50 protein-coding genes and 1 tRNA gene (1 of these 51 only partly in view) are annotated in these 57,177 nt (G+C 65.1%); 22 read left to right on the top strand and 29 right to left on the bottom strand.

What is annotated here, in order from left to right; genetic code table 11:
* Together purF and RBB46_RS09855 are read left to right on the top strand one after the other, a co-directional pair.
* Window positions 1–1,236, top strand: the 3' portion of a protein-coding gene (gene purF / locus RBB46_RS09860) for an amidophosphoribosyltransferase (protein WP_306028809.1). Its footprint begins 270 nt before the window's first position; the window shows 1,236 of its 1,506 coding nt (coding positions 271–1,506); the start codon falls outside the window, past its left edge; its stop codon occupies window positions 1,234–1,236.
* Between the two features lie 4 nt (window positions 1,237–1,240).
* Window positions 1,241–1,984, top strand: a complete 744-nt coding sequence (locus RBB46_RS09855; protein ID WP_306028808.1) for an SDR family NAD(P)-dependent oxidoreductase — start codon at window positions 1,241–1,243, stop codon at window positions 1,982–1,984.
* Window positions 1,985–2,115: 131 nt separating this feature from the next.
* Here the strand turns inward: RBB46_RS09855 and pssA are convergent, their stop codons facing one another.
* The 10 genes from pssA to cysS form a co-directional block, all read right to left on the bottom strand.
* Entirely contained in the window at window positions 2,116–3,000 is an 885-nt protein-coding gene (gene pssA, locus RBB46_RS09850; protein WP_306028807.1) for a CDP-diacylglycerol--serine O-phosphatidyltransferase, read from the bottom strand.
* 13 nt (window positions 3,001–3,013) lie between these two features.
* Window positions 3,014–3,715, bottom strand: coding sequence for a phosphatidylserine decarboxylase (locus RBB46_RS09845; RefSeq protein WP_306028806.1), 702 nt, complete (start codon window positions 3,713–3,715; stop codon window positions 3,014–3,016).
* Window positions 3,716–3,851: 136 nt separating this feature from the next.
* Window positions 3,852–5,801: an ABC transporter ATP-binding protein/permease gene (locus RBB46_RS09840; protein ID WP_306028805.1), complete on the bottom strand. Its 1,950-nt coding sequence runs from the start codon at window positions 5,799–5,801 to the stop codon at window positions 3,852–3,854.
* Window positions 5,798–6,217 (bottom strand): helix-turn-helix transcriptional regulator, encoded by a 420-nt coding sequence (locus tag RBB46_RS09835; RefSeq protein ID WP_306028804.1) that lies wholly within the window; start codon window positions 6,215–6,217, stop codon window positions 5,798–5,800. Before RBB46_RS09835 ends, RBB46_RS09840 begins: the two co-directional genes overlap by 4 nt.
* 142 nt (window positions 6,218–6,359) lie before the next feature.
* A complete protein-coding gene (locus RBB46_RS09830; RefSeq protein WP_306028803.1) occupies window positions 6,360–8,510 on the bottom strand; it encodes a TonB-dependent receptor in 2,151 nt (716 codons plus the stop codon).
* 191 nt (window positions 8,511–8,701) lie between these two features.
* Window positions 8,702–9,631, bottom strand: a complete 930-nt coding sequence (gene rarD / locus RBB46_RS09825; RefSeq protein ID WP_306028802.1) for an EamA family transporter RarD — start codon at window positions 9,629–9,631, stop codon at window positions 8,702–8,704.
* A 35-nt stretch (window positions 9,632–9,666) separates the two neighbouring features.
* Window positions 9,667–11,259 carry a citramalate synthase gene (gene cimA / locus RBB46_RS09820; RefSeq protein ID WP_306028801.1) on the bottom strand — a complete coding sequence of 531 codons (1,593 nt, stop codon included), beginning with the start codon at window positions 11,257–11,259 and terminating at the stop codon, window positions 9,667–9,669.
* Window positions 11,260–11,338: 79 nt separating this feature from the next.
* Complete coding sequence (locus RBB46_RS09815; RefSeq protein ID WP_306028800.1) at window positions 11,339–11,869, bottom strand: GFA family protein; 531 nt, start codon at window positions 11,867–11,869, stop codon at window positions 11,339–11,341.
* Window positions 11,862–12,272, bottom strand: coding sequence for an endonuclease domain-containing protein (locus tag RBB46_RS09810; protein ID WP_306028799.1), 411 nt, complete (start codon window positions 12,270–12,272; stop codon window positions 11,862–11,864). Before RBB46_RS09810 ends, RBB46_RS09815 begins: the two co-directional genes overlap by 8 nt.
* A 346-nt stretch (window positions 12,273–12,618) precedes the next feature.
* Window positions 12,619–14,064, bottom strand: a complete 1,446-nt coding sequence (gene cysS, locus RBB46_RS09805) for a cysteine--tRNA ligase (RefSeq protein ID WP_306028798.1) — start codon at window positions 14,062–14,064, stop codon at window positions 12,619–12,621.
* Between the two features lie 318 nt (window positions 14,065–14,382).
* Here cysS and RBB46_RS09800 point away from each other — a divergent pair, with 318 nt between their 5' ends.
* Window positions 14,383–16,152, top strand: a complete 1,770-nt coding sequence (locus tag RBB46_RS09800) for a murein L,D-transpeptidase (RefSeq protein ID WP_306028797.1) — start codon at window positions 14,383–14,385, stop codon at window positions 16,150–16,152.
* Between the two features lie 21 nt (window positions 16,153–16,173).
* On the opposite strand, the gene RBB46_RS09795 is transcribed toward RBB46_RS09800, so the two are convergent.
* Window positions 16,174–16,734: an NADPH-dependent FMN reductase gene (locus tag RBB46_RS09795; protein ID WP_306028796.1), complete on the bottom strand. Its 561-nt coding sequence runs from the start codon at window positions 16,732–16,734 to the stop codon at window positions 16,174–16,176.
* A 173-nt stretch (window positions 16,735–16,907) separates the two neighbouring features.
* Between RBB46_RS09795 and RBB46_RS09790 the strand changes: the two genes are divergently transcribed.
* Both RBB46_RS09790 and RBB46_RS09785 read left to right on the top strand, forming a co-directional pair.
* On the top strand, window positions 16,908–17,129 hold the full coding sequence (locus RBB46_RS09790; protein ID WP_306028795.1) for a hypothetical protein: 222 nt from the start codon (window positions 16,908–16,910) through the stop codon (window positions 17,127–17,129).
* Window positions 17,130–17,293: 164 nt separating this feature from the next.
* Window positions 17,294–17,626: a helix-turn-helix transcriptional regulator gene (locus tag RBB46_RS09785; protein WP_306028794.1), complete on the top strand. Its 333-nt coding sequence runs from the start codon at window positions 17,294–17,296 to the stop codon at window positions 17,624–17,626.
* Between the two features lie 143 nt (window positions 17,627–17,769).
* Here RBB46_RS09785 and RBB46_RS09780 read toward each other — a convergent pair whose 3' ends face one another.
* Together RBB46_RS09780 and RBB46_RS09775 are read right to left on the bottom strand one after the other, a co-directional pair.
* A complete protein-coding gene (locus RBB46_RS09780; RefSeq protein ID WP_306028793.1) occupies window positions 17,770–18,291 on the bottom strand; it encodes a CreA family protein in 522 nt (173 codons plus the stop codon).
* 68 nt (window positions 18,292–18,359) lie between these two features.
* Complete coding sequence (locus tag RBB46_RS09775; RefSeq protein WP_306028792.1) at window positions 18,360–18,746, bottom strand: hypothetical protein; 387 nt, start codon at window positions 18,744–18,746, stop codon at window positions 18,360–18,362.
* A 239-nt stretch (window positions 18,747–18,985) separates the two neighbouring features.
* On the opposite strand from RBB46_RS09775, the gene RBB46_RS09770 reads away from it, so the two are divergent.
* Window positions 18,986–19,486 carry a MarR family transcriptional regulator gene (locus tag RBB46_RS09770; protein ID WP_306028791.1) on the top strand — a complete coding sequence of 167 codons (501 nt, stop codon included), beginning with the start codon at window positions 18,986–18,988 and terminating at the stop codon, window positions 19,484–19,486.
* Between the two features lie 199 nt (window positions 19,487–19,685).
* A complete protein-coding gene (locus RBB46_RS09765; protein WP_306028790.1) occupies window positions 19,686–20,930 on the top strand; it encodes a DUF2865 domain-containing protein in 1,245 nt (414 codons plus the stop codon).
* On the opposite strand, the gene RBB46_RS09760 is transcribed toward RBB46_RS09765, so the two are convergent.
* From RBB46_RS09760 to RBB46_RS09735, 6 genes are all read right to left on the bottom strand, one after another.
* The gene (locus tag RBB46_RS09760; RefSeq protein WP_306028789.1) at window positions 20,893–22,260 is read right to left on the bottom strand and encodes a glutamate--tRNA ligase; all 1,368 of its coding nucleotides are present in this window, start codon (window positions 22,258–22,260) and stop codon (window positions 20,893–20,895) included. The two genes, RBB46_RS09765 and RBB46_RS09760, sit on opposite strands and share 38 nt — an antisense overlap.
* A gap of 9 nt (window positions 22,261–22,269) precedes the next feature.
* Window positions 22,270–23,517 (bottom strand): MFS transporter, encoded by a 1,248-nt coding sequence (locus RBB46_RS09755; RefSeq protein WP_306028788.1) that lies wholly within the window; start codon window positions 23,515–23,517, stop codon window positions 22,270–22,272.
* Between the two features lie 251 nt (window positions 23,518–23,768).
* Complete coding sequence (locus tag RBB46_RS09750) at window positions 23,769–24,983, bottom strand: MFS transporter (RefSeq protein WP_306028786.1); 1,215 nt, start codon at window positions 24,981–24,983, stop codon at window positions 23,769–23,771.
* A 63-nt stretch (window positions 24,984–25,046) separates the two neighbouring features.
* Window positions 25,047–26,762 carry an NAD+ synthase gene (locus RBB46_RS09745; RefSeq protein WP_306028785.1) on the bottom strand — a complete coding sequence of 572 codons (1,716 nt, stop codon included), beginning with the start codon at window positions 26,760–26,762 and terminating at the stop codon, window positions 25,047–25,049.
* Window positions 26,763–26,864: 102 nt separating this feature from the next.
* Complete coding sequence (locus RBB46_RS09740; protein WP_306028784.1) at window positions 26,865–27,392, bottom strand: response regulator; 528 nt, start codon at window positions 27,390–27,392, stop codon at window positions 26,865–26,867.
* A 263-nt stretch (window positions 27,393–27,655) separates the two neighbouring features.
* Window positions 27,656–29,041, bottom strand: a complete 1,386-nt coding sequence (locus tag RBB46_RS09735; protein ID WP_306028783.1) for a class II 3-deoxy-7-phosphoheptulonate synthase — start codon at window positions 29,039–29,041, stop codon at window positions 27,656–27,658.
* 258 nt (window positions 29,042–29,299) lie between these two features.
* Between RBB46_RS09735 and RBB46_RS09730 the strand changes: the two genes are divergently transcribed.
* From RBB46_RS09730 to RBB46_RS09705, 6 genes are all read left to right on the top strand, one after another.
* Window positions 29,300–30,022 (top strand): VIT1/CCC1 transporter family protein, encoded by a 723-nt coding sequence (locus tag RBB46_RS09730; protein WP_306028782.1) that lies wholly within the window; start codon window positions 29,300–29,302, stop codon window positions 30,020–30,022.
* Window positions 30,023–30,580: 558 nt separating this feature from the next.
* Window positions 30,581–30,808: a hypothetical protein gene (locus RBB46_RS09725; RefSeq protein ID WP_306028781.1), complete on the top strand. Its 228-nt coding sequence runs from the start codon at window positions 30,581–30,583 to the stop codon at window positions 30,806–30,808.
* Window positions 30,805–32,283: a TolC family protein gene (locus RBB46_RS09720; RefSeq protein WP_306028780.1), complete on the top strand. Its 1,479-nt coding sequence runs from the start codon at window positions 30,805–30,807 to the stop codon at window positions 32,281–32,283. Before RBB46_RS09725 ends, RBB46_RS09720 begins: the two co-directional genes overlap by 4 nt.
* A gap of 15 nt (window positions 32,284–32,298) precedes the next feature.
* Entirely contained in the window at window positions 32,299–33,681 is a 1,383-nt protein-coding gene (locus RBB46_RS09715; protein ID WP_306028779.1) for a multicopper oxidase family protein, read from the top strand.
* Between the two features lie 94 nt (window positions 33,682–33,775).
* Window positions 33,776–34,213, top strand: a complete 438-nt coding sequence (locus RBB46_RS09710; RefSeq protein WP_306028931.1) for a cupredoxin family protein — start codon at window positions 33,776–33,778, stop codon at window positions 34,211–34,213.
* 44 nt (window positions 34,214–34,257) lie between these two features.
* Window positions 34,258–34,539, top strand: coding sequence for a copper-binding protein (locus tag RBB46_RS09705; RefSeq protein WP_306028930.1), 282 nt, complete (start codon window positions 34,258–34,260; stop codon window positions 34,537–34,539).
* A 41-nt stretch (window positions 34,540–34,580) separates the two neighbouring features.
* On the opposite strand, the gene RBB46_RS09700 is transcribed toward RBB46_RS09705, so the two are convergent.
* Entirely contained in the window at window positions 34,581–35,183 is a 603-nt protein-coding gene (locus tag RBB46_RS09700) for a gamma-glutamylcyclotransferase family protein (RefSeq protein WP_306028778.1), read from the bottom strand.
* 93 nt (window positions 35,184–35,276) lie between these two features.
* Here RBB46_RS09700 and RBB46_RS09695 point away from each other — a divergent pair, with 93 nt between their 5' ends.
* Entirely contained in the window at window positions 35,277–36,485 is a 1,209-nt protein-coding gene (locus RBB46_RS09695; RefSeq protein ID WP_306028777.1) for an aminotransferase class V-fold PLP-dependent enzyme, read from the top strand.
* Window positions 36,486–36,539: 54 nt separating this feature from the next.
* Here RBB46_RS09695 and gor read toward each other — a convergent pair whose 3' ends face one another.
* The 3 genes from gor to rpiA all read right to left on the bottom strand — a co-directional run bounded on the left by gor (window position 36,540) and on the right by rpiA (window position 39,291).
* Window positions 36,540–37,913: a glutathione-disulfide reductase gene (gor, locus tag RBB46_RS09690; RefSeq protein ID WP_306028776.1), complete on the bottom strand. Its 1,374-nt coding sequence runs from the start codon at window positions 37,911–37,913 to the stop codon at window positions 36,540–36,542.
* A gap of 75 nt (window positions 37,914–37,988) precedes the next feature.
* Window positions 37,989–38,534 (bottom strand): DUF2059 domain-containing protein, encoded by a 546-nt coding sequence (locus RBB46_RS09685; protein ID WP_306028775.1) that lies wholly within the window; start codon window positions 38,532–38,534, stop codon window positions 37,989–37,991.
* A gap of 61 nt (window positions 38,535–38,595) precedes the next feature.
* The gene (gene rpiA / locus RBB46_RS09680; RefSeq protein WP_306028774.1) at window positions 38,596–39,291 is read right to left on the bottom strand and encodes a ribose-5-phosphate isomerase RpiA; all 696 of its coding nucleotides are present in this window, start codon (window positions 39,289–39,291) and stop codon (window positions 38,596–38,598) included.
* 241 nt (window positions 39,292–39,532) lie between these two features.
* On the opposite strand from rpiA, the gene RBB46_RS09675 reads away from it, so the two are divergent.
* Window positions 39,533–41,302 carry a methyl-accepting chemotaxis protein gene (locus RBB46_RS09675; RefSeq protein WP_306028773.1) on the top strand — a complete coding sequence of 590 codons (1,770 nt, stop codon included), beginning with the start codon at window positions 39,533–39,535 and terminating at the stop codon, window positions 41,300–41,302.
* Window positions 41,303–41,435: 133 nt separating this feature from the next.
* Window positions 41,436–42,110, top strand: a complete 675-nt coding sequence (gph, locus tag RBB46_RS09670) for a phosphoglycolate phosphatase (protein ID WP_306028772.1) — start codon at window positions 41,436–41,438, stop codon at window positions 42,108–42,110.
* Between the two features lie 7 nt (window positions 42,111–42,117).
* On the opposite strand, the gene RBB46_RS09665 is transcribed toward gph, so the two are convergent.
* Both RBB46_RS09665 and RBB46_RS09660 read right to left on the bottom strand, forming a co-directional pair.
* A complete protein-coding gene (locus RBB46_RS09665; RefSeq protein ID WP_306028771.1) occupies window positions 42,118–43,254 on the bottom strand; it encodes a GNAT family N-acetyltransferase in 1,137 nt (378 codons plus the stop codon).
* A 176-nt stretch (window positions 43,255–43,430) separates the two neighbouring features.
* Window positions 43,431–45,398 (bottom strand): methyl-accepting chemotaxis protein, encoded by a 1,968-nt coding sequence (locus RBB46_RS09660; protein WP_306028770.1) that lies wholly within the window; start codon window positions 45,396–45,398, stop codon window positions 43,431–43,433.
* 339 nt (window positions 45,399–45,737) lie between these two features.
* Between RBB46_RS09660 and RBB46_RS09655 the strand changes: the two genes are divergently transcribed.
* Both RBB46_RS09655 and RBB46_RS09650 read left to right on the top strand, forming a co-directional pair.
* Window positions 45,738–45,812 (top strand) — tRNA-Val (locus RBB46_RS09655).
* A 229-nt stretch (window positions 45,813–46,041) separates the two neighbouring features.
* Window positions 46,042–46,320: a PilZ domain-containing protein gene (locus tag RBB46_RS09650; protein WP_306028769.1), complete on the top strand. Its 279-nt coding sequence runs from the start codon at window positions 46,042–46,044 to the stop codon at window positions 46,318–46,320.
* Here the strand turns inward: RBB46_RS09650 and RBB46_RS09645 are convergent.
* Window positions 46,295–47,209, bottom strand: coding sequence for a hypothetical protein (locus RBB46_RS09645; protein WP_306028768.1), 915 nt, complete (start codon window positions 47,207–47,209; stop codon window positions 46,295–46,297). The genes RBB46_RS09650 and RBB46_RS09645 overlap by 26 nt on opposite strands.
* Window positions 47,210–47,460: 251 nt before the next feature.
* On the opposite strand from RBB46_RS09645, the gene RBB46_RS09640 reads away from it, so the two are divergent.
* From RBB46_RS09640 to RBB46_RS09625, 4 genes are all read left to right on the top strand, one after another.
* On the top strand, window positions 47,461–48,495 hold the full coding sequence (locus RBB46_RS09640; protein WP_306028767.1) for a GlxA family transcriptional regulator: 1,035 nt from the start codon (window positions 47,461–47,463) through the stop codon (window positions 48,493–48,495).
* A gap of 350 nt (window positions 48,496–48,845) precedes the next feature.
* Window positions 48,846–50,453 (top strand): PAS-domain containing protein, encoded by a 1,608-nt coding sequence (locus RBB46_RS09635; RefSeq protein WP_306028766.1) that lies wholly within the window; start codon window positions 48,846–48,848, stop codon window positions 50,451–50,453.
* A complete protein-coding gene (locus tag RBB46_RS09630; RefSeq protein WP_306028765.1) occupies window positions 50,450–51,271 on the top strand; it encodes a response regulator transcription factor in 822 nt (273 codons plus the stop codon). The genes RBB46_RS09635 and RBB46_RS09630 overlap by 4 nt, the downstream gene beginning before the upstream one ends.
* Window positions 51,272–51,552: 281 nt before the next feature.
* The gene (locus RBB46_RS09625) at window positions 51,553–53,550 is read left to right on the top strand and encodes an EAL domain-containing protein (RefSeq protein ID WP_306028764.1); all 1,998 of its coding nucleotides are present in this window, start codon (window positions 51,553–51,555) and stop codon (window positions 53,548–53,550) included.
* 139 nt (window positions 53,551–53,689) lie between these two features.
* Here the strand turns inward: RBB46_RS09625 and RBB46_RS09620 are convergent, their stop codons facing one another.
* Genes RBB46_RS09620 through RBB46_RS09610 form a run of 3 tightly spaced genes read right to left on the bottom strand, consistent with a single transcriptional unit; the run spans window position 53,690 to window position 57,047 of the window.
* Entirely contained in the window at window positions 53,690–54,490 is an 801-nt protein-coding gene (locus RBB46_RS09620; protein WP_306028763.1) for an amino acid ABC transporter ATP-binding protein, read from the bottom strand.
* A 48-nt stretch (window positions 54,491–54,538) separates the two neighbouring features.
* Window positions 54,539–55,840, bottom strand: coding sequence for an amino acid ABC transporter permease (locus RBB46_RS09615; RefSeq protein WP_306028762.1), 1,302 nt, complete (start codon window positions 55,838–55,840; stop codon window positions 54,539–54,541).
* 4 nt (window positions 55,841–55,844) lie between these two features.
* The gene (locus tag RBB46_RS09610) at window positions 55,845–57,047 is read right to left on the bottom strand and encodes an amino acid ABC transporter permease (protein WP_306028761.1); all 1,203 of its coding nucleotides are present in this window, start codon (window positions 57,045–57,047) and stop codon (window positions 55,845–55,847) included.
* Window positions 57,048–57,177: the final 130 nt, after the last annotated feature.

Here is a 57,177-nt window from a genome sequence, read left to right as displayed (position 1 = left end):
ACGATCCGCCGGCTGATGGGCCCCTACGCGATCGGCCATGTGCGCTACTCAACATCCGGCGAAACGATCCTGCGCAACGTCCAGCCGCTGTTCGCCGAGCTTGACGGCGGCGGCATCGCGGTGTGCCACAACGGCCACTTCACCAACGCGATGACGCTGCGCAAGAAGCTCATCAAGGAAGGCGCGATCTGCCAGTCGACATCGGATTCGGAGGTCGTTCTGCAGCTGGTCGCCCGCTCGCGCAAGGACAAGATCGTCGACCGCTTCATCGACGCCATCACCCAGATGGAAGGCGCCTATTCGCTGGTCGCGCTGACCCGCAAGAAGCTGATCGGCGCGCGCGATCCCTTCGGCATCCGCCCGCTGGTGCTGGGCGATCTCAATGGCGCCCCGATCTTCGCCTCCGAGACCTGCGCGCTCGACATCATCGGCGCCAAGTTCATCCGCGAGGTGGAAAACGGCGAGGTGGTGGTCTGCACCCCCGGCGGCATCGAAAGCTACTTCCCCTTCGGCCGCCGTCCGGCGCGCCCCTGCATCTTCGAGTACATCTACTTCTCCCGGCCGGATTCGGTTCTCGGCGGACGCAGCGTCTACAACGTGCGCAAGGAATTCGGCCGCCAGCTCGCGCTTGAAACCCCGATCGAGGCCGATGTCGTGGTGCCGGTGCCCGATTCCGGCGTCCCGGCAGCGCTCGGCTACGCGGATGCCTCCGGCGTTCCCTTCGAGCTCGGCATCATCCGCAACCACTATGTGGGGCGGACCTTCATCGAGCCGACGCAGCAGATCCGCACCCTTGGCGTGAAGCTCAAGCATTCGGCCAACCGGGCGCAGATCGAGGGCAAGCGCGTGGTGCTGGTCGACGACAGCCTGGTGCGCGGCACGACCTCGGTGAAGATCGTGCAGATGATCCGCGACGCCGGCGCCCGCGAGGTGCATTTCCGCCTCGCCTCGCCGCCGATCCGCTTCTCCGACTATTACGGCATCGACACGCCGGTGCGCGAGAAGCTGTTGGCAGCGAAATACAGCCTCGAGGAAATGCGAAACTACATCGGCGCCGACAGCCTCGCCTTCCTCTCCGTGGACGGCATCTACAAGGCGATCGGATACGAGGGCCGCGACAACGACGCCCCGCAATTCACCGACCACTGCTTCACCGGCGACTACCCGACGCCGCTCACCGACATGGCCGAGGACGGGGATGTCACCCATCTCCCGCGCCTGGTCGAAGTAGGATAGCACCATGACGAAAAGGTTCGAAGAGCGGGTCGCCGTTGTCACCGGCGCCTCGCGCGGGATCGGCTACTTCACCGCCCGGGCACTGGCCGCCGAGGGCGCGCATGTGGTGGCGGTCGCCCGCACGGTCGGCGGTCTGGAGGAACTCGACGACGAGATCCGCGCCGCCGGCGGACAGGCGACGCTGGTTCCGGTCGACCTTACCGACTATGACGCGATCGACCGGCTGGGCGCCGCCATTCACGAGCGCTGGGGCAAGCTCGACGTGCTGGTCGGCAATGCCGGCATTCTCGGCGGGTTGTCGCCGCTCGGCCACATCTCGCCGCGCGTCTGGGACAAGGTGATGGCGATCAACGTCACCGCCAACTGGCGCCTGATCCGCTCGCTCGACCCTTTGCTGCGCCAGTCGGACGCCGGCCGCGTGGTGTTCCTGTCCTCGGGCGCCGCGCACAAGTGCAAGGCCTATTGGGGACCATACTCGGTCTCCAAGGCGGCACTGGAGGCGCTGGTGCGCACCTATGTGGCGGAGACGATGCAGACGCCGATTACCGGCATGCTGGTCAATCCCGGCCCGACGCGCACCGCGATGCGGGCCGAAGCCATGCCCGGAGAGGACCCCGGGACGCTGCCGCACCCGTCTGAACTGGCCGCGTCGATCCTCGATCTCGCGGCTCCGGAAAACCAGGCAAACGGACAGCTTTTCGATTTTCCGTCGAAAGAGTTACGGGACTTTGTTCAAGTGTCGTCGTAAGCACGACCGCGCATCTTCCGCAGCGGAAAATAGTTACTTTCTACAATGTCGAAACCCAAAAAAGGCGAGCCGCGCGAAAGTCGCATGGCTCGCCTTTTTGCTTTTTTCGCGTTCTGTTCCCGGCCCTGGCCTCAGCCGGCATCGTCCTTGTCGTCGTCGCCCAGATGGTCGAGGTCCGTCTCCTCCTCGCCGTCCTCATCGGCGGTCTCCGCCGCCTCGCCCTTCAGGTATTTCTGGTGCCAGTGCCAGGCCAGCGGGATGGACACCAGATAGCCGGCGACGCCGAGCGCAAGGATTTCGAACGGGTAGCTGACCAGAAGCGCGACAAGGAACACGGCCGCCACGAAGAGCGGCAGGACTAGGTCGCGGCGCACCCGCGAGCCGAGCTTCTTGCCCGAGAATGTCGGCAACCGGCTGACCATGAGGAGCGCGATGGCCACCACGTAGAGTGCCACGGCAGGCGCAAGTTCAGGCCAGTGCGGCAGCACGCCGACGAGTTCCAGATAGACCGGAAAGAGCACAGACAGCGCCCCGGCGGGCGCGGGAACGCCGGTAAAGAAATTCACCGCCCAGGCCGGCTTGTCCGGATCGTCGATCGAGACATTGAAACGGGCAAGCCGCAGGGCGGCCGAGATCGAGAAGACCAGCGCCGCGATCCAGCCGATCGACCGCACTTCCTGCAGCAGCCAAGAATAGAGGATCAATGCGGGTGCGACGCCGAAATTGACGAAATCGGCCAGCGAATCCAGTTCCGCGCCGAACTTCGAGGTGCCCTTGAGCAGCCGTGCGACACGGCCGTCGAGCGCATCGAGAACGGCGGCGATCACGATGGCGCCGATGGCGTAGTCCCAGCGGGCCTCCAGCGCCATGCGAATGGCCGTGAGGCCGGAGCACAGCGCCAGCAGCGTCACAAGGTTGGGCAGGATCAGGCGCAGCGGCACCCGGCTGAAACGCGGCGCACGGCCGCGGCGGCGGCGCGTGGGGCCCGGATCGTAGGGAGCAAAGGGGGCGGACATGTTGCCGGGCGCCTCAGCTGACCCGCGAGAGCACGCTTTCGCGCGTCTCGGTGGAAAGGTCGGCGATCACCGTTTCACCGGCGATCATGGTCTGGCCGACGGCAACCCTGACGCTCGCCTCTTCCGGCAGGTAGACATCGAGCCGCGAACCGAAGCGGATCAGGCCGAAGCGTTCACCCGCGCCGATATTCTCGCCCTCGCGCACGAAGCAGACGATGCGCCGAGCCACGAGGCCGGCGATCTGCACCACGCCGATGCGGCTCTCGCCGCTCTCGATGACCAGCCCGTTGCGCTCGTTCTCCTCGCTCGCCTTGTCGGACTCGGCATTGAGGAAGGCGCCCGCGCGATAGGCGACGCGGGTGATCCGGCCGCCGATCGGGGCGCGGTTCACATGGCAATTGAAGACATTCATGAAGATGCAGATGCGCATCATCGGGTCGGTGCCAAGCTCCATCTCCGCCGGCGGCACGGCCTGGCCGACCTGGCACACCGTGCCGTCCGCCGGGGAGACGACGAGATCGTCGTCTATGGGGGTCACACGGGCCGGGTCGCGGAAGAAATAAGCGACCCAGGCGGTCAGGATCAGGCCGATCCAGAACAGCGGGTCGACGAACCAGCCGATGACCAGCGTCGCGGCGCCGGCGATGGCGACGAACGGCCAGCCCTCGCGATGAATGGGGACGAGCGTCTTGGTAATCGTATCGGTCAGCGACATGGGCGGTCCCGTTGGTGAGCGCGGCCGCGCGCGGGGTCCAAGCCCCGCACGCGCCAATCCCGCCTCTTTTGCACCGGACGGCACGGCAAAATCAATCCGTCGCGGGAAATCAGCCGGAGCGCCGGACGGCGCCGCCCTACTCCGCCGGCACCTCCTCCCCGGCGCGCGGGCCGCGCAGGACGAAGCCCGTATCGTTCTCCCGGGCCGTGCGTAGCCGCTCCTCCGCCTCGCTCGCCTCTTGCTGACGCGCCCACATCGACGCATAGAGCCCCTGCCCGGCCAGCAGGTCCTGGTGGCGGCCACGCTCGACGATGCGCCCCTGCTCCAGCACCAGGATCTCGTCGGCATTGACGACGGTGGAAAGCCGATGGGCAATGACCACCGTCGTGCGGTTGCGCGAGACCTGGTCGAGGGCCGCCTGGATCTCGCGCTCCGTATGGGTGTCGAGCGCGGACGTCGCCTCGTCGAGGATCAGGATCGGCGGTGCCTTGAGGATCGTGCGGGCGATGGCGACGCGCTGCTTCTCGCCGCCGGAAAGCTTCAACCCACGCTCGCCGACTGCCGTCCGGTAGCCGTCCGGCAGCGTCTCGATGAAGTCCGAGATCTGCGCCATCCGGGCGGCCTCGCGCACTTCCTCTTCACTGGCATCCGGACGACCGTAGCGGATATTGTAGGCAACCGTGTCGTTGAACAGCACCGTGTCCTGCGGGACCATGCCCGTCGCCTTGCGAAGGCTCTCCTGGGTGACGTCGCGCACGTCCTGACCATCGATGGTGATGCGCCCTCCGGTGACGTCGTAAAAGCGGAAGAGCAGCCGCGAGATCGTCGACTTGCCCGCCCCCGACGGCCCCACAATCGCGATGGTCCGCCCGGCCGGCACCTCGAAGCTGATGCCTTTCAGGATGGGCCGGTTGGCATCGTAGTGGAAGACCACGTCCTCGAAGCGCACGGTGCCGCCCGCGACCGCAAGAGGCTTCGCGCCGGCGCGGTCGGTGATCTCGGCCGGCTGGCCGAGCAGCTGGAACATCGCCTCCAGGTCAGTCAGGCCCTGGCGGATCTCGCGGTAGAGGAAGCCGATGAAGTTGAGCGGGATCGACAGTTGCAACAGCAGGGCGTTGATCATGACGAAATCGCCGATGGTCTGCGTGCCGGCCATCACCGCGCGCGCCGACATCACCATGCAGATCGCCGTTCCGCCGCCGAGGATGACGGCCTGGCCGAAATTCAGCCAGGCAAGCGACGTCCAGGTCCGCGTCGCCGCGCTCTCATAGCCCGCCATTGAGCGGTCGAAACGCTCGGCCTCCATCTGCTCGTTGCCGAAATACTTCACCGTCTCGAAGTTGAGCAGGCTGTCGATGGCCTTGGAATTGGCTTCCGTGTCGTTGTCATTCATCTCCCGGCGGATGGCGATGCGCCAGTTCGACGTCTGCACCGTGAACCAGGTGTAGGCGACGATCATCACCGCGACGACGACCACGTAGACGAAACCGAACTGGAACCAGATCACTCCGGCCATGGCGCCGAATTCCATGATCGTGGGAATGCCGTTGAGGATGGTGAAGCGGACGATGTTCTCGATGCCCTTGACGCCGCGCTCGATCACCCGCGACAGCCCGCCGGTGCGCCGCGCCAGATGGAAGCGCAGCGACAGCGCGTGCAGGTGCCGGAAGGTGAGAAAGGCAAGCTGGCGCACAGCATGCTGGCCGACCCGGGCAAACAGCGCGTCGCGCAGCTGATTGAAGCCCACGAACAGCACCCGAGCGACATTGTAGGCGATGACCAGCATCACCGGCGCCACCAGCCAGACCGGGAGCACGCCGAGCCCAAGCGTCCCGCCGGATGCGGCCGCATCGCCGCCTTCCACCGTCAGCGCATCGGTCGCCCATTTGAAGAAATAGGGCGAGAACACCGTGACGATCTTCGCGATCACCAGCGCCAGCACGGCAAGGCCGACGCGCATCTTCAAGTCGACCCGGTCCGAGGGCCAGATATAGGGCCAGAGCTGTCCGAGCGTCTTGAGGGTGGAAACCTCGTCGGCAGAAATCTGTGGCGCGGGCCGGGCAATGCCCGAGCGTCGGCTGGTCATTCCGTGTCCTTTCGACAGGCGCCCGAAGGCACCTGTAGTGTGTTGGGTGTCTGGCCGCCGCATCCACGCGCGGCGAAAACCTGGCCAATGGCGGTCTCGACGAGCGCCCGTGCGTCGGCCGCAAGCCTGTAGTGGCAGCAGCGCCCCTCCCCACGCATCTCGACGAGACCGCTGGCCCTGAGCACCGCCAGATGCTGCGAGACGGTCGACTGGGCGAGCGGCAGGTTGCGCACGATGTCGCCGCAGCAGGCGCCCGCGCAGGCCGACAGCGCGCTCACGATCTCCACCCGCACGGGATGGGAGAGCGCCTTGAAGACCTGTGCCAGCCGTTCGATCTCGACAGCCGGAGGCACGACAGGGGAAAAGGCGGCAGGCGCGGGCCGCTCGTGGCCGCGGGCAGCGCGAGGAGTGTCCATGGAAATCATGTCCTATCGTAATTTAACGATGAGTTGAGTTCTAGAAGACCGACCGGCCAGCCGCAAGGCCCCGGCCCGAACAAAAAAGGCGCCCCCCTTGTGGGAGGCGCCCTTCAAGTCACTCGCGGGGACAAGCGACAGGTCAGAACTTCAGGCTGGCTCCGGCAAGGAACGTGCGCCCGCGCCCTGTCGCCTTGCCCGAATAGGAATCCGCGAAGCCCGCATTGGCCGCCACATAGGAGACATCCCCGACATTCTCGAGGGAGGCGAAGAGCTTGCCCTGCTCGCTGAACTGCCAGGAGCCGTAAATGTCGACGGTGACGTAGCTCGGGATCGGGATGGAGTTGCGCTGGTCGACGAAGGCCTGGACGCTGTCGCCGACATAGTTCATGCGTCCGCCCAGCGTAAGGGAGCGGTCGAGGAAGCGCGCGCCGATGTCGAGCGTCGCGAAATCGTCCGGCAGCCGCCCGACATCCGTGCCGATGCCGGCGAAATAGGGCAAGGGCTGCTCTGTATCGGCGATCGTGACGGCAAGGTTCGCATACGCGAAGCCCGCATCGTAGCCGCCCTCTATCTCGAAGCCGTTCATCCGGGTTGTGCCGGATACATTGACCCAGCGCGGTATCGGACGCGGCTCGCCCGGCTTCTGGTCAAGGCCGTAGGTGATGAAATTGTCGATCCGGTTGTCGAAATAGCCGAGCTTGAAGCGCAGGCTGTCGCCATCGATCACGAGATTTTCGGCCGTGATGTTGGCCCCGATATCGAGTCCCCACATGATTTCGGGAACGAGGTCGAGGTTGCCCGCGATCGGATCGCCGACGCCGTTGAAATTGTGGCCACCGGGATAGAACATTTCAGAAGCCGTCGGCGCCCGGTAGCTGCGGCCGTAGCTGGCATAGAGCTGCAGCCAGTCCGTTGCCCGGGCGCTGAGACCGATGCGCGGGTTCCATTCGGAACCGGAACGCGAGGCCATGTCGACCGGGCAGGCCGGCCCTCCGGGCGGGCAACTCCCCGCCCCCGGCGCATCGTAGTCGCGCACGCCCTCGATGTTCCAGGTGTCGTAGCGCAGGCCCAGCGTCAGGTCGAAGATACCGTAGGAGGCGACGGCCTCGGCGAAGGTGCCCGACTTGATCAGCGTCCCGTCGGGATTGGCGCCACGCTGGTCGTTGCCCTCGTAGTCGTCATGGGAGAAGGCAAAGCCGTAATTGAAACGCAGGCCGATCTCGCCGAGTTCCGTCCGGCTGGTGTTGGTCAGGTCGAAACCGGTGCCGGTCTGGGTGCCGTTCCGCCCCCGGAACACGCCGCCTGTCCCGTCGAAAGCGACCTCGGTGATGTTGTGATAGGCGTTGGCGCGCAGGTCGAACCAGTCGTTGCCCGGCGTGTACTCGTAGTTGGCCGTGTAGGTCTGGTTGTCGATCGTCCAGTCATAGCCGCCGCTCTGGACATAGAAAGCATTGGAATACCATCGCCCGCCAAGCTTCAGCCGGTGGTTCGCGTTCGGTGCAATGGCGACCTTGAACAGGCCCGACTGCGGCATCTGCGAGGGATTGAAGGGCACCTTCTCGCCATCGCCGTTGTCGTAGTGATTGAACTCGGAGAGGCTGTAGGCGCCGATGACGCTGATCTCGCCCTCGGAGAACGCGGCCCGCGCGGCCGCCGCGCTCATGCCCGACCAGCCATACTCGTTGGTGCCGGCCCGCCAGGTGGTCATCGCGCCGAACGTCTTGCCGGGGCGCAACACGTCCTCGGCCTCCAGCGTGCGGAAATCGACGGCTCCGGCCAGCGCGCCCATGCCCTCGGCGCCCGTGCTCGGGCCCCGCGTCACGCCAATGCCGGCGACAAGGTTCGGGTCGACATAGACGAAATTGTCGAACGTGCCGCCATGGCCCGACAGGTTGGTGAAGGTCTGCGGCACGCCGTCAATGGTCGCGTTGACACGGCTCTGCCCCTGAAGGCCGCGGATATTGGGCGTGATGCCCGGCTGGTCCGAGGACTGGCGGGTGAAGGTGCCGGCATTGGAGCGCAGCGCCTCGTTGACGTCGCCACCGAAACGGTCCTGCAGATCCTCCCCCGACGTGTAGCTGCCGGCAGCCGGCCGGCCGTAGGGGTTCGTCTCGAAATTCGTCCAGGGGACGGTGATGCGCTGGAGCAGGGTCCGGCCGCCTGCCGCAGCCTCGCCACCCTCGTTGTTTCCGCTGTCCTGGGCCATCGCCGAAACCGGCGCGCCGCACAGCGCGGCTATCCAGATAACCACCAGCGCGGTCTGCCCGCCGCGATGTCCTGTCCTGCTCACATGAGCCTCCATTGTTGCGATTGGGGTCGCTGGCGGTCTCAGGCAGGCAAGGCTGCAAGAAGGTCGGCTGGCTGTTTTGTCGACCCGCACCCTGCTCCCGGGTGCTGATGGGTCGAGCGCAACCTAAAAACATGAGTAAAAGAGTCAAGTTTAAAATCGGCAGTCGTTCCAATGGGATTTGTGACCCAGCGTCACTTCCGGCGGCGTTCGTGGCGATAGAGCGTGTCGGTCGTGAAGATCGCCAGCGAGACCCAAATCAGGCCGAAGGTCGCCAGACGCACCGGCTCCACCTCCTCACCATAGACATAGAGCGCCAGCAGGAACTGGATGCTCGGGGCGATGTACTGCATCAAGCCCACCGCCGTCAGCGACAGGCGCCGCGCCCCGGCGGCAAACATCGCCAGCGGCACCGCCGTCACCACGCCCGTGCCGATCAGGAGCATGAACAGGCCCGGCCTGTCGATCGGCAGGACATCGGCCATGGCCGCCCCACCGCCGGATATCCCGGCATAGACCAGATAGGCGAGCGCCAGGGGCGCCAGCACGATGGCCTCGACCATCAGCCCCGGCGAAGCGCCGACGGCCACCGTCTTGCGCAGATAGCCATAGGAGGCGAAGGAGAAGGCCAGCGCCATCGACACCCAGGGAAAGCCGCCCAGCGCCAGCGCCTGGATGCCCACCGCCACCGTGGCAAGTCCGATGGCAATCGCCTGCCAGCGGCTGAGCGTCTCCTTCAGCACGACAAGGCCGATGGCAACGGAGACCAGGGGATTGGAGAAATAGCCGAAGCTCACCTCCAGGATGCGGCCGCGCTCCACCGCCCAGATGAACACCAGCCAGTTGATCGATATCACAGCGGCCGACAGCGTCAGCTTGGAAAGCGTCGCGGGATCGCGCAGGATCGCTCCCACCTCCCCCAGCCGGCCGCGCAGGCCGAGGAAGATCGCCAGGAACAGCACGGACCAGAGAATCCGGTGAGCAACCACCAGATCGGCCGGGATCGCGGCCGTCCACTTGTAGTAGGCAGGCAGAAAGCCCCACATCAGGAAGGCCGAAAGTGCAAAGGCAAGGCCGAGGCGCCGTTCGGCATCCTCCGCCCCGCTCGCCGGGGAGGTCGTCATGATCAGCTGGTCCGGTGCAGCTGCCCGCAGACCCGTCAGCGGCCCGCCTTCAGCAGCGTGTAGGTGTGGGAATCAATCAGCGCCTGGAAAGACGCATCCACGATATTGCCGGAAACGCCGATCGTGAACCAGCGTTTATGCGTGCGCCGGTTCTGGCTTTCTATCAGGACGCGCGTCACGGCGTCGGTGCCGCCATTGAGGATACGCACCTTGAAATCCGTCAGTTCCATCTCGTCGATGACATCCTGATAGCGGCCGAGATCCTTGCGCAGCGCCGTGTCGAGCGCGTTGACCGGGCCGTTTCCTTCCGCCACCGACATGCGCGTCTCGCCGTCGATATCGACCTTCACCACCGCCTCCGACACGGTCACAAGCTCGCCGATGGCGTTGAAGCGACGTTCCACCATGACGCGGAAGGAGTGGATGTCGAAATAGCGCGGCACCTCGCCGAGCCTTCGGCGCGCCAGCAGCTCGAACGAGGCGTCCGCCGCCTCGTAGGCATAGCCCTGGGCCTCGCGCTCCTTGACGTCGGCCAGCAGCGTGTCGAGACGCGGGTCGGCCTTGTCGACGGCAATGCCGAGCCGGTTCAGCTCGCCGATCAGGTTCGACTTGCCGGCCTGATCGGAAACCAGCACCCGTCGCCGGTTGCCGACCGTCTCCGGCGGCACATGCTCGTAGGTCTCGGGTTCCTTCAGGATCGCCGATGCGTGGATGCCGGCCTTGGTGGCGAAGGCATTCTCGCCAACATAAGGCGCATGGCGGTTCGGCGAACGGTTGACGATCTCGTCGAAGGCCCGCGAGATCGCCGTGATGTCGGCCAGCCCCTCGCGCGTCACGCCAAGCGCGAACATCTCGCTGAACGGCGCCTTCAGCATCAGGGTCGGCACGAGCGTGACGAGATTGGCGTTGCCGCAGCGCTCGCCGATCCCGTTCAAGGTGCCCTGGATCTGGCGCACGCCGGCCGCAACCGCGGCGAGCGAGTTGGCGACCGCGTGGCCTGTGTCGTCATGAGCGTGAATGCCCAGTCGCGCGCCGGGGACATGGGCGCCGACCAGCCGCACGATCTCCGAGACCTCGTGCGGCAGCGTGCCGCCATTGGTATCGCACAGGACCACCCAGCGCGCGCCCGCCTCGAAGGCGGTCCTCGCGCAGGCTAGCGCATAGTCGGGATTGGCCTTGTAGCCGTCGAAGAAATGCTCGCAGTCGATCATCGCCTCGCGGCCGCTGGCGACCACCGCCTCGACGCTCTCGCGGATCGACACGAGGTTTTCCTCGTTGGAGCAGCCGAGCGCGACGCGCACGTGATAGTCCCAGCTCTTGGCGACAAGGCAGATCGCATCGGCTGCCGAACCGAGCACGGTCTGCAGGCCCGGATCGTTGGCGGCGGAACGGCCGGCGCGCTTTGTCATGCCAAAGGCGGTGAAGGTCGCGGCTCTCGTTCGCTTTTCCTCGAAGAAGGTCGTGTCCGTCGGATTGGCGCCGGGATAGCCGCCTTCGACATAATCGACACCAAGCCGCTCCAGCAGCTCGGCAATGACGATCTTCTCCTCCACCGAGAAATCGATCCCCGCCGTCTGCGCTCCGTCGCGCAGCGTCGTGTCGAACAGGTAGAGGCGTTCCGCTGTCATGGTCGTGATCCCTGGGGCCGCCGGCTCTTCGGGCCGGTCTTGATGAAATCTTCGTGTCGCCGGAAAACCCGGCGACCTGTCAGTCGCGCCGCGTCGGAGCGGGAGGATGCGACCACGCATCCTGGGGCCAGTCGGCCGGCGGCCAGTCTCCTGTGTCCTCGTCCGGATGCTGATTGGAACGGATGTCGGCCAGAAAGCCGGCATCCGCCATGTCCTCGATGGTTTTCAGGTTCGGCAGCGCGGAAAGGCCGTCGACATAGGCGAGCTTGCCCTCCACCCCGTACTGGATGGTCGGCACGATGCCCTCCGGCGCGTCGAAGGCACCGATGGCAACCGCCATCGTGTTTCCCGGCTCCTCGTAGGTGAGCGGCGTGCCGCATGCGGGGCAAAAGCCCCGCGTGATGTGGTTGGAAGAGCGGAAATGCGCCGGCTCGCCGCGCGTCCAGGCGATCTGCGCCTTGTCGATGGCGACCAGCGGGGCGTAGAAGCCGCCGAACGCCTTCTGGCACATGCGGCAATGGCAGATCGAGGCGCGGCCCAGCACCCCGGAAATGCGGAACCGCACCGCGCCGCACTGGCAGCCACCGGTATGGGACTCGGCTTCACTCATGTCTGTTCTCCCGTATGGCACCGCTCGGTTCGTATCCGGTACCTTGTGACTGACACTCGACAAGTATCCGCCTGCAGACGCCGTCCAGTTCGTTCATCACATCCACATTCCAGAACCTGAGCACCGTCCATCCAAGCTCTTCAAGTCGTCGGTCGCGCCGCCTGTCTGCCTGAAGACCGTTGATTTCGCCATGCTGCGACCCGTCCAGTTCCACGATCACGCGGTGGGCCGGTGCCGCGAAATCAACGATATAGCCGGCAATCGGCATCTGTCGGCGAAATCCTACCCCTTCGAGACGGTGCGCCCTGAGCACTTTCCAAAGACGGCGCTCCGCTCCGGTCATATCCCTGCGCAAGCGCTTGGCATTGGTCCGCAGGCGGGCTGCTTGCTCCTGTCGCTCCATGACCCTGCCCATCCTCCTGCCCCTATTCCGGCCCCGATGTCCCCCCCTCTGTCGGCTATCGCCGACATCTCCCCCTCAAGGGGGGAGAAAGGAGATTGTGGCACCGCGCGAACCTCCGTTTCATCTCCGTGCCCTCTGACGACTACAGAACAGGCGGAGCACGGTTCAGCTTCTCCGCTTGCGCTCCCTCTCCCCCCTTGAGGGGGAGATGTCCCCGTCAGGGGACAGAGGGGGGGTAAACGTTCCCTCGACTACCTGGCGGGCGAGTTGAGAGCGCCTTTTCCCCCACTGCCGGTTTCGCCGGCATCTCCCCTCTCAAGGGCAGAGATGTGAGTTTGGGGCACAGTCACTGCGCCATCTCCCAGCTTGTCTCGACGAGGCCGGTTGCCTTGTCCTTGGTGTCCTTGAGCACCACGCCCTCGGCGGCAAGCAGGTCGCGGATGCGGTCCGCCTCGCCCCAGTCCTTCGCCTCGCGCGCCGCGTTTCGTTCCGCGATCAGTGCGTCCACCCGGGCGGCAAGTGCCGGGTCGGCGGCGGCAGGCCTGCCGGCATCGACAGCCCTGCGGACGTCGGCAAGATCGAAACCGAGAAACACCAGCGCGTCGGCAAGTGCCTGAGCCGATGCCGTGTCCCCGCCGCGCGCCTCGCGCGCCAGTCCGTGCAGGACGGCAAGCGCGCGCGGCGTGTTGAGATCATCGACCATGGCTTCGAGGAACTCGGTCGCGGGTTCCGCCCCGGCGGTCGCGGTCACGCCTGCGCGCGCGAGCAGGTCGTCCCACTTCTCCAGCAGGCCCTCCGCCTCCTCGAGCGCCTTTTCGGTAAAGTCGAGCGGCTGGCGGTACTGGGTCATCAGCAGGACGAGACGGATCGCCATACCCGGCCACTTGCGGCCGCCCACCTTTTCCGTCTCCAGAAGGTCGTGCAGGGTGATGAAGTTGCCGAGCGACTTCGACATCTTCTCGCCTTCCACCTGAAGGAAGCCGTTGTGCAACCAGTAGTGCGCCATCAGCTTGGTGCCATGGGCACAGCAGGACTGGGCGATCTCGTTCTCGTGATGCGGGAAGATCAGGTCGAGCCCGCCACCGTGAATATCGAAGACCGGTCCCAGATGATGGGCGCTCATCACCGAGCACTCGATATGCCAGCCGGGACGTCCCCGCCCCCAGGGGCTGTCCCAGCCCGGTTCGTCGCCGGACGAGAGCTTCCACAGGACGAAGTCGCCAGGGCTCTTCTTGTGGGCATCGACGGCCACCCGCGCGCCGGCCATCTGGTCTTCCAGGTTGCGCCTGGAAAGCTCGCCATAGGCAGGCATGGAGGCGGTGTCGAACAGCACCTCGCCGGCAACCTGATAGGCATGTCCCCGGGAGATCAGCGTGTTGATCATCTCGATCATGCCGGCGATATGCTGGGTGGCGCGGGGCTCGAAATCCGGCTCCATGCAGCCCAGCGCCTTCACATCGGCATGAAACTGGTCGGCCGTCTTCTGGGTGACCCGAGCGATCGCCTCGTTGAGGGCAAGCGCAGGATAGTCGCGCAGGGCCCGCGCATTGATCTTGTCGTCGACATCCGTGATGTTGCGGACATAGGTGACGTGATCGGCGCCATAGAGATGGCGCAGCAGCCTGTTGAGCACGTCGAAGACGACGACCGGCCGGGCATTGCCGATATGAGCATAGTCATAGACCGTCGGTCCGCACACATACATGCGCACGTTGCTGGCGTCCTCCGGCACGAAATCCTCTTTCGTGCGGGTCAGCGTGTTGGTCAGTTTCAATCGATGATCGGAAGGCATGATCGGTCGTCTCCTGGCCAGCTGGCCGGGGCGTCCGTCTCAATCTCCCGTGTCGGAGAGCATCGCGCATGAGGGAACGGCCACAGCCAGCTTTGTCGCTAGCTGCAAATAATGAGAATCGAAATCGTCATCCGGGTGGCCGTTGTCATGATCAAGGTTCTGACCCGTTTGCCGTCCCCGGTCAAGCCGCAAAGGGCGGTTGTATGCCCCTTCGGCGGGCTTTTCGCTGGCGCGAGACACGTGTCCTGCATCACACTGGCGTTGTGGGACGCGTGCCATATTGCCGGTGCGAGTCAGCCATATGAAGGGGAGGTTTTCATGAGCCAGTTCGAAAGCGCCAATGCCAGGACGCCCGGAGACCGCCGGCGCGGCGTGCCGGCAACGATCGCGGGCCTTGCCCTGGCGCTGCTCCTTGGCGCCGCCACCGGGCCGGCCTTCGCCCAGTCGGTGCTGCCCGTCGAGAGCGCCCCGGCGGGAACCGCCCCGACCGACGCCGTCCAGGCCGAGGCACCCGCCACCGCCCCCCTTCCGACCGACCCGCTGGCGATGGCCATTGCCCGCGAGCTCTCCACCAACACCACGGTGATGCTCGACGCCGCCTTCAATGCCGGCAGCGAGGACGAGCTGGAGCTCGGCATTTCCGGCTTTTACGAGGGGCGCATATTCCAGCCGCTCTGGGTCACCGATGCCGGGCTCAACCCGCATGGGGACATGCTGCTGAAGGCCTTCGAGACAGCCGCGCAACATGCCCTCGACCCGGCCGACTACGACGCCGAGCGGCTCTACGCGATGGCCGGCAGCGCGGCCGGCGTCGACGATCTCGCAGCCCTTGAGGTGGCCCTGTCGAACACGTTCGTCTCCTACGCCAACCACCTGACGGCCGGCCGGGTGAAGCCGAACGAGGTCAACAAGTCCCTCAACCTCTTCCCCAGGGCGCCCGATCCGGCCGTGCTGCTGGAATTCGTGGAATCCGGCGAGGATTTCGCCCTTGCCCTCGACAGCCTCTCGCCCAACACGCCGAACTACGCACGTCTCAAGACAGCGCTCGCCGATTACCGAAACAAGGAAAAATCCGGCGGCTTCACCGTCATTCCGGATGGCGAAACCCTGAAGCCGGGCATGACCGACACCCGGCTCGAGGCCTTGCGCGCGCGCCTCGCCGAACAGGATCTCTTCACCGCAGGCACGCATACCGGCGACGTCTATGACGGGGCGCTTGTCGAGGCGGTGGAGCTTTTCCAGGAACGCCACGGGCTGGCCGTCGACGGCGTCATCGGCAAGAACACGCTGGCCGAAATCAACGTGCCGATCTCGCGCCGCATCGACCAGATGGAACTGAACATGGAGCGCCGGCGCTGGATGCCCGACGATCTCGGCCGCCGCTACGTCTTCGTCAATCTTGCCGACCAGAACCTGAAGGTCGTCGACAATGACAAGACCATCCACACGACCCGGGTCGTGGTCGGCAAGCCTTATCACGCCACGCCGGTCTTTTCCGACCAGATCACCTATGCGGAGGTGAACCCGTACTGGACGGTGCCCTATTCCATCGCCACGAAGGAGTACCTGCCGATGCTGCAGGGCAATCCCGGCGCGCTTGCGGCCAAGGGCATCCGCGTCTTTTCCGGCAATCGCGAGATCGACCCATGGTCGGTCGCCTGGGGCTCCTACAGCCGTGGCAAGTTCCCCTTCACGCTGCGCCAGGATCCGGGCGAGAACAATGCGCTCGGCCGCATCAAGTTCATGTTCCCCAATTCGTTCAACATCTACATCCACGACACGCCGTCCAAGGCCCTGTTCGCCCGCGCCCAACGCTCGTTCAGCCATGGCTGCATCCGCGCCGAGGATCCCTTCGCGCTCGGTGAGGCGCTGCTTGCCCCCGACGGCTGGGACAAGCGCAAGCTCGAGGCGGCCCGCGACACCCGTCAGCGCCGGGTGATCAAGCTGGCCAATCCCCTGCCCGTGCATCTCACCTACCTGACGGCCTGGGTGAACAAGGACGGCTCGGTGCATTTCCGGCGCGACATCTACGAGCGCGACAAGGTTCTGGCCAAGGCGATCGCCTCGCTGCGGCCGACGGATCTTTAGGAGGCCGCGAAACGGACGGCCTCAGAACGGCATGGAGCCCCCAGCGGGCTTCGTGTCGTCCGCGCAAAAGCGCGCAAAGGCCTGAAGATAGGCCTGCGCCTGGCGGCGGAGTTCCGGGCTCCCGACGATCTGCGATATCTCCGCCGGTTCCATCTTCATCAAGGGCAGTCGCAGGAAGATATCGGGCGTGAAACGCCCGCTGACCGTCGAAAGCACCGTGCGCAGGCTTTCCAGCATGTCGTCGCCCCTGTGCGAGGCATGGGCAAGGGCGACGGGCTTGTCGACAATCGCCTCTCCCGACACGAGCCAGTCGATGGCGTTCTTCAGCCCGCCGGGAATGGAGCGCACATATTCCGGACTGGAGACGATCAGCCCGTCGCTTTCCCCGATCATCCGCATGAACCGGCGCACGGCCTCCGGCGGGTTCGGGCCGTCGAGATCCGGCGAGAACACCGGCAGGCACCCGACCCCGTCAAACACCGAGAGCTCGATTCCCCGGGGGGCGGCGTCCTGCAAGACCCGCAGCAGCGCCGTATTGGTGGACCCGGTCCGGGCGCTGCCGGATATGGCAAGGAACCTCATGGCCGCGATAGTGGCGAGCCAGCGGCCGCTGTCAATGCGCGCAGCCCGCGCGGCGGCACCGGGGCGGCGCGGTTTACCAATCTGAACGGCGGATAAAGGGGCGGCTCAGAACGGGTTCAGACGCGAACGGGCATGATCGCTCCATGATCAACTCCTGCGTATCGGAGCCCGCCATGTTCAACTCCCCCCTCGCCCGCGTCTCGACCTGCCGCCAGATGGTTGCGGCGATTCTCTTCGGCGCCGTGTTGCTGTCGCCGGTCGCGCTTTTCGTACTTTCGGGCGGAGCGGATCGGGACATCTCGCAGCGCATTGCGGCACATTCCACGTGTTCCTACAGCGAAAACGTGTGCTCTATTGCGATTCCTGCCAAGGGTTCGTCTTTTAGCATTCGCTGATATCTTGCTTCCGCCCGATTGTTCGCCTCTAATGTCGCGACTTCGAATTGCAGATGCCTGAGGCTCCTCTCGAAGAGGCCACATTCGGACCCGAAACTGGGGCGTGATTGCAGGATCGCGCGTCAAACCGCAAGCCGGCCGACAGGCATTCGGGAAGGACAGGAATGATCAACGCTCTTCAGGAAAAGGCCGAAGATGCGGCGGGCTTTCTCAAGATGCTCGCCTCCGCACCGCGCCTGATGCTCTTGTGCCACATGTCCAATGGCGAGACCAATGTCGGTCAACTCGCCGATCTGACGGGCATGCGCATGCCCACTGTCTCGCAGCAACTGGCCCTGCTGCGCGCCCAAGGTCTTGTGCGGACCCGGCGCGAAGGCACGACGATCTACTACAGCCTCGACAGCGAGGTCGCGCAGGACGTTCTGGCGCTGTTGCAGAAGCACTTTTGCCCGCCGGAAACGACGCTCGGCCTCAAGACCCTGGAAACGGCCTCCTGAGCCGGATCGCGCCTTCGCACCCGTGCCGGTATCCGTTCGCTCTCGCATCGCCGTTGCCGGCAGGAACTGGCCGGCACGGGGCGACCGACGGGAAGAACCAAACCGGGTAAGCGAAGGCCGATGACCGGGCGGGCGCCGAAGGATCAGTCGTCCAGCCAGTCGGCGCAGCGCGGCGCGGCCGCCTCGCCCCAGGGCATGATCGGCACCGTCGAGGTGGAGTTCTTGGGACTGCCCTCGATGATCTTGTCCGAATAGACGAGATAGACGAGCACGTTGCGCTTGGCATCGCAACCGCGCACGATCCGCATCTTCTTGAACATGAAGGAGCGGCGCTGGCGGAACATCTCCTCGCCCTGCTCGAACCTCTCCTTGAACGACACCGGTCCGACCTGGCGGCAGGCAAGCGAGATATCGGATACTTCCTCGGCGACCCCAAGCCAGCCCGAGACACCGCCCTTTTCGGGAACGGTGAAGTGGCATGCAACGCCCTCGACGAGCGGATCGTCGACCGCGTAGGTCGCCAGCTTGTGATCCGGCGTCAGGAATTTCCACACCGTCGACTTCTTGAAGATCAGATCCGGTTCATCCGCCGAGTAGGCAGGCTGGGCAATGGCCACCAGCGCTGCGGCGGCAAGAAGGGCGGCGCGGAAAAGTCGTGCGATCATCATGGGCTCCAGGTGGTGTGCGTTTCCCATATGGGCTCCGGCGCCTCCCCCCGCAAGCAACCGGCCGTTCAGAAGAGGATGCCGGCGACATGCACGAGCCCGACCAGCGGCGACGGCGTCGCCAGCAAGACAAGCGAGGCAAGGCTCAACGCAGCCAGCAGCAGGTTCGCATATTGCAGCCGCCGTTCGCCGTTCCGCCCGGCGAGATACCAGCCGAAGGCGTGCAGGGCTGCGATGACCAGGGCAAGCGCAACGGTCACGCCGGTGGCGGACACCTGAAAACCGCCCTGCGGTCCGGCCCCGAACATGAGCATCGGCAGGAATGCACCGGCAAGCGGCAGGAACAGCACATGAGTGAGAACGGTCCACACCAGAGCGCCGCTCTGCGGTGGCGTTCCCCGGCGCTCACTGCCCCCGGAGCCGGCCGCGCCGGATGTCGATGGTGAACCTGCCATGCTGCCTGTCGCCTCCTGCTCGCCGGGCCTCTCATACGGGCGATCGGCATCGACGGTCGAGCCTGAGTGCCACGCCGGCGACCGACAGGCAAGCGCCGCGCCTGCGCCCACCGGTCGCATGGCGGCGGCGCCTCCCAGCCAGACCCTTGCCCGGCTGCGGCGCAACTGGTTACAATTGCAATCATACGCGCGCTGATTGCACCGTCAGCCGTCATCACTCCCCGCTGCGGACCCTCGGCATGACGCAAGACAAGACCCTGCTCGAACTGGAAGGTTTTCTTCCCTACCGGCTGAATGTCCTGGCGGAGACCGCCAGTCAGTCGCTGGCCGGCATCTATCGCCGCCGGTACCGGATCTCGGTGCCAGAATGGCGCATCATGGCAACGCTCGGGCAGTTCGGCGCGATGACCGCCAAGGAGATCGGCCAGCACAGTCGCATGCACAAGACCAAGGTCTCGCGCGCTGCCGCCGCGCTGGAGGCGCGGCACATGATCCTTCGCACGGCCAATACGCGGGACATGCGCGAAAGCTTCCTCGATCTGACGCCACGCGGCACCGAGGTCTATCGCTCGCTCGTTCCGGAGGCGCGAAAGTTCGTCGATGCGCTCCTCCACCCGCTCGACGAAGGCGAGCGCGCCCTGCTCGACCGGCTGCTTACACGCCTGACACGGCAGGCGGAACTGCTCAGCGCCAACCTTCAGCGCGAAGCCTCCACCAGAGGCGAGAGCGTGGCCGGTTAGGCGCGAGTTTACTAAAATTCGAGGCTTTCCTTGTGTTTGGGGAGCGCCCGCAGCCATAGTTCAGGCAAGGCAAGAGCCCGGTCCTGACCGGGCCGTTGGCGGCGGGCTCCGGCCAGCCCTCCGCCGCGCGGGTCAGCGAACCCGCCACAGGGAAGGTCCGGCGCTTCGGCCAAGCGCCGAAGACACAGCGGAAACCGGTATGGCACCGATCGCAGGAAGATCGTCAGGGCTGATGCGGAGCTTCGCCGCCGCCGCCATGCTCGTCATGACGGCCGGCCCGGCGCTCGCCGCCAGTTGCAGCGCGCTCCAGGCAGAGTTGCAGCGCGTGTCCGCCGGATCGACGCAATCGGCCGAATTCCGCAAATGGGATGCCGCCGCACGCGACCAGAAGAAGGCGCTCGGCCTTGCGCAGCGCGACTACCGCCATCTCGGCTGTGCCGCCTCCCCCGCCGGTTCCTGCAAGGCACTGGGCGACAAGATCAAGCGCATGCGCTCCAATCTCTCCAGCATCGAACGGCAGCGCGACCGCCACGCCACACCGGGAGCGGCATCGCGCAAGAGCAAGCTGCGCGCCGCGCTTCGCCGCCAGGGTTGCGGTGAAACACGCCAGGCCGCCACGGGCGACGCCCCGGGCATTCGCGCGAGCTCGCGCTCTGGCGGCGGTTTCCTCGCCCTGTTCGGCATCGGCCGCGGCAGCGAACCGCCGGTTCAGGACGTGGCCTTGCGCGAAGAGACCGCTACCCGCTCCACCGCGCGCGTCCGCGCCTCCTCGGAGCCTGCCTTCACCACGCGCCGGGTAAGCGGCGGCCCCACCTACCGGACCATGTGCGTGCGCACCTGCGACGGCTTCTACTTTCCGGTCAGCTTCTCCACCAGCCAGGACGGCTTCGGCCGCGACGCGGCGGTGTGCCGGTCCATGTGCCCGGCGGTCGAGGCTCAGCTCTTCGTTCATCGCAATCCCGGCGAGACGGTTGAAAACCTCGTCTCGGTCGAGGGCATGCCCTATGCCGACCTGCCGAACGCCAACCGCTTCCGCACGGCCTATGTCGAGGGCTGCGGATGCCAGTCGGCCTCTAGCGATCGCAAGACGATGGCAAGCCTGATCCGCAGCGGCGACGACGAGGCCCTGACCTATCTGCGCGACGGGCATCCGGGCGGCGACATGGGCGTCGACGGCCTGCGGAGCGGCCTGACGCCCTCGGGCCTTGCCGCCGAAGCCATCGAGGCGGCCACCCGTGGGCGCGATCCCGATACGTTGATGAACATGGAACTGGGCTTTTCCCCGGTGCGCGCCTCGCCGACCCTGCCGGTTCTCGGCGTCACCGCGAAACCGGAAAAGCCGGCCACCGCGATGCTGCCGGCCGCGCCGGAGACCGATCCCGCGCTCCCGGCCGAAGAGCGCAATGTCAGGATAGTCGGGCCACGCTATTTCGTCGCCCAATAAGCGGCAGCAGGCTCTTCATGTCGGGACCGTGCTCCTCGCCGGTCAGCGCCTTGCGCAAGGGCAGGAAGAGCGCCCGCCCCTTGCGTCCGGTCTGCTGCTTCAACGCCCCGGTCCACGCGCCCCAGGTGGTCTCGTCGAAGGGCTCGCCCGGCAACAGGCTCGTCGCCAGCACCAGATAGTCGGCATCGTCCGCATCCACCGGCAGCGGCACCGGATCGGTGATCGCCGTCCACCAGCGCGCGGCCTCGCCCACCATTGCGCAATTCTCCCGCACCGCCAGCCAGAACGCCTCGGCTTTTTCGCCGGAGATTCCCATCCCGGCCAGTCGCCCGGCCACATCGGCAAAGGCGAGCCCGTGCACCAGTTTCGCGTTGAGCGGGCCGAGATCGGCCGGATCGAATTTTGCCGAGGAACGCGACACATCGGCAAGGTCGACCATGCCGGCAAGCGTCTCCAGGCTGTCGGCCGGCTCGATCGCATGGCTCGTGCCGGTCAGCACGGCGAGCGAGGCAACGGCCATCGGCTCCACGCCCGCCTCGCGTAGCGAACGCAGCGACAGCGCGCCCTTGCGCTTGGAAAGTCCCTCGCCCGAGATCGTCGTCAGCAGGTTGTGGTGGGCGAAAACCGGTGCGACGGCTCCAAGCGCCGCGAAGATCGCCAGTTGCACGGCGGTGTTGGCCACATGATCCTCGCCGCGGATGACGTGGCTGATCCCCAGTTCGATGTCGTCGACGATGGAGGGCAGCGTGTAGAGATAGCTGCCGTCCTCGCGGATCAGCACAGGATCCGAGAGCGAGGCAAGGTCGACGCTCTGCGCGCCCCGGCAAAGATCGTCCCATGCCATCTCGGCCCGGCGCGTCACAAAGGGATCGCCGTCATGGTTGGGCAACAGGAAACGCCAGTGCGGCCGGCGTCCCTCCGCCTCCAGCCGCGCCCGCTCCTCGTCCGTCAGCTTCAGCGCGGCGCGGTCGTAGACCGGCGGCCGCCCCAGCGCCCTCGCCCGAGCCCGGCGGCGGTCGAGTTCGTCGGCGGTCTCGTAGCAGGCATAGAGGAGACCCTGCGCCCTCAGTTTTTCCGCCGCCGCGTCATAGAGCGCGATACGGTCCGACTGGCGGACGCTCTGCTGCGGGGCGATGCCGAGCCAGGCAAGGTCCCCGGCGATCGCCTCGGCGAATTCAGCGGTCGAGCGCTCCCGGTCGGTATCGTCGTAGCGCAGGACAAAGCGACCCTGGTTCCTCAGCGCGAAGAGCCAGTTCATCAGGGCCGGGCGGGCATTGCCGATATGAAGGAAGCCCGTCGGCGAGGGGGCGAAACGAACGGTGACACTCATGGGCTTCTCTTAGCCGGAAGCCGCACCGCTCGCAACGCCGCCCCTCGCCTGTCGCCGCCGCACATGGCGTGATGTCAGTGTCAGCGCCAGTGCGGCGACGAGGCAGTAGAGCGCCATTGCATAGACCTGCGTCGAATAGGCGACGCCGGCATCGATCAGGTAGCCGGTAAGCCCGGGGCCCAGCGCCGAGGCGAAGACCATCATGGCAACCGTTATGGAACGGATCGAGCCGAGATTTCGCGAACCGTAGATCTCCGGCCAGAGCGCACCGAACAGCGTCGAGCTGAAACCGTAACTGATGCCGAGCAACGCCATGAAACCGAAGGCGGCGGCGGGATGAGTCACCGCGCCAAGCAGCACGCAGGCAAGCCCCAGCGGAATAAGGAAGACGGGCAGCAGGCGCAGGGCGGTCACCTTGTCGACCAGATAACCGGCCAGAAGCGCACAGGTGATCGTCATCGCCGACATGGCCATGAAAGCGGAGGCGAAAAGCTCCATCGACCAGCCGCGAAGCTCGACCAGATAGACCTGGTGGAAGAAGATCGTCGTGCCGATGAAGGGCGGCGCCAGCGTGCCCGCGGACATCACCCAGTAAGCCGGATCGCGCAGCACTTCGGCCCGGGTCCATTGCCGCTGCGGCGCGGCGCGCTCGTCGGTGTGGATGGTGCCACGCGGGATGCGTTCCACCTTGAGAAGCATCATCAGCGCGGGAAGCGCCACGAGAAGCAGTACCCCCACGCCGATCCACCATGCGCCGCGCCAGCCGACGATACCGGACAAGGTCACAAGGACCAGCGGCAGGCTTGCCTCCCCGCACTGGATGCCGAGCGAGGCGACGGAGACCGCGCGGCCGCGCTGCGCATCGTACCAGCGCCCCATCGCGGTCATCGCGACATGGGTCATCATTCCCTGCCCGAACAGCCGCAGGCCATAGAGCACGACAAACAGCATGGCGACCGAGGAAACGCCCGCCATGCCGGCGGAAAACAGCGCCAGCGCCACGACCACGCCCCCGGAGACCACCGCCAGCGGCTGGCTGTCGACCACCTTGCCGACAAAGGTCAGGGACAGCGCGGAGAGCAGCGTCGCCGCCATGTAGAGACCGCCGAATTCGCCATGGCTGAGATTGAACTCCGCGCGCAGGTCGCCCGCCACCAGCGAGATGAAATAGGTCTGCCCGAAGCTGGAGAAGAATGTCAGCAGCAGTCCAGCGAACAGCCAGCGGAGATTGTCCCTGATGAAACTGAAAAACGGCATGGGTTCGTCCTGCGACGTCTTGGCGAACGGTGGGGCGGATGACCGATCCCGCACCACCCCGTCAGGCAGCGCCGGTCCGCACGGGCGGTGCCGGGTAGCGGATCAGGTGCCTTGCCGGTGTCGGTGAAACGTGGGCGGTAGGAAAACCGTGAACCCCCAGCATAGAGAAACGGGCGAAGACGCGAAAGTCGCGGAAATTCCCAAGGAACATATCCCGGGTGCCACGCGGGATGCCGCGCCCGTCGACCCGATCACCGGTGCACGGCCGCCCCAGCCCTGTGCGCCGGAGCCCGCCATGCCATCACCATCAGCCAGACGAGCGCGGCAAGCGCCAGCACGGACAGGGCAACGGCATAGGTGACCACGCCGGCAACGCCGCCATGGTCGAGCGCCAGCGTCACCAGAAGCGGCCCGGCGGCCATCGCGACATTGCTCGGCAGGGAGAGGGTGGCGCTCGCCTGGGCGTAGCGGCTGGCCGAGAAATAGCTGAGCGGCAGCAGGGCCCGGGTCAGCGCGGAAATGCCGGAACCGAAGCCGTAGCAGGCGATGAACAGGAACAGAAGCGATGACCGGCCATCGGCGAACAGCAGGATCAGCGGCGAGCCGACCAGGAGAGCCGCCGCGACAATGCCGGACGTCACCGGTGTCGCGAAGCGCCCGGCGGCCAGATCGACGAGCCTTGCGGAAATGCCAAGCACCGAACGGAGCGAGCCCAGTTGCAGCGCCAGAACCGGCGAGGCACCGGCCATCTGCAGCAGGGCGATCAGCGAGGGCGCCAGCCCTGTTGTCACCAGGCTGAAGACAATGGTGACAAGGGCGATCAGGAAAAAGGCAAGTCGCGACTGGCGCCGCGTCAAGGCAAGCGGCTCCACCGCCGCGGCTGCCGTGCCCTCCGGAGTGACAACCTTGCGCACCGGCAGGGCGAACAGATAGAGCGGGCAGAGCATGACCTGCACGGCAACCGCGACAAGCATCGCGCTGCGCCAGCCGATGGCTTGCTCCAGCAGGCTCCAAAGCGGCCAGGCGACGGCCGCCGACAGGCCGGTGAAGATCATCAACACACCGATCAGGCGCCGCGCGCCCGCGCCCTCTCGCTCCACGACGGCTGTGTTGCAGGGCACGGAGAGGCCGAAAGCGCCGCCGATGCCCATGATTACCCAAGAGATGAAATAGAGCGCCGCCCCCTCGGCCACGCTCATCAGGGCGAGACCCGCCGCCATCGTCGCCGACCCGGTGGCCAGCACCCGCGCCGCGCCATGCCGGTCGAGCAGGCGTCCGGTCCAGGGACCCGCGATGCCGCCGACCAGCATCATCACAGTCAGCCCGCCGAAGGCGAGCGCGTTCGACAGGCCGAGATCGTCGGCTATCAGACGACCGAGCACACCCGGCATGTCGAAGGTGGTGCCCCATCCCACGATCTGGCCGGCGGCAAGGATGGCGACGAGGCGAAACCGGTCGAGGCGCATGGGCCTCCCCTGGCGGCTGGAGAGCGGAAGCCGGAGCGGACGGAAGGAGACGGGGTTTTCCCGTCAGCTCCGGTCGCGGAAGCGGTTGGTGATGGGATAACGGCGGTCGCGACCGAAATTCTTGCGGGTGATCTTGACGCCGGGCGCCGACTGGCGGCGCTTGTATTCGGCAATGTAGAGCAGGTGCTCGATGCGGTGGATCAGCGCCCGGTCGTGGCCGCGCGCCTCGATGTCACCAACCGACATCTCGTTCTCGACAAGGCATTCGAGAATGTCGTCGAGCACCTCGTAGGGCGGCAGCGAATCCTGGTCGGTCTGGTTCTCGCGCAGTTCCGCCGTCGGAACCTTCTTGATGATATTGACCGGGATCACCTCTCCTTGCGGGCCGAGCAGCCCGTCCGGACGATGCTCGTTGCGCCAGGCGGCGAGCCGGTAAACCTGCGTCTTGTAGAGATCCTTGATCGGGTTGAAGCCGCCGTTCATGTCGCCGTAGAGCGTCGCGTAGCCGACCGACATCTCCGACTTGTTGCCGGTCGTCGCGACCATCGCGCCGAACTTGTTGGAGATCGCCATCAGGATGGTGCCGCGCGTGCGCGACTGGATGTTTTCCTCCGTCACCCCGGCTTCCGTGCCGGCGAAGAGCCCGGCGAGCGACGCAGCGAACCCCTCGACCACCGGGGAAATCGCCACCGTGTCGTAGCGCATGCCGAGCGCATCGGCGCAGGCCTGCGCGTCCACGAGGCTTTCGCTCGACGTGTAGCGATAAGGCAGCATCACGCAGTGGACCCGTTCCGGCCCCAGCGCATCTACTGCCATCGCGGCAACGACCGCGCTGTCGATGCCGCCGGACAACCCCAGCACCACGCCCGGGAACCGGTTCTTTTCGACATAGTCGCGAAAGCCCAGCACGCAGGCCTGCCAGCGCGCCGCGTCCATGTCCGGCAGCACCGCCTTCGGGCCACTCTCGCAGGCCCATGTACCATCGCTGTAGCGTTGCCAGTCGGTGATCGCGATCTCGTCGGTGAACTCGCCCATCTGGAAGGCAAGCCTGCGGTCGGCCTGAAGCGCGAAGGATCCCCCGTCGAAGACAAGCTCGTCCTGCCCCCCGACCTGGTTGCAATAGACGAGCGGAAGGTTCGTCTCGACGACGCGGGACACCATCACCTGCAGCCGCACTTCCGGCTTGCCGGCATAAAAGGGAGAGCCGTTCGGCACCAGCAGCAGTTCCGCGCCCGTTTCCGCCAGGCACTCGCAGACTTCGTCGGACCAGGCGTCCTCGCACACGGGAATGCCAAGGCGGATGCCGCGAAAGCCGACCGGCCCGGGCAGCGGACCCGCCTGGAAAACGCGCTTCTCGTCGAATTCGCCGTAGTTCGGCAGATCAACCTTGAAGCGCACGCCCTCGATGCGGCCGCCATCGACAAGCGCAACGGCATTGTGGAGCTTGTCGCCCTCGCGCCAGGGCAACCCGACGATCAACCCCGGCCCGCCATCGGCAGTCTCGCCGGCAAGCTGCTCGAGCGCTGCCCGGCAGGCGGCGACGAAAGCCGGTTTGAGGACGAGATCCTCTGGCGGATACCCGGACAGAAACAGCTCTGAGAAGAGGACCAGGTCTGCACCTGCCTCACAGGCCTGCGCGCGGGCCTTGCGGACCAGCGCCAGGTTTCCGGCGACATCGCCGACCGTGGGATTAAGCTGTGCGACCGCCAGTCTGAGGCGGCCGTCGCGGGCCGGCTGGGATCGGTCGACTGCGGGAGAATCTGTCCGGGGCGTGCTCATGCAAAACGGTTTATCGCGGCCCCGCCGCCTGCGCAATCGACGCGATGCATGGCCGCCGCGCGCCCCGCGCGAGACAGCCCCGGCGACGGGCCGCGCGACACGTCAGATAAAGACGGTTGCCGCATCTTGCCCGCGCGAGGCCCCGCTCCTGGCGATGACGGCAGCCGAGGGCATCGCCGCGGGCTGCGGTGCACGCGGCGCCGGCCGCAAGCCCTCGTCCTTGCGCAGGAACGGACGATGCTCGGTAAGCACCCGCTGCATGCGCTGGTAGAGCATCGCCGGCGAAACGGGCTTGGCCAGGAACTCGTGGATACCAAGATCCAGCGCCCGCAGGATCACCGGCTTGCGCGCATCGGCGCTGACCATGATCACCGGCGTGGTGGCGATCAGCGGATCGGTGTCCGAGCGCAGGATGGACAGGAATTCGGCGCCGTTGAGCGGCGACATCACCCAGTCGCAGATGACGAGGTCCGGCTTGCGGTCCAGCATCATGGCGAGCCCGTCCGAGCCGTCTCCGGCCTCCAGGACGCGACGAACGCCGAAGCCGCTCAGGATCGCCCTGAAGAGGCTGCGCATATGCGAATTGTCGTCGATGACAAGCACCGACAGTTCCGACAGGTCCAGTATCATGCCGTTCGGTCCCCTCCCGATTGGCGCATAGTTCAATATATGCGAAATGCCTCAATATTTCCTTACGTAAGCATCTTTTCGAAATGGCGCGTTTTGTCCCTTCCCTTGTTCCGTGTCCGCTGACGGAACCGCCATACGCCCGGACTGGTTGCCATTTGCTTTCATATCGCTCGCGCCGACGAAAATGTCGCAATCCCCTTCCCGAAACGAAAAGAGGCGACCTTAAAGGCCGCCTCTCGTATCGCATCGGTCCGGTTCAGGTGTCAGGCGATCGCTGCCTCACGCTCGCTGCCGCCACGGGCCTCGCGTTCCTTGCGCACGTTCTCGGCAACAAGGAAGGCCAGTTCGATGGCCTGCTCGGCATTGAGGCGCGGATCGCAATAGGTGTGGTAGCGGTCGGCGAGATCCTCCGCCGTCAGCGCCCGTGCGCCGCCCGTGCATTCGGTGACATTCTTGCCGGTCATCTCCACGTGGATGCCGCCGGCATAGGAGCCTTCCGCCCGGTGCACCGCGAAGAAGGCCTCTACCTCGCGCAGGATGCGGTCGAAGGGCCGGGTCTTGTAGCCGTTGGCCGTGATCGTGTTGCCATGCATCGGATCGCAGGACCACACCACCTTGCGCCCTTCGCGCTCCACCGCGCGCACCAGAGCCGGCAGGTGCTCGAACACCTTGTCGGCGCCGAAGCGGCAGATCAGCGTCAGCCGGCCCGCCTCGTTGGCCGGGTTCAGCGTGTCGATCAACTGCAACAGCTCGTCCGGCTTCAGGCTCGGACCGCATTTCAGCCCGATCGGGTTCTTGATGCCGCGGAAGAACTCGACATGCGCATGGTCCGGCTGACGGGTGCGGTCGCCGATCCATAGCATGTGGCCCGACGTCGCGTACCAGTCGCCCGACGTGCTGTCGACACGGGTCATCGACTGCTCGTAGCCGAGCAGCAGCGCCTCGTGGCTGGTGAAGAAATCGGTCGAACGCAACTGCGGCGCCGTGTCCGGATCGATGCCGCAGGCACGCATGAATTCCAGGCTCTCCGAGATACGGTCGGCGAGCGCCTGGTAGCGGTGGCTCTGCGGGCTGTCCTTGACGAAGGACAGCATCCAGCGGTGCACATGGTCGAGATTGGCGAAACCGCCCTGTGCAAAGGCACGCAAGAGGTTCAGCGTCGCCGCCGACTGGCGGTAGGCCATGATCTGGCGCTGCGGATCCGGCTCGCGGTTGACGGCATCGAACGTGATGTCGTTGACGATGTCGCCCCGGTAGCTCGGCAGTTCGATGTCGCCCTTCTTCTCCATCGGAGAGGAACGCGGCTTTGCGAACTGTCCGGCGATCCGGCCGACCTTCACCACCGGCTGGGCCGAGGCATAGGTGAGCACCACGGCCATCTGCAGGAAGACGCGGAAGAAGTCGCGGATGTGATCCGCGTGGTGCTCGGCGAAGCTCTCGGCGCAATCGCCACCCTGGAGGAGAAACCCGCGTCCTTCGGCGACTTCGGCGAGTTGGGACTTCAGCTTGCGCGCCTCACCTGCAAAAACGAGCGGCGGAAAGTCGGACAGACGGCGCTCCACTTCCGCGAGCGCGTCCGCGTCGCGATACTCGGGCACCTGCACGATCGGCTTCGACCGCCAGCTTTCCGGTGTCCAGTTCTGCGCCATTTTCCCAACTCCGTAAAATCGACCTGCGGCAAGATTCCGTCTCTGCCGGCATCCGCTCCGGTTTCGCGTTTCGTCCATCCCTGTCCGCCCGGACGAAAATTGCGCGGGCGGCAGTGCCGCGCGTTATACACGCGCCCGCCCCACGAGGCCACACCTAACGCGGGCGAGCGCGTTTCCGCCCCTCCCCGTGATCTTGCGCATTGCGTCGTGCCCCGCCCCCTGAAACTCTGGCGGCGGAACCTGAACGGGAAGGCCGCAATGCCGCTTGAACACGATCACACCGCTGCGGCCATCGCCGCCCGTCTCGCGCGCGGCCCCCGCATCAGCTATCTGCGCGACTGGATATATGGCGGCATCGACGGTGCGGTCACCACCTTCGCCATCGTCGCCGGCAGCATCGGCGCCAGTCTCTCGGCCCGGGTGATCCTGATCCTCGGCATCGCCAATCTGATCGCCGACGGCTTCTCGATGGCGGCCGCCAACTATTCCGGCACCAAGGCCGAGCATGACGACTACGAGCGGCTCAGGAAAATGGAGGAGCGCCACATCGATCGCGAGCCGGGCGGCGAAACGGAGGAGATCCGCCAGATCTTCAAGGCCAAGGGATACCGGGGCGAGGAACTGGAACAGATGACCACGCTGATCACGTCGCGCCGCAGCGTCTGGGTGGAGACCATGCTGAGCGAGGAGCACGGCGTATCCAACGGATTGCGCGACCCGCTGAAATCGGCGCTGGCGACCTTTTCCGCCTTCGTCGTATGCGGCGCGGTGCCGCTCGTCCCCTTCGTCGCCGGCCTGCCGGCCTCAGCGGCAACCGCCGCGATCGCCACCGGCATCGTCTTCTTCGCCATCGGCTCGGCCAAGTCGAAATGGTCGACGCAGGGCTGGCTGCGGTCGGGCCTGGAAACCCTTTCGATCGGGCTCGGGGCCGCCGGACTTGCCTGGGCGGCCGGCCACCTGCTCGAAAGGTTCATAGCCTGAGAAGTGAAATTCTTCTTGCACATGCTTCGCGTGCAATTACATTTCCCGACATGCAAGGGTCCCCTCGCCCTCTCGCCGCCTGCCTTTTCAGGCTGTTCCTCGCGGCACTGATTGTCTTGGCCAACTCCGCTCCTGGCGGCGTTGCAATCACGCTTGCATCCTCCGCCTCCGCGCAAGGCCATATGTCCGGGCACGCCCGGCATGCCGATGCCATCTCGCATGCAGGCGGCGGCCATGTCGTCCACAGCGACACCTCCGCACCGACAGATCTCGCCGTGGGCGCTGGGCATGCGGCGGGTATCGACAATTCCAGCCGCGCGGATCACCCGCATGGCGACACACAGGCAGATTGTTGCCTGTCCTTCTGTTTTCCTGCCCTCGCAAGCGAGAGCACGCCCGCCCCCGTGCGAGCGGGCATGAAGCCCGACAGCGACCGGAGTGTACGCACACTCGTCGCAGCGCTTCCTCAGGGCCCGGAACGCCCCCCTCGAGCCTGACCGACCGTTACCGCGTGCCGCCCAGCGCGGCCGCATCTCTGTCATTCTCGAGGAATCCATCATGCTCTCCAGATTTCTGGCGGCCCTTGCGCCGCTGGTGGTGGCCGCTTGCGGCACCGCCCCCTTGCCCGTGCTCACTTACGGGCCAGGGCCCGATAACGCGCAGGCCGCCGTTCTTCACAGCGGCGAAACCTCGGTCGTTTCGCCCTACACCCACCGCCTGCCCGTCGATCCGGGCAACTGGCGCAAGCTCAACGACAGGCAGGCACCGGGCGGAGGTGCATCATGAACCGCCCGCGCACGGCCCGTATGGCGGCCACCATCGCCGGACCGCTCCTGCTTGGCGGCTGCGTCGCAACCGCCTCCACAGACCTTTACGGTCCAGGTGACGCCGGCTTCAGCCAGGTCCTGGGCCAGGTCACACCGGCGACCGGTACCGCGCGCCCCGCGTGGGTGCAAAATGCCGAGCAGGCCCGCATGGTCTCTGATCGCGTCAGCAAGCTGGTGCAAGGCAAGACGATCAGCGCGGAGACTGCCGTCCAGGTGGCGCTGATCAACAATCGCGGGCTCCAGGCCGCCTATTCCGATCTCGGCATCAGCGCAGCGGATGCGTGGCAGCAGACCCTGCTGCCGAACCCGACGGTCTCGGTCGGGCTGCTCGGCATCGGCCAGCCCGGGCTCGTCGCCTTCCGCACAGTAGAAGGCCTCGTCGCCAGCAACATTCTTGCGCTTGCAACACACCCGAGGCGCAGCGCCATCGCCGAAACCCGTTTCCGCCAGGCCCAGATGCAGGCAGCCGGAGAAACCTTGCGCGTCGCGGCGGAAACCAGGCAGGCGTGGATCGAGGCGGTGGCCGCCTTCGAAGCCGTCGCCTCTCTGAACCAGGCACGCCAGGCCGCCGACGCAGCCTCGGAACTGGCCGAAAAACTCGGCCAGAGCGGTGCCATGCCGAAGGCCGCACAAGCACGCGAGCATGCCTTCTACGCCGAACTCACCGGCCAAATCGCCGAGGCCAGGCTCGCTGCGAAGCTCGCCAAGGAAAAGCTGTCCCGTTCGATGGGACTCTGGGGCCCGGACATGAAGTTCTTCGTGCCCGACGCCCTGCCGGCCCTGCCGGTACGGCTGATGAAAAAGGAGCATGTGGAACGCGAAGCCCTGCAACGGCGCACCGACCTGCTGATGGCCAGGATCGAGCTGGAGGCGACAGCGCGCGAGCTCGGTCTGACCAAGGCGACCCGCTACGTCACCGATCTCGGTCTCGTTGCCGGCGTCGAGACGGAGCGGGAACTGGAGGACGGTCAGATCCAGACCAAAGGCACCGCTCAGCTGGAGCTGGACGTTGCCATCCCGATCTTCGACAGCGGCGCCGCCAGGATGAAGAAGGCGGAGTTCACCTACATGCGGGCTGCCAACCGGCTTGCCGAACGGGCCATCAACATCCGCTCGGAGGCACGCTCAGCCTATCTCGCCTACAGGGCCTCGCACGAGATCGCCCGCCACTACCGCAACTCGGTCGTGCCCCTTCGCACCCGCGTCGAGGAGGAATCCCTCCTTACCTACAACGGGATGATCACCAACACGTTCGAACTGCTCGCCGACACAAGGGCGCGCATCGGGACCGTGCTGCTGGCGGCACGGGCCAAGCGTGACTTCTGGCTTGCCGAAGCAGGTCTTGCCGCCACGATCCATGGCGGCGGGGCCCCTTCATCCATCGAAGGCGGCGGCGGCGCGACCACAGTCGCCGATGCCAGCGGCGGTCACTGAAAAACGGAGCAGACAATGCTGAACAGACGACAGATCCTCGGAGCCGGAGCGGCAGGTGCTGCCCTGGTCTCCTCCACCGCCTGGTCGAAGACCTCCAACATGGGCCTGCCCGAGGCGGTCACGATGGACAATCCCCGGACACAGGCCCCGCTCATGCCAACGTCCGGTCCCGACTACAACCCCGTTGTCACCTTGAACGGCTGGACCCTGCCATCCCGGATGAACAACGGCGTTAAGGAGTTCCATCTGGTCGCAGAGCCAGTCGAGCGGGAGATGGCCGACGGCATGACCGCCTTTCTGTGGGGCTATAACGGCCAGTCGATCGGACCGACCATCGAGGCGGTCGAAGGCGACCGGGTCCGCATCTATGTGACGAACCGCTTGCCCGAGCACACGTCCGTGCACTGGCACGGTCTGATCCTTCCCTCTGGCATGGACGGCGTCGGCGGCCTGTCCCATCCCGGCATCCCGCCGGGCAAGACCTTCGTCTACGAGTTCGACCTCGTGAAGAGCGGCACCTTCATGTACCACCCGCATGCCGACGAGATGGTGCAGATGGCGATGGGCATGATGGGCTTCTTCATTGTGCACCCGAAGGATCCCGCTTTCATGCGCGTCGATCGCGATTTCCTGATCATGCTCAACGCCTATGACATCGATCCCGGCTCCTACGTGCCGAAGATCATGACCATGACCGACTTCAACCTGTGGACGTGGAACAGCCGGATCTTTCCGGATATAGACCCGCTGGTCGTCTCCCAGGGCGACCGGGTGCGGGTCAGGGTCGGCAACCTGACCATGACCAACCACCCCATCCACATGCATGGCTACGACTTCGAGGTCACCTGTACGGATGGAGGCTGGGTGCCTGAAACCGCCCGCTGGCCTGAGGTCTCGATCGACATCCCCGTCGGCGCCATGCGCGCTTACGAGTTCGACGCCGTCCATCCCGGCGACTGGGCCATCCACTGCCATAAGTCGCATCACACGATGAACGCGATGGGCCACGACGTGCCGACCTTCATCGGTGTCGACAAAACGGCGCTTGCCGCGAAGATCCGCAACCTGCAGCCCGAATACATGCCGATGGGAACCGCCGGTATGGCCGACATGGGCGAGATGGAAATGCCGCTTCCCGACAACACCATCCCCATGATGGGCGGTTGGGGGCCTCACGGCCCGTTGGAAATGGGTGGCATGTTCTCGGTGGTGAAGGTTCGCGCGGGAATTCAGGCCGGCGACTACGCAGACCCCGGCTGGTACGAAAATCCGCCGGGCACGCAGGCCTGGGAATGGACCGGCGAGTTGCCGGACTTCGCCCGCGCTACCGACGCCTCCACCACCCTCACCGATGCTCCGCGGCCAGCGCCAGTCGCTCCGCACAAGCATGGCGGCTAATGCCGCACGATACCCCCGAAACAGAAAGGACAGCCAGATCATGAAACACGCTTCAAGGACACTCGCCGCAGCCCTTTGCGCCCTCGGCCTTGGCATGGGTGACGCGCTTGCCGCCGGCACCCATGCGGGCGGACACGGAGACGAAATGGCCGCGGGCAGCCCCGGCAAGGCATCCGCCGCAACACGCACCATCGGCATAGCCCTGAAGGAAACCGACGAGGGCATGGCGATCGAACCGGCCTCGCTGCAGGTAAAGCAGGGCGAGACCATCCGCTTCCAGGTCACCAACATCGGAGAGATCGAGCACGAGTTTGTCGTCGACACGCATGTTCGGAACCAGGAACACAAGAAAATCATGGCCAAGTTCCCCGACATGGAACACGACGATCCCAACTCCGTCCGGCTGGATGCCGGAGAACAGGGCGAAGTGGTCTGGACCTTCAGCAATGCCGGCACGTTCGAGTTCGCCTGCCTGATCCCGGGACACTACGAGTCCGGCATGCACGGCGACATCAGCGTCGGTCGCAAATGACCCGCGCGCGACAGCATCCCTCACAGGAGACCAGGATGATCAGGATGAAACTCGCAACGCCCCTTATTGCCGCCCTTCTTGCCTTCGCCGTCGTGCCCGCGGCCATCGCCGCCGAGTACACCAAGGGCGTCGTCAAGAAGGTCGACCTGCGCGCCGGCAAGGTCACCGTCATTCACGAGGAACTGAAGAATCTCGACATGCCGGCCATGACCATGGTGTTCCGCACCGCCGACGACGCCATGCTGGAGACATTGAAGGAAGGGGCGGAGATCGAGTTCGTTGCCGACCGGGTCGCTGGCAAGCTGACGATCATCGAACTGAAGTAGACGCGCGGTGCCGGGGCGGTGGAGATGCCGTCCCGGCCGCCTCAAGTCGGCATGTGCTCCACGCCGGCTTTCGCTAGATGCCGATCGAAAAGGGCAAGCAGTTCGGGATCGATCTGTTGTGCACGCGGATAGCGCGGCGCGGCGCGGTCGGCCAGCATCGGCGCGTGCCAGCCATCGGTGGTTTCGATGAAGTGACGTACCCCCTCTTCCCCCCAGAAGTCGTAAAATCCCGCCATCACGCAGTCGACATAGCTTTGCAGGATCGGATGGTTCTCGTCGCCCCAGCGGCGGATTTTCGCATCCGCCTCGTACAGGAACGCCGCCTCCGGAACCGACTGGCCATCGCCATCGCAGCGAAACTGCGACCCGATCCCGTCGACCCGCAAGTAGCGCCGTTCCCGCTGGTCCAGCACGGCCAGGCGATCGGCCGGCTCGTGCACCATCACGCCGCGAATGGCCGAATTCGGCTTCCGGAACACGGTCAGCGTACACACCGACATGAGCATGTTGGTCTTGTCATGCGGCCACCAGGCCCGCCATTCGCGGCGCCAGCCATGCAGCATTCCGGCAACCGCGGACGCGTCCGGGCCAAGCGTGCGCGTGTTGACGAGCGAGCCGTAGCCGAAATAGGTGATATGCGTCATTGCCAACTGTCCCCCGCCGGAAACGCCGCCATTCGCCCCCGAACCGCGCATCCGCTACCCTGCCGCTTAATTGCCTAAAGGATCATCACCGCCATGACCAGCACCGAAAACTTGCAATCCGACCCCTGGAACGCGGCGGACACCGACAGGTTGCGTGCCGACACGCCGGCTTGCGCGCGGCTCGTGCACTTCAACAATGCGGGCGCGAGCCTGCCGCCCGCCCCCGTTCTCAAGGCGGTGAAGGACCATCTCGACCTGGAATCGGAAATCGGCGGATACGAGGCCGCCGACCGGGCGGAGACAGCGGTTGCGGATTTCTATCCTGCAATTGCCGCGCTGATCGGCGCGCATCCCCACGAGATCGCCTTCATCGAGAACGCCACCCGCGCCTGGGACATGGCCTTCTATTCCGTGCCCTTCCGCCCCGGCGACCGGGTGATAACGGGGCGTGCGGAATACGTCTCCAACTACGTCGCGCTGCTGCAGATGAAGGCGCGCGCCGGCATCGAGATCGACCTTGTCGACGACGACGAAAGCGGCCAGATCGACCTGAAGGCGCTCGAAGCCGCGATCACGCCGAGGACCCGGCTGATCGCGCTGACCCATGTTCCGACCTTCGGCGGGCTGGTCAATCCGGCCGAGGAAGTCGGCGCCATCGCGCGGCGTCACGGCATTCTCTACCTGCTCGATGCCTGCCAGTCGGCCGGCCAGATTGCCCTCGATGTTGCCCGCATCGGTTGTCACATGCTGTCGGGGACGGGGCGCAAATACCTGCGCGGGCCGCGCGGCACCGGGTTCCTCTATGTCTGCGACGAGGTCCTAGAGCAACTCGAGCCCGCCTTTGTCGACCTGGAATCCACCCAGTGGCTCGATGCCGAGAGCTATCGTCTTGTCGACGGGGCGAGGCGGTTCGAGAACTGGGAGCGCTTCTTTGCCGGCCAGATCGGCCTTGCCCGCGCTGCGCGCTATGCGCTCGACATCGGGCCAGCCAGGTTGGAGGCACGCATCTCGGGGCTGGCGGCATTGCTGCGCGAAGAGCTTGCGAAACTGCCCGGTGCCGCCGTTCACGACCGCGGCACGCATCGCTGCGGCATCGTCACGCTGACGGTGGAGGGAGAGGATCCTGCGCAAACGAAGGCGCGACTTTCCGCCCACGGCATCAACACATCGGTCTCCACCGCCTCCTCCGCCCGCATCGATCTGCCCCGCCGTGGCCTCGACGCACTGCTGCGGGCCTCGCTCCATGCCTACAACACGGAAGAGGACATCGAGACCTTCCTGAAGGCCGTTCGGGATCGGTAGAACCGGGGAGATCGACGCACCGGCCGGGCGGCGAAACAGGCGCCGCCCGAAACGTCAGGCGGTGACCCGCTCGGTCGGCTCGCGCATGGTGACGAGTTCTTCCGCCGCCGTCGGATGCACGGCCATGGTGGCGTCGAAATCCGCCTTGGTGGCGCCCATGCGCAAGGCAATGCCCAGCACCTGCGCCAGTTCACCGGCATCGTGCCCGAGAATGTGCACGCCGAGCACCTTGTCGCTCTCCGGCTCGACGAGGATCTTCATCAGCATCTTCTCGTCGCGACCTGAAAGCGTGTGCTTCATCGGCCGGAATTGCGAGCGATAGACGTCGACGGCGCCATGCGCGGCCAGCGCCTCGGCCTGTGTCAGGCCGACGGTGCCGATCTCGGGCTGCGAGAATACCGCCGTCGGGATCATCGAATGGTCGGCGCTCCAGCTCTTGCCGCCAAACTCGGTGTCGGCGAAGGCGTGGCCCTCGCGGATGGCCACGGGTGTCAGGTTGACCCGGTCGGTGACATCGCCGACGGCGAAGATCGAGGGCACGCTCGTGCGCGACTGCTCATCGACCATGATCGCGCCGGAGGGTGAAAGCTCGACACCGGCCGCATCGAGGCCGAGACCGGCGGTGTTCGGGCGACGGCCGATGGCGAACATGATCTTGTCCGCGACCAGCGCCTCGCCCTTGCGGGTGTGGCCGACCAACTCCGCACCGTTCTTCTCAATCGAGGTGAAGACATCCCCGCAAATGACTCGGATGCCTTTCTTTTCCATCTCTTCATGCAGCGCCTTGCGCAGGTCGTCATCGAAGCCGCGCAGGATCTCCTCGCCGCGATAGATGAGCGTCGTCTCGGCGCCGAGGCCGGCGAAGATGCCGGCGAATTCGACGGCGATGTAACCGCCGCCAGCCACGATCACCCGCTTGGGCAGGTCGGACAGATGGAACGCCTCGTTCGAGGTGATGACGTGCTCGCCGCCCTCAAGGCCGGCATCCACATTGGGCGTGGCGCCGACCGCGATCAGGATCTTCGCCGCGCGAATGCGGCGGCCGTCCGAGAGAAGATGCACCGTATGGGCGTCTTCCAGCACGGCGCGGCTGTCGAACATCTCGACGCCGGCCCGCTCCAGGTTGCGGCGATAGACGCCTTCGAGCCGGGTGATCTCCCGGTCCTTGGCGTCGATCAGCCGTTCCCAGTCGAAGCGGCTCTCGCCGACCTGCCAGCCAAAGCCCGCCGCGTCCTCGAATTCCTCCGAAAAGCGCGAGGCATAGACGAAGAGTTTCTTCGGCACGCAGCCGCGGATGACGCAGGTACCGCCATAGCGGTACTCCTCGGCAATGCCGACGCGCGCGCCGTGCCCGGCGGCGATGCGCGCCGCACGCACGCCGCCCGATCCGCCACCGATGACGAACAGGTCAAACTCGAAATCGCTCATGCCTCGCCCTTGCGCTCCATGCCCCTGCACCCGTCCGTGCCGAAAGGACCGCCCGGCATCTGGCCGGGCATGCCCTTACTGTGCCGGCGCCTCGGGCGTCGCCTGGCTTTCCTGTGCGGCGAGGCGCTTGGTCAGCTCCTCACGCACCAGGGTCACCATCTCCGTCGAGATCACGTCGCCCCACTGCTTGGCCGCCCCGATCGACAGCGCGCGCAGTTCCGGCTCGACCTTGGAATACTTCTGCCCCAACGGCGTCTTGTAGAACGCGGCCAGTTCCTTGAGCTCCTCGACGGTGAACCGCCGAGCCCAGACTTCATAGACGACCCGGTTCAGCTCCGGCCGGCGCTCGGCAAGCCCGAGGGCCGTCTCGTTCACGACCTCGTCGATCATCGCCGTGTTGGCCGGATTGTTCTGGATGAACAGCGTACGTGTCCGGTCGGCCATCAACGGCAGCACGTTGTCGAAAGCACGGATGGCGTTGGCGGAAGAGACCGCGTCGCGCGCCGCCGCGATATGCTCGTCGGTGAAGCCTTCCTGCGCGGTGAGCGGCTGGCCCAGCGACAGGACAAGCGCGAGGGCCGTTGCGGCAATCGTCGCGGTCTTCCGGCTATTTCGAAACATCGGGTACTCCATGGGCAAGTGATCGGGCAGCCGGCCATTGCGGCCGGGCGGCGCCGTCAGGTTATTCGGTCACCGGAACGAGGCGCTCGACCCCGGTTTTTCCGGCGAGATAGGCGGCATCCGCGATGCCGATGAAAAGTCCGTGCTCGACGACGCCCGGAATATCGAGCAACGCGCGCGACAGCGCCGCCGGATCGGTGATCTGGCGCATGTCGATGTCGAGAATATGGTGTCCGCCATCTGTGACGAAAGGCGTATCTCCGCCACGCAGCCAGATCGGCGCCTCGTAACCAAGTCCGGAAAGCGCGCGGGCAATCGCGTTGCGCGTCGAGGCAAGGCCGAACGGCACCACTTCCACCGGCAGGGGAAAGGCTCCAAGCGCCTCCACCTTCTTGCTCGCGTCGGCGATCACGATCATGCGAGTGGAGGCCGATGCCACGATCTTTTCACGCAGAAGCGCGCCGCCGCCGCCCTTGATCAGGCAGAGCCTGGCGTCGAGTTCGTCGGCGCCGTCAACGGTCAGGTCCAGCTCCGGGCAATCCTCGAGCGTCGTCAGCGGAACGTCCAGGTCCTGGCACAAAGCTGCGGTGCGCTCCGATGTCGGTACGCCGATGACCTCGAGCCCCTCCCTCACCTTCTCCGCCAGCGCGCGAACGAAATGTTCTGCAGTCGATCCCGTGCCGATGCCCAGACGCATGCCGTGACGAACCTCGTCAAGCGCCGCTTCGGCGGCCAGTCGCTTCAGGTCTTCGCTCATTCCGTTCCGTCTGTCCTTGAGGTTGCGGGGCCGACCACAGCCAGCGTCGCGCGGGTTTAGCATGGGAACCGCGCAAGGCAAAGAACCCCTCGACCGGCGCCAGCGCGGTTGCCCGCGCATGCGGCGAAAGTCGAAGGTTGCGCAATTACATCGTTAACCAACAGTTCAAGTAAATCTGCGACCCTTGAATGAAGAAAAAGCCAGAGTCCCTTGGGGAAGTTACGTCCTCGGAGAAAAAAATATGCGCCTGTTTCCGGCATCCCGTCGTAAAGTTATTGAAATAACTGATGTTCTGGAAGAGATCGAGGAGACCGGCGCGCCAACGGAGGCGCAGACGACCTCGCTCGGGCGAGACCATCAGACCTCCCTGACGCTCGACCTGATCGAATCCGACCTGCGCGCGGCCGCCGCCGGCATCGGCTCCGGCGCGGAGGAACTGCGGGAGCGGGTCGGCGAGCAGCTCCTGCTGCTCTCCGACATTCGCGGACATTCCGAAGCGCTGCGCTCCGAATCCCAGCATGCCGACGAAACCGCCCATCATCTGTCGCAATCGGTGGAAAGCCTGGTGGCGGCCAGCAACGAGATCGACACCCAGGTCCGCACCTCCGGCAAGCTTGCCGAGGAGGCCCGGCAGGTGGCCGACACCGCCAATGCCGGCATACAGGAACTGAAGACGGCGATCGACGACATCGCCAACGTGGTCCGCCTGATCTCCGATGTCGCCAAGCAGACCAACCTCCTGGCGCTGAACGCGACGATCGAGGCGGCGCGCGCCGGCGAAGCCGGCAGGGGGTTCGCCGTCGTCGCCAACGAGGTCAAGGCACTCTCGGTGGAAACCCAGACGGCGACCGACGAGATTGTCGCCAATATCGCCCGGCTGCAGCAGTCTGCCGAAGGCAGCATTCACGCCGTCGACCGCATCATCGGCGTTATCGGCGAGATCCTGCCCAGTTTCTCCGCCGTCGCGGAGGCCGTCGGCCAGCAGATGGAAACCTCGAAGTCGGTGGGCGAGACCGCGCGCCAGACGGCGGATTTCGTGCGCGCGGTGACCGACAAGGTTTCGACCATCGCCGCCGCCACCGACAGCGCCGAGCGCGCCGGCACGGCCGCCGGAAACGCCTCCAGCCAGATGCTGGCGCTCGGAACGAGCCTCAACAACCGCTTCACCATGATGATCCGGCAGACCACCATCGGCGACCGCCGCCACGACGACCGCCTGCCGGTCGAGATGACCGGTACGGTCACTCAGGGCGGCGCCCGCGTTCCGGTCAAGACGCGCGACATCTCCGCCGGCGGCGTGCTGCTGGTGCCGCAGGACGGTGCCGCCAATGGCTCGACCGGCCAGGCCACGGCCGATATCGACGGTCTCGGGCGCACGGCGTTGCGGATCGTCGCCGTCTCCGAAAACGGCATGCACTGCGCCTTTGAGGAGCCTGGCGAGGTTTTCACCGGCCGGCTTGTCGATGTGCTCGCCCGGGTGCGCGCCGAACTCAACCCGTCCATCGAATGCGCGCAGGACGGTGCCCGGCGGGTCATCGAGGCCATGGAAACGGCACTCCAGGGCAACGACCTGACGCTGGAAGACCTGTTCGACACCGATTACCAGCCGATCGAGGGCACCGACCCGCGCCAGGTGTCCAACCGGGCACTTGCGGTGCTCGACCGGATCTTGCCGCCGATCCAGGAAGACATTCTCGGCCGCGCCGACGGAACCGGCATGGCGTTCTGCGCCTCCGTCGACCGCAACGGCTACCTGCCGGTGCACAATCTCGTCTATTCCAAACCGCAGCGCGCGGGCGATCCGGCCTGGAACGCCGCAAACTGCCGCAACAGGCGCATCTTCGACGACCGCGCCGGTCTGAGCGCCGCCCGCAACACCCGCCCTTTCCTGGTGCAGACCTATCCGCGCGACATGGGCAACGGCACAATCATCTGGATGCGCGAGGTCGATGCCCCGATCGTCATCAACGACCGTCACTGGGGCGCCTTCCGCACGGCCTACAAACTTTAGACCGTCCGGATAGCCGGAAGTCTGCGGGGATACCGCCCGGCCACGCCGTGGTTCCCCGGCGCCGGTCTTGACCCTCGCACCGCACGACAAGCGCCTGTATAAGGCGCTGTCCGACCCCTGCGGAGCGCCCCCGATGTCTTCACCGGTTCTTCTCTTCGATCTCGACGGTACCCTCGTCGACACGAGCCACGATCTTGCCGCCGCGATCAACGCTGTGATGCGCGCCGAAGGCCACGACGAGATCAGCGTGGAACGCCTTGGCCATCTCTTCGGCCAGGGCGGACGGGCAATGCTGCGCAGGGCGCTCGCAGACAGCGGCGTGAGCGAACCGTCGCCAGAGACCATCGAGCGGCTCAACCGTGACTTCATCGCCTATTACCGCGCCGACATCGCCACCTTGAGCCGCCCCTTCCCCGGCGCCGTGGATGCGCTTGACACCTTGCGCGATGCCGGCTGGCAGATGGCCGTGTGCACCAACAAGACCGAGGTCGTCGCCCGCGAACTGCTTCGCGAACTGGCCCTGATCGACCGGTTTCGCACGGTGGTCGGCGCCGACACCTTTGCCCGTCCGAAGCCCGACGCAATGCCGCTTCTCGGGGCGATAGAGCAGAGCGGGGGCCGTGTTGCGGGATCGGTGATGATCGGCGACAGCCGAACCGACATCGACGCGGCGCGCGCCGCCGGGCTGCCGGTGGTCGCCGTCACCTTTGGCTACACCGACACGCCGGTCTCGGAACTGGGCCCCGATGCCGTCATCGACCATTTCGACCAGCTCGCAGAAGCGCTGGCCGGTCTTGCAGGCCGCTGACCGCAGGCTAAAAATCCGTAAGCAGCCGCGACCATGTCTCCGATGCGAAACCGCCCGCATAGAACTGCCCCTGTCGTGCCGCCTCATTGACGGCATCGCGCCGGCTGGCGATGCAAAAGAAGCCGCGGTGACGGAACGAAACGTGCCGATGGCGCTGCAGCGCCGTCATCAGGAACCGCTGGACCATGCCGCCGGCAAGCGCGTAGCCGGCAGCATCGAGTTCGGCATACAGGGCCGATACCGCGTCCGCCTCCCGTCTTTCGCGGCACAGCAGGTTGAGAACCGTCGCCTTTCCCCGGCCGTTGCCGCAATAGGCATAGACGGCCACGGGCTTCGCATCGCCGCCCGTCACCAGCCTCAGGTGCAAGGGGCCCAGGTGCCTGTTGCCGGCAACAAGTTCGCCAAGCCAGTCGAGTTCCGCCGCATCCCAGTCCGGATGGACCGTGAAACGCGGGAGCATTGACCCTGCGGCCGCAAGAAAACCCGCTCTGTCGGTTTCCTCGATACCGTATCCCGCGGGCATCTGCGCGCACAACGAAGGGCGTGCCTTGCGCAGGAGCGTGTCGGGAAGAGCGTAAGGAAGATACGCCAGCGCCCGTCCGGTGCGGCTGCGCCCCCGCTCAAGCCGCAGGGCAATGCTTCCCAGCGGCCGGAAGACGCGCGTCCAGTCGAGGCTGTGAATGGGCAGCACCTGCCCGCCCGCCACCCGCCAATGGTCGGCGCTGACCGCGCGGGCGGTGTCGGAGAACAGGAGATCGTGATTACGGGCCCTGAAATGACGGGACAACCAGGCAGCCCCCCGCTTGCCCTCTTTGCCATCCGCCATGAAGCTGCCCAACAACCGGCCGACGATCGGCTCCCCATCCGCCCGGAAGCGCATCGGCACGGACAGGATCGCCGCATGGATTTCCCCCGGTGGCGCCTCATAGACGAGGCTTCCCGTCTGCGGTGTCCAGTGAGGGCTGCCGAAGCACAACGTCTCCAGATACGCTTCCAGCCCGTCATCGGGCGCGCGAACACCGCCGCGAAACACCCTGGCGAACAAGTCCGCCACCGCGGACAGGTCCTGGCGCTGCATCGCCCGGCCCGCATGGCAACTCGTCAAGTCCCCGGACGTCGGCCCGTCCTTCGCATCCCGCAGCATCCTCGCTCCGCCATCCGGTTACCAGGGTCACACACGCATAGTTGTCGACACCACAATCTTTACACCCCAAGTTTAAACGGACGTTACGTCCGGCGCCGAAATTCGCGCCCAACAAAGCAAAAGGGGCGCGGTCGCCCGCGCCCCTTGCATGTTCTCCCGCCAGAGCCCGCGGCGGGTCAGGCTGCCCGGATATCGCTCAAGAACCCCTTGATGCGGTCACGCAGCGTATCCGACTGACGCGCCAGCGAGGTGGCCGCGGTCAGCAGAACCGTCGCGCTCTCGCCGGTTTCCGCGGCCCCGCGCGAAACATGCGACAAGGTCTCCGACACGTTCTGCGTGCCGCTTGCCACCTCGTGCACATTGCGGGCGATCTCGTTGGTCGCTCCGGATTGCTGCTCGACGGCGGCGGCGATTTCCGAGGAGATCAGGTTCATCTCGCCGATGACCTCGCCGATCCCCTCGATGGCTGTTGCAGCCTGGTTGGACACCGCCTGCATCGCCTGGATCTGCGTCGCGATTTCCTCGGTCGCCGACGCCGTCTGGTTGGCCAGGCTCTTCACTTCGGCGGCCACGACGGCAAACCCCTTGCCAGCCTCGCCCGCGCGGGCCGCCTCGATCGTCGCATTCAGCGCCAGAAGGTTGGTCTGCGCGGCGATGTCGTTGATCAGGCTGACGATCTGGCTGATCTTGTCGGTCGTCTGGACCAGGCTGTGCACCGTCGCATTGGTCTGCTGCGCGGCATCGGAAGCACGGCCGGCGATGCGGTTGGAGGTCTCCACCCGGTTGGCGATCTCGGCGATGGAGGAGGTCAGTTCCTCCGACGCCGCCGCGACGGAGCGCACGTTGACGGCCGATTCCTCGGACGCGGCGGCCGCCGCGGTGGCGCTTTGCGCGCTATCCTGCGAGGTGGCGGAAAGTTGCCGCGCCGTGCCTTCGACCTCGGCCGTGGCAGAGGTCACCGTCTCCAGCGCCGAGCTGACGTCGGCGCCGAACAGATCGATCATCCGGTCGACGGCCTCGACACGCCGCTGCTTGGCCGCCTGTTCGGCCTGCTGTGCCTGCTCAAGCCGCTCCCGCTCGATGCTGTTGGCCTTGAACACCTCGACGGCGGCGGCGATCGCACCGATCTCGTCGCGGCGCTCCAGGCCCGGCACTTCGATGGCAAGGTCGCCATCCGCGATCCGGCTCATCGCCGAGGTGATGCTGTTGAGCGGCAGCGCCAGCAGACGGCGGAACACGGTGCCAAGCGTCAGCAACATCACGGCGATGGCGATCAGCACCGCGACCAGGACCGTCTGACGGAATTCGGCCACTTCGGCATAGGCCACGTCGCGGTCGAGCGACATGCCCACATGCCAGTCGACGCCCGGCAGGCCCGGGATCGGCTCGAAGCGCACGAGCCGGTCGGAGCCCGCCGCGTCGCGTGCCGGCTGCAGGTCCCTGGACAGGGAAATCGTCTCGCCGGGGAACACCTCCGCCAGCGTCCTGGAGATCATCTCCGCCTTCGGATGAATGAGGATCTTGCCGGACGCGTCTGTGATGAAGAGATAGCCGAGCGGGCCGAGATCGGATTCCGCCAGCATGCGGCGCACGGTATCGATGGCGAAGTCACTGCCGACCACGCCGGCGACAGTTTCCCCGATCATGCGCGGCACCGCCACGGTGACCGTCAGTCCGCCGGACGTGGCATCGAGATAGGGTTCGGTGACCGTCGGCCCCTTCGCCGCCACCGCCGCCTCGTACCACGGCCGCTTGCGCGGATCGTAGCCTTCGGGCATCTCCGTCGACGGCCAGCTGATCATCGCGCCTTCGGAGGTGCCGTAATAGGTCATATCGAAGGTTGTAACGAGCGTGGGAAGATTGAATCGCTCGGGCATAACCTCCCTGTTCGGCAGATCCTTGAGCCCCTGTGCCGCCATTTCGGTGAGCAAAACCCGACCACCCAGCCAGGTCTCGACGCTGCGCGCCATCGCCTTGCCGAGAGTGGTCATGTTCTCAGTGACCTTTTCAGCCGTGCCGGCACGCTTCGCCACATCGTTGTAGAAGGCGAAGCCCGCGAACACGAACACGATCACCATCGTCGCCGCGGCAAGGATGCGGGTCATGAGTCCCTTGCCGCCGACTGACATCTTGCTGATTGGCATACGAAACTCTCCGTAAGATCACCGCGAAAAGACATCACGCGGAACAGATTTGCCGCAGATCTACGCCTGATTCGTAACCAAACAATTGAATACTCACTCTACGTCATCACGAACCAAAGGCGTGTATACACCACGCACCGCAATCGTCGCGCGCGTATCCGGGACGGCAAGCTTGAGCGAGCCTCTCCTGCAGGGGCCGAATACGTCGCGACGACGTGCTGGCGCCCGATGGCCACGCCGGGTGCCTGCCTTGCCTGCCGTGCCTGTTCGAAAACGTCATTTGCCTATTGCCTATCCCCCCGACCTATAATAGACCTCCGCCACCAGCCGACACGGCCAGGGCGATTAGCTCAGCGGGAGAGCACTCCCTTCACACGGGAGGGGTCACTGGTTCAATCCCAGTATCGCCCACCATTCCTTTGGTTCCCCTACAAAACCAACCGCTGCGGCCGGCCTTCGAGCAGGTCCGCACTCCGGATTCGCTTCGAGGAAGCGCATGCGCGCCCTGCGGCTTGCAGATGACGGCGCAACAACGTAACGCTACGGAACATATTGACCCGGCAGGCGACGGTGAAACAATGGGACCGCTCACGCTGCCGCACCTGCGTTCGCCCCGTTTCACAGGGGCACAAGGAATTTGCTGATGGACGACTCTCGCAAGAAGGCCCGCGTGAGAACGCTGAAACAGGGGCGCGTCGTACTCGCCGGAAAGGGCGGATTCGGGATCGACTGCCGCATCCTCAACATGTCCTCGAAGGGTGCCCGCTTGAAGCTGGAGACGCCGCTGGTCACAGACGGCACAGTCGAGCTTGTCTTCCTTCCCGAGAACATTCGCGCCGAACTCACCATCATCTGGCGCAAGGACAACGAGATCGGCGTGGAATTCGCCGAGCCCATCACCTGGATGAAGAATCTCGACTGAGCTTCCCGCCCTCCGGCCCCGCACGCCCGATGCCGGCAAGCAGGTTTCGATAGGCCGCATGCGTACTCGGCGCGGCGGTCCGCGTCAGGTAGGATAGCAGTTCCCTCCCCTCCAGCACGTCCGAGACAAAGGCGTTGGCGAAGGCCTCCGCCGTATGGCCGACCGTCAGGGAAGGCCCGGATACGGCCGGAAAGCGGTTGTAATAGCCCCGCGAGCGCCCGCCGCCTTCAAGGTCGTAGACGGCCCCGATAAAGTCCCCGACGGTTGCCAGCGCATAGGCCATCAGCCGCGCGGTCTCGCGGGCCTGCCGGCTGCGCCTCGGATCTTGCCCCGCAACCTCAATTGGCGTCATTCGTTCGGCGAGGTCCCGCAGCGCCTCGCGCGGCGCGCCGTCGTGCCAGGTCCGTGCGAAGGTCGCCGCCGCCATGGCATGCGGCAGCGTGCGCAGCAGAACCGCACGCGCCCCGGCGGGAAAGCGGCACAATCCACCGGCTCCCCCGCATCCCCTCTGGCGCTTCGGCAGCCGGTGTTCGGCGGCGATACGCGCGCCAAGCCGGGCCCGGTCGCGGCGGATCGCCGGCGCCAGCGCAATCGAGCGCGCCCTCGCCACGCCTCGCCCGTGCATGTCGATGGCATGTCCGATTTCGTGGGCGAACACGCCGAGCCAGACCTTTCCCTCCGCCGTGCACTCCCAGCGCGGCGGCGCCACCACATAGTGGTGCTCAGGCCTGTACATTCCGCGCGCGCCGGCGAAATACTTGCGCCGGACAGGCGGTGTGGCATTGAAGGCGCGGACCGCGTCCGGATGAGCGCTCGCGGCGAGGTCCTTCACATAGCGTCGCTCGAACGGCGTCCGCATAGCGAAGCCGGCATGGGTTCGTTCGGACAAGCCCCCTCGCCGCCCCCTTCATCGACGGCCCATCATTGCCGACAAGGGATTGAGCATGCGTTCACCGCTCATCGACGGCGGCGGCCATGACATTTTGTTGAAGCGCACCCCGTTTATTTCATGATTTCAGCCATAAGCTGCATTCACATGTATTCAAAGCCAAATTTATTTGACAAGCCTGATGGGCGCTCACAAACTAAACGGAACAAGAAGCATAAGCCTTCCAGACGTCTACAGATCGGGCGCAGCGCATGACGGCACAGACCGGCACCACTGAAAAACAATCGGTGGCTCTAATCCTTTTGGATCAGTTTTCGCTGATCGCCTTCACCTCGACCATCGAGCCGATCCGCATCGCCAACAGGGTGCTCGGCGACGAGTTCTATTCCTGGAAGACCTATTCGGTCGACGGCAACACCGTGCAGGCGAGCAACGGCTGCTACATGTCGGTCAATGGCGCCATCGCCGACATCGAGGACGCCGACATCACCCTGATCTGTTCCGGGGTCGACGTTGAGCGCATTCCGCTGCCCAAGGAGCTCGGCACCAAGCTGCGCAAGCTCAACGCGCGCGGGCGCACCTATGGCGCGGTCTGCACCGGGTCCTACGTACTGGCCCGCTACCACCTTCTCGACGGCCGTCGCTGCACCATCCACTGGGAGAACCTGCGCTCCTTCCGCGAGGAATTCCCCGAGATCGAGGTGTCCGGCGACCTCTTCGCCATCGACCGCAACTGCATCACCTGCGCCGGCGGCATGGCTGCGCTCGACATGATGCTGCGCGTCATCGCCATCCAGCACGGCGCCTATCTGGCGCATGAGGTGGCCGAAGTCGCGCTCTACCAGAACATGCGCTCCGGCGAGAGCGCGCAGCGTCACGACCTGGAGAGCCGTACCGGCATCTCCAACGTCAAGATCCTCGACGCGATCCGCATCATGGACCTGCATATCGAGGACCCGCTCTCCTGCCAGCAGCTGGCGATGACGGTGAACCTCAGCCCGCGCCAGCTCGAACGGCTGTTCCGCCGCCATTTCGACTGCACCCCGGGCCAGTACTATCTAAAACTCCGGCTGGAAACGGCCCGCGACCTGCTCCGCCGCACCAACCGCGCGGTGCTCGACGTGGCGATAGCCTGTGGCTTTGCATCGACCTCGCATTTCACCAAGTGCTACCGGGAGCGCTACAACTGCACCCCGACCGAGGAGCGACAGTCCTATTTCTGGGCGCAGGGCGGACGCAAGGCGCCCATGCGAGGTGCCGCCGCGCGTCTCGTGACGGTCAGCTGACACGACAAACCTTCGCTGCCGGCACCCGCAAAACGAGGACGCCTGGACGGCCTAGGTAGTCATGCGGAGGCAGAGCTGCGCCGGCACCGACCGGCCGCTTGCGATTACCCTCGCTCCATCTCTCATGAAACCCCAAGTTGTTGCACTGGCTTGCGAATTGGCAGCCCGACAGGGCCTGGGCGTGTGCGTCACACAGGCTGAGCACCTGGCATCAATCCAGCGTTCCGCGACGTCGAAGGCCGTTCTTGAAAGGTCCTGTTAAGCCTGTTTTTGACTTCAGCTTCGAATCTTCTTCCTTCGTGCTCTAGTCGAGAACCGCAACCAGAGCGTTCCCAGAACAGGACCTCCAAGTGAACCATTTCATCCGGGACGACAGTTCTGAAAGAAGCGTGCTGAAGCACCTTTTGGCCACCGTGCACCAGGGCATCACGGTGCTGGATCCCGACCTGCGGCTGGTGCTGGCCAATGAAACGGCCAGACGGTTGCTCGACCTGCCCGTCGACCTCATCGAACGCATGGCCAGCTTCGAGGAATTCATTCGTTTCAACGCCGAGCGCGGGGACTATGGTCCCGGCGACGTGGAGACGCTCGTCCAGGACCGGGTGGCGCTTGCCCGCCGGTGCGAGGCGCATGACTTCGAGCGTCACCGCCCGGACGGCACCGTCCTGCGGGTTCAGGGAACCCCGATGCCCGATGGCGGCTTCGTCACGATCTACACCGACGTGACCGAGGCTCATCACAGGGAAATCGCGGATGCCGAAAAGCGCGACCTGCTCGAGGAGCGACTGGAAGAACGCACCGTCGAACTGCGCAAGGGTCACGACTTGCTGGTCAACGCGGTCAATGCGGTCAATGACGGCCTTGTCGTCGTCGATATGCAGGGCCGCATCATCCTCACCAACGAGACCTTCGATGCCCTGTTTCCAAGCAAGCGGAGCTGGGCCGCGGAAGGTGCCGACATTGTCACCATGATGCAGCGCTTCGGCCCGGCCGGCCTGGCGGAGGCCCTTGAGGGGCTGGAGATCGATCCCGAGACGCCGTGCGAGTTCCGCATGGCCAAGGACAGATGGTACCGCGTCAGCAGGCGCGCCACCGGCGGGAACGGGATGGTTACCTACAAGTTCGCTGACGTGACGACATTCAAGAACCAGCACCGCGCGCTGCAACGGCACACCGACAAGCTCGTGAAGATGCTGCGCGATGAGCAGAAAATCAACGAGATGCAGCGCGAGTTCGTGTCGATGGCCTCGCACGAGTTTCGCACCCCGCTCGCCATCATCGACAGCAACGCCCAACGCCTGAAGCGCGGCCTCGACCGTCTCGCCGACACGGCGGCCGAAGCGGTACTGGACACGGACGCGGTCACCAAGCGTCTCGCCAACATCCGGGAATCGGTCGACCGGATGCAGTATCTGATCAACCGCTTCCTGAGTTTCTCCCAGCACCAGTCGGGTGCGCTTGAGATCAAACCGGAGCCCGCCCCGCTCAAGGAACTCATCCGGCGTGTCTGCACGCGCCAGCAGAGCGTCTGCACCACCCATCGCATCGACACCGATCTTGCCGGCCTGCCGGACAGTGCAACGATCGACGCCCGCCTTGTCGAGCAATGCGTGAGCAACATCCTGTCCAATGCCATCAAGTATTCTCCCGGCAAGGCCAGCATCCGCGTCGAGGGGCTGACCGACGGCCGCTTCGCCGTCATCCGCTTCGTGGACCAGGGGGTCGGCATCCCCGAGAACGAGATCCCGAAGATCTTCAATCGCTACTATCGTGCTTCCACCTCCAGCGGCATTCCTGGAACCGGAATCGGGCTGAACATGACGGAGATGATCATCTCGGAACACCGGGGTCAGCTGCTCGTCACCAGCCAGGTCGGACGAGGCACGGTCGTGGAGATCCGCCTTCCCCATCATGGGGAAACCACCGGCACCCCCCTCTCAGGCGAGGCCGTGACATGACCAAGAAAAAGATACTCTGCATCGAGGACGAGACGCTTCTGCTCGAGGACCTGCGGGAAGAACTCGAGGAGGCCGGCTACGAGGTTCTCACGGCCTCCAACGGCAAGGAAGGGCTGGAGCGCCTCGCCGCCCAGACGCCGGATCTGATCATCTGCGACGTGATGATGCCCAACATGAGCGGCCCCGAGGTTCTGGAGCGCATCCGCAAGGACCTGCCGCACCTGACGCGCGTGCCCTTCATCTTCCTGACCGCCCTCGCCACCCGCGAGGACATCATCCAGGGCAAGAAGCTTGGCGCCGACGACTATCTGACCAAGCCGCTCGACTTCGACATGCTGCTGGCGACGCTCGAAACGCGGCTGAAGGAAGTCGAGCGCATCAGCCTGGCGCACAAGACGCAGCTGATGCAGATCGAGAAAGCCGTGCGCCAGTCGCGCGAGGCGCACAAGCGCCCGCTTCGCGTCTCGATCGTCAGCGGCATGCCGAAGGTCACGGAACCGATCCGCGCCGCTCTGGAGGAACTGGGATGCGAGGTGACCCTCGTCCCGGAAGAGAAACTGAAGACGAAGAGCCTCGACATCGGGTCGCAGGACCTCGTGTTTCTCGTCTACAGCAAGATCGTCCACTTCTTCCTGCAATACATGACCAACTCGGGCGTACGCCCGAAGCAGGGAAAGATCGTCCTGCTGGCACCGCCGCACATGACGGACGGCGTCCGCAGCGGCCTGGCGGAAACCGGGGTCGACGAGTTCATCGAGTATCCCTATCGGCCGGTCGACATCTTCAAGCTGGTGATGGGCTGCCTGCAGCCGGCGTGACGGATCCCCGTTGACCGGCATCGCCTTGTCGCCGGCGATGCCGGAAACCGCACCGTATCTCCTGCCTGCACGGCGCCGGCACCCTTCGGCCCGTGGCCGTGTCCGGCGATGATGGGGACCCGCGCCTTCCGCATCTTGTCACTGCCACTTTTCGTCATCATTTCCGTTGATGTTTTCAGTTCAAATGTTTTCAGCTCAAATGACTTTCCAGAAAACAAAACCATTTGCCGCCAATATGCCAGCTGGATATGTTGGCTTGAGGCCATACTGAAAGCAATGAAATGAAAAATTTTCAAAGCCTGCTTGGCAGCCTCAGGTTTGCAATTCAGGAATCCTTTATTGCACTCATCCCCTATCTGACATTAAGCGCGATACTGATCCTGGCCCACAGCGCACTACTGGCGCTGGCACCCAAGTGGCGCCACCTTCCACGACTTGAAACCCTATCGATTTTCACTCGGCAGCTGTTTCCACTGCTCCTTGCCCTGTCGGTCTCCTACCACGTCTCCTTTCTCTTCAACACGAACCGCGCCATCGGGTCCGGTCTTTCGATACTCGTCTTCCTGGTCGATGCCTATGGAGTCCGGACCGAAAGCGAATTCTACATTGCGCCATCGGGCATGCTGACATCTCTTGTCGCGCCGATCGTCGCCCACACGATCTTTCATCATGTCCAGCGGTTCAATCGCAAGCTCGTCGACGAGACCCTGGTCGGAGGCAATCTGGCGCAGATCCTCAACCTTCTGGCCCCCTTCCTCGTTGCCTTCCTCTTCAGCCTCGCACTCCTTCACGCCGGTCGCGGGTTTCTTGCCGACATAACTCAATGGGTACCGCTGCGCATCGACGACATTCCCGAATTCACTGGCCTGTCGATCTTCGTGATCGTGAACCAGATCATCTGGTTCATCGGCCTGCACGGAAACAATGTCCTCAACCTGGTGGTGAGCCCCGACTATCTGGGCGGCGAGGTCGCAAGCGGATTGAGCCGCATCAACCTGATCAATCTCTTTGTCGGCTTCGGCGGATCCGGCGCTGCGATCTCGATCGCCTTGGCAGTCCTCATCGCCTCTCGTGACCGGCACATGCGGATCATCGCGGTTGCGGGCCTGCCTTTCACCTTCTTCAACATATCCGAGATCATCGTCTACGGCCTGCCGGTGGTCTTCAACCTGCGTCTCTTCTGGCCCTTCCTGCTCGTCCCCTTCGCCAATCTCGCCATCGCCTATCCGCTTGTCGTTCTCGGCGGCATCGGCTTCATCGCCTCGGAGGCGTCGTGGATCACCCCCATCGGCGTCAACGCCCTGATCAGGGGCGAAGGAATTTCGGCTCTCCTCCTGCAGGGCGCTCTCCTGACGATGAGCACGGCTCTCTACATTCCCTTCGTGCGCCGCTTCGGCCAGTCGCAAAACGTTCCGGAATTGCGCAGCCTGCTCGGCGAGACATTGAATATCGACGAACGCTTCCGCCGCCAGCAGGCCAAGAATTTCCAGTCGATGCAGGGCAAGATCCTCAAGGCCCACTGGGACGCCAGGACCGCCATTGACGACCTGCGCCAGGGCGAGCTCACGCTTTTTTATCAACCGTTGATCTGCACGCAGACCCACCACTGCGTCGGCTTCGAGGCGCTGATGCGCTTCCGGCGCAAGGACGGCACGATTTCCGGCCCCTATTTCCTCTCAGCGCTGGAAGACGCGGGCTTTGCCAGCATTGTCGACCGTTGGGTGTGCACCCGTGCGGCGGAAGACATCGCATCCATTGCCGAGGTCGCCCCGCAGATCCGGGTCAGTCTCAACCTGCATCCCGATACGTTGACCGACAGGGGCTTTGTCGACTGGTTGATCGAGAAACTGGCAGGACAGCGTGTCACGATCGAAATCATAGAGCGCGGCATCCGGGAATCCAGCGAACTGGTGCCGAACCTGCAGCGTCTGAACGAGGCCGGCATGTCCATTTCCATCGACGATTTCGGTGCCGGTTACTCCAATCTCTCCGGCCTCACCAATTTTCCCGTGGGAACCATCAAGTTCGACAAGAAACTGCTCGACAACACGGCGACCGAGCGCGGCCGCATGCTCTACTCCACGCTGGCCGGCCTGTGCCGCGACCTTGGTTACTCCGTCGTCGCGGAGGGCGTGGAGGATGCCGAGCAGAACCGTCTGATGGGAGAGTTCGGCGTCAACATCGTCCAGGGCTGGCATTTCGCCAAGGCCATGCCGCGTGAGGATGCCCTGGCCTTCGCTCTCAGGCAGAACCGTCCGGAAGCCGCGTTGCCGGCATAGACAGCCGCGCACGAACCGGTTCACGCCCTTGCGCGGACATACGAAAGGCGCGGACCATAGCGGACCCGCGCCTTTCGCTCTTGTCGCTTCGCAACGGCAGGCACACCGGACACAGGCGTCCGCGCGCCGTGCCCTGCCCTCAGTGCAGGATCTGGCTGAGGAACAGCTTGGTGCGCTCATGCTGCGGATTGGTGAAGAACGGCTCGGGCTCGTTCTGCTCGACGATCTGACCCGCATCCATGAAAATGACGCGGTTGGCCACCTGACGGGCGAATCCCATTTCGTGGGTGACGCAAAGCATGGTCATGCCCTCCTCGGCAAGACCGACCATCACGTCGAGCACTTCCTTGATCATCTCCGGATCGAGCGCCGAGGTCGGCTCGTCGAACAACATGATCTTGGGGCTCATGCACAGCGAACGGGCGATCGCGACGCGCTGCTGCTGCCCCCCGGACAGCTGCCCCGGATACTTGCTCGCCTGCTCGGGGATCTTCACCCGCTCCAGGTAGTGCATGGCGATTTCCTCGGCCTTGGCCTTGGGCATCTTGCGCACCCAGATCGGCGCCAGCGTGCAGTTTTCCAGAATCGTCAGATGCGGAAAGAGATTGAAGTGCTGGAAGCACATGCCGACCTCGCGGCGGATCTCGTCGATCTTCTTGAGATCGTCCGTGAGTTCGATCCCGTCGACGACGATGGAACCCTTCTGGTGCTCCTCAAGCCGGTTGATGCAGCGGATCATCGTCGACTTGCCCGACCCCGAGGGGCCGCAGATCACGATGCGCTCGCCGCGCATGACCTTCAGGTTGATGTCGCGCAGCACGTGGAAATCCCCGTACCACTTGTTCATGTTGGTGATCTCGATGGCCACATCCGTGTCCGACACCGTCATCTTGCTGCGGACGGCGCGGATGTCTTCGGCCTCGACTGCGTTCTCGCTCATGTCACTTGCTCCAAATTCGAATGTCGGTCGCTCCGGGGTCCGCACGCGTCAGCGCGCGTGACCGGTATGCAGGCGGCGCTCCATGTAGATGGAGTAGCGCGACATGCCGAAGCAGAAGATCCAGAAGACGAAGGCGGCGAAGATGAAGCCCGTCGCCGGCGTGTTGGGTGAGGCCCAGTTGGAGTCCGAGAAGTTCAGCGTCACGATGCCGAGCAGGTCGAACAACCCGATGATCAGCACCAGGCTCGTATCCTTGAACAGGCCGATGAAGGTGTTGACGATGCCGGGGATGACCAGTTTCAGCGCCTGCGGCATGATCACCAGACCGATGCCCTGCCAGAAGGACAGGCCCATCGCGTCGGCAGCCTCGTACTGCCCCTTGGGGATCGCCTGCAAGCCGCCGCGCACCACCTCGGCCATATAGGCGGAGGCAAACAGTGCGACGCCGATCAGCGCCCTGAGCAGCTTGTCGAAATTGACGCCGTCAGGAAGGAACAGAGGCAGCATCACCGAGGACATGAACAGCACGGTGATCAACGGCACGCCGCGCCAGAACTCGATGAAGATCACCGAGATCAGCTTCACCGCCGGCAGCTTCGACCGGCGCCCGAGAGCCAGGACGATACCCAGCGGGAACGAGGCAACGATGCCGACGATGGCAACCACCAGGGTCACCAGCAACCCGCCCCACAGCTGCGTTTCGACATAAACGAGCCCGAAGTCGAAGGACACCACGCCAAAGACGAGCGCCAACGCGGCCCCTCCGGACAAGACCGCGGTCAGCGGTCCGGTGAGCGGGATGCCGGCGTTCATGCACACCATCGTCGTCACGGCCAGAAGAACGCCACCGATGATCGCAAAACCAAGCCAGAAGGTGCCGGAAATATCCACATTGCCGCCGGTCAGCAATATGAAGCCGACAATCGGGAAGACGACCAGCAGGTAGATCACCGTCTCCCGCTTGAACGGCACCTGCGGGATCGCCGCCGGCACCAGGCCGGCGATCAAAAGGAGGCCGGTCAGGTCCACCCGCCAGCGCTCCGGATCCGGATAGCGGCCATACATGAACTGACCGAACTTGGCATAGACGAAGGCCCAGCAGGCTCCAGCGCCTTCGGCGATGCAGGCATCGCGGCCGGTGCCGGTCCAGACCGCGTCGATGAACAGCCAGTTGATGACCGGCGGCAGGATCAGCGCCAGGATGGCGATGCCGACAATCGTCAGGATCGAGTTTGCGACGCTGTCGAACAGATTGTCCCGTGCCCAGCCGATCACACCGGTCTTGGTCACCGGCGGCGGCAGGCGGGGCGCTTCGTCCTTGCGCAAGTAGGCGATCTTGTTGGTGGTCATCGCCCTACCTCTCCACCAGCGCCATGCGCGCGTTGTACCAGTTCATGAAGCCCGAGGTGAGCAGCGACAGGGTGAGGTAGACGAGCATCGTGATGATAATCACCTCAACGGCCTGGCCGGTCTGGTTGAGCACCGTTCCCGCGAACACCGCGACCAGATCGGGATAACCGATCGCGACCGCGAGCGAGGAGTTCTTGGTCAGGTTCAGATACTGGCTGGTCAGCGGCGGAATGATCACCCGCATCGCCTGCGGGATGACGACGAGTTGCAGCGTGCGCCGCGGCCGAAGACCGAGCGAGAACGCTGCTTCCGTCTGGCCGTGCGAGACGGCCAGGATGCCGGCACGCACGATCTCCGCGATGAAGGCGGCGGTGTAGAGCGACAGGCCGAGCAAAAGCGCCATGAATTCCGGGTTGACGACGACGCCGCCACGGAAGTTGAAGCCCTTGAGCTCCGCATAGGCGAGTTCCACCGGCATGCCGGCCAGCAGGAAGGCCAGCAGCGGCAGGCCAAGGATCAGGCCGAGGCCGACAAAGCCGCTGGGGAACTGCTTGCCCGTCGCCAACTGGCGCTTGCGCGCCCAGCGGGACAGGCCGAAGGCGCCGGCGATGGCGGCGATCAGCGCGTAGCCGATCAGCGAGGATCCCGGTTGACCGACAATCTCCGGCAGGATCAGGCCGCGATTGTTGAGGAACACCCCGGACATCGGTTCCAGCGACTGGCGCGGCGACGGCAGCACCGACAGCACGGCCTTGTACCAGAACAGCAGCTGCAGCAGCAGCGGGATGTTGCGCAGCAACTCGACATACCAGGTCGCGAGTTGGCGAATGACGAAATTCTTGGAGAGCCGCGAGATGCCGACGATAAAGCCGAGCACCGTGGCGATCACGATACCGATCGCGGCGACCAGCAGCGTGTTCAGCAGGCCCACGAGGAAGGCGCGGAAATAGCTGCTGTCATTCGTGTACTGGACCAGCGTCTGCGAGATATCGAAGCCGGCGCGCTCGGAGAGAAACCCGAGTCCGGAAGCGATCCCAGCGCGTTCCAGGTTGATCTTCGCGTTGTAGGCGAAGAAGGCAAGCATCCCGAAAAGGAAAGCGACGACGAGCACCTGGAAGACCACACCGCGCACGCGCGGATTGTAGAACCAGGATGTACCCGATGCGCCGCCCGTTTGCTCGCCAAAGGCAGAGCTCGCAGGTGTCATGTCAGACAAGTTCCCCTCGCCCGGACCGGCTGTCTTCAGCCTGATCCGTAAAACCAACCCGCTTTGCGGGCGTGCCCGGCCCGGTTTGTCCAGGCTCGGTTTTCACTGAAAAATCGGCCCGGCGCATCAT

It is taken from the genome of Stappia sp. MMSF_3263, from assembly GCF_030733745.1.
Lineage (GTDB): Bacteria > Pseudomonadota > Alphaproteobacteria > Rhizobiales > Stappiaceae > Stappia.
Note: the sequence above shows the minus strand (reverse complement) of the source record. Positions and strands in the feature narration are given on the sequence as shown.

Coding starts and splice junctions, on each gene's coding strand:
- RBB46_RS09855 (WP_306028808.1), top strand. CDS start 1,241: ATGACGAAAAGGTTCGAAGAGCGGGTCGCCGTTGTCACCGGCGCCTCG.
- pssA (WP_306028807.1), bottom strand. CDS start 3,000: ATGTCCGCCCCCTTTGCTCCCTACGATCCGGGCCCCACGCGCCGCCGC.
- RBB46_RS09845 (WP_306028806.1), bottom strand. CDS start 3,715: ATGTCGCTGACCGATACGATTACCAAGACGCTCGTCCCCATTCATCGC.
- RBB46_RS09840 (WP_306028805.1), bottom strand. CDS start 5,801: ATGACCAGCCGACGCTCGGGCATTGCCCGGCCCGCGCCACAGATTTCT.
- RBB46_RS09835 (WP_306028804.1), bottom strand. CDS start 6,217: ATGGACACTCCTCGCGCTGCCCGCGGCCACGAGCGGCCCGCGCCTGCC.
- rarD (WP_306028802.1), bottom strand. CDS start 9,631: ATGACGACCTCCCCGGCGAGCGGGGCGGAGGATGCCGAACGGCGCCTC.
- cimA (WP_306028801.1), bottom strand. CDS start 11,259: ATGACAGCGGAACGCCTCTACCTGTTCGACACGACGCTGCGCGACGGA.
- RBB46_RS09815 (WP_306028800.1), bottom strand. CDS start 11,869: ATGAGTGAAGCCGAGTCCCATACCGGTGGCTGCCAGTGCGGCGCGGTG.
- RBB46_RS09810 (WP_306028799.1), bottom strand. CDS start 12,272: ATGGAGCGACAGGAGCAAGCAGCCCGCCTGCGGACCAATGCCAAGCGC.
- cysS (WP_306028798.1), bottom strand. CDS start 14,064: ATGCCTTCCGATCATCGATTGAAACTGACCAACACGCTGACCCGCACG.
- RBB46_RS09800 (WP_306028797.1), top strand. CDS start 14,383: ATGAGCCAGTTCGAAAGCGCCAATGCCAGGACGCCCGGAGACCGCCGG.
- RBB46_RS09795 (WP_306028796.1), bottom strand. CDS start 16,734: ATGAGGTTCCTTGCCATATCCGGCAGCGCCCGGACCGGGTCCACCAAT.
- RBB46_RS09790 (WP_306028795.1), top strand. CDS start 16,908: ATGTTCAACTCCCCCCTCGCCCGCGTCTCGACCTGCCGCCAGATGGTT.
- RBB46_RS09785 (WP_306028794.1), top strand. CDS start 17,294: ATGATCAACGCTCTTCAGGAAAAGGCCGAAGATGCGGCGGGCTTTCTC.
- RBB46_RS09780 (WP_306028793.1), bottom strand. CDS start 18,291: ATGATCGCACGACTTTTCCGCGCCGCCCTTCTTGCCGCCGCAGCGCTG.
- RBB46_RS09775 (WP_306028792.1), bottom strand. CDS start 18,746: ATGGCAGGTTCACCATCGACATCCGGCGCGGCCGGCTCCGGGGGCAGT.
- RBB46_RS09770 (WP_306028791.1), top strand. CDS start 18,986: ATGACGCAAGACAAGACCCTGCTCGAACTGGAAGGTTTTCTTCCCTAC.
- RBB46_RS09765 (WP_306028790.1), top strand. CDS start 19,686: ATGGCACCGATCGCAGGAAGATCGTCAGGGCTGATGCGGAGCTTCGCC.
- RBB46_RS09760 (WP_306028789.1), bottom strand. CDS start 22,260: ATGAGTGTCACCGTTCGTTTCGCCCCCTCGCCGACGGGCTTCCTTCAT.
- RBB46_RS09755 (WP_306028788.1), bottom strand. CDS start 23,517: ATGCCGTTTTTCAGTTTCATCAGGGACAATCTCCGCTGGCTGTTCGCT.
- RBB46_RS09750 (WP_306028786.1), bottom strand. CDS start 24,983: ATGCGCCTCGACCGGTTTCGCCTCGTCGCCATCCTTGCCGCCGGCCAG.
- RBB46_RS09745 (WP_306028785.1), bottom strand. CDS start 26,762: ATGAGCACGCCCCGGACAGATTCTCCCGCAGTCGACCGATCCCAGCCG.
- RBB46_RS09740 (WP_306028784.1), bottom strand. CDS start 27,392: ATGATACTGGACCTGTCGGAACTGTCGGTGCTTGTCATCGACGACAAT.
- RBB46_RS09735 (WP_306028783.1), bottom strand. CDS start 29,041: ATGGCGCAGAACTGGACACCGGAAAGCTGGCGGTCGAAGCCGATCGTG.
- RBB46_RS09730 (WP_306028782.1), top strand. CDS start 29,300: ATGCCGCTTGAACACGATCACACCGCTGCGGCCATCGCCGCCCGTCTC.
- RBB46_RS09725 (WP_306028781.1), top strand. CDS start 30,581: ATGCTCTCCAGATTTCTGGCGGCCCTTGCGCCGCTGGTGGTGGCCGCT.
- RBB46_RS09720 (WP_306028780.1), top strand. CDS start 30,805: ATGAACCGCCCGCGCACGGCCCGTATGGCGGCCACCATCGCCGGACCG.
- RBB46_RS09715 (WP_306028779.1), top strand. CDS start 32,299: ATGCTGAACAGACGACAGATCCTCGGAGCCGGAGCGGCAGGTGCTGCC.
- RBB46_RS09710 (WP_306028931.1), top strand. CDS start 33,776: ATGGGTGACGCGCTTGCCGCCGGCACCCATGCGGGCGGACACGGAGAC.
- RBB46_RS09705 (WP_306028930.1), top strand. CDS start 34,258: ATGAAACTCGCAACGCCCCTTATTGCCGCCCTTCTTGCCTTCGCCGTC.
- RBB46_RS09700 (WP_306028778.1), bottom strand. CDS start 35,183: ATGACGCATATCACCTATTTCGGCTACGGCTCGCTCGTCAACACGCGC.
- RBB46_RS09695 (WP_306028777.1), top strand. CDS start 35,277: ATGACCAGCACCGAAAACTTGCAATCCGACCCCTGGAACGCGGCGGAC.
- gor (WP_306028776.1), bottom strand. CDS start 37,913: ATGAGCGATTTCGAGTTTGACCTGTTCGTCATCGGTGGCGGATCGGGC.
- RBB46_RS09685 (WP_306028775.1), bottom strand. CDS start 38,534: ATGTTTCGAAATAGCCGGAAGACCGCGACGATTGCCGCAACGGCCCTC.
- rpiA (WP_306028774.1), bottom strand. CDS start 39,291: ATGAGCGAAGACCTGAAGCGACTGGCCGCCGAAGCGGCGCTTGACGAG.
- RBB46_RS09675 (WP_306028773.1), top strand. CDS start 39,533: ATGCGCCTGTTTCCGGCATCCCGTCGTAAAGTTATTGAAATAACTGAT.
- gph (WP_306028772.1), top strand. CDS start 41,436: ATGTCTTCACCGGTTCTTCTCTTCGATCTCGACGGTACCCTCGTCGAC.
- RBB46_RS09665 (WP_306028771.1), bottom strand. CDS start 43,254: ATGCTGCGGGATGCGAAGGACGGGCCGACGTCCGGGGACTTGACGAGT.
- RBB46_RS09660 (WP_306028770.1), bottom strand. CDS start 45,398: ATGCCAATCAGCAAGATGTCAGTCGGCGGCAAGGGACTCATGACCCGC.
- RBB46_RS09650 (WP_306028769.1), top strand. CDS start 46,042: ATGGACGACTCTCGCAAGAAGGCCCGCGTGAGAACGCTGAAACAGGGG.
- RBB46_RS09640 (WP_306028767.1), top strand. CDS start 47,461: ATGACGGCACAGACCGGCACCACTGAAAAACAATCGGTGGCTCTAATC.
- RBB46_RS09630 (WP_306028765.1), top strand. CDS start 50,450: ATGACCAAGAAAAAGATACTCTGCATCGAGGACGAGACGCTTCTGCTC.
- RBB46_RS09625 (WP_306028764.1), top strand. CDS start 51,553: ATGAAAAATTTTCAAAGCCTGCTTGGCAGCCTCAGGTTTGCAATTCAG.
- RBB46_RS09620 (WP_306028763.1), bottom strand. CDS start 54,490: ATGAGCGAGAACGCAGTCGAGGCCGAAGACATCCGCGCCGTCCGCAGC.
- RBB46_RS09615 (WP_306028762.1), bottom strand. CDS start 55,840: ATGACCACCAACAAGATCGCCTACTTGCGCAAGGACGAAGCGCCCCGC.
- RBB46_RS09610 (WP_306028761.1), bottom strand. CDS start 57,047: ATGACACCTGCGAGCTCTGCCTTTGGCGAGCAAACGGGCGGCGCATCG.